The 41,469-nt window shown below is 37.3% G+C and carries 39 protein-coding genes, 4 pseudogenes and 3 other annotated features; of the genes and pseudogenes, 15 read left to right on the forward strand and 28 right to left on the reverse strand.

Going from position 1 to position 41,469, the window contains the following annotated elements; translation table 11 throughout:
- The 14 genes and pseudogenes from KQI94_RS09600 to udk all read right to left on the reverse strand — a co-directional run.
- Positions 1-386, reverse strand: a pseudogene (locus tag KQI94_RS09600) (SelA-like pyridoxal phosphate-dependent enzyme); the annotation flags it as partial.
- On the reverse strand, positions 376-1,485 hold the full coding sequence (locus tag KQI94_RS09605; protein ID WP_216454383.1) for an amidohydrolase/deacetylase family metallohydrolase: 1,110 nt from the start codon (positions 1,483-1,485) through the stop codon (positions 376-378). The gene KQI94_RS09605 and the pseudogene KQI94_RS09600, both read right to left, overlap by 11 nt.
- A gap of 8 nt (positions 1,486-1,493) precedes the next feature.
- Positions 1,494-2,582 carry a MupG family TIM beta-alpha barrel fold protein gene (locus KQI94_RS09610; RefSeq protein WP_002355714.1) on the reverse strand — a complete coding sequence of 363 codons (1,089 nt, stop codon included), beginning with the start codon at positions 2,580-2,582 and terminating at the stop codon, positions 1,494-1,496.
- Between the two features lie 23 nt (positions 2,583-2,605).
- On the reverse strand, positions 2,606-2,890 hold the full coding sequence (locus KQI94_RS09615) for a hypothetical protein (protein ID WP_216454385.1): 285 nt from the start codon (positions 2,888-2,890) through the stop codon (positions 2,606-2,608).
- Positions 2,891-2,915: 25 nt separating this feature from the next.
- Positions 2,916-4,229, reverse strand: a pseudogene (locus KQI94_RS09620) (PTS sugar transporter subunit IIC).
- A 130-nt stretch (positions 4,230-4,359) separates the two neighbouring features.
- Positions 4,360-5,055 carry a DUF4310 family protein gene (locus KQI94_RS09625; RefSeq protein WP_002384995.1) on the reverse strand — a complete coding sequence of 232 codons (696 nt, stop codon included), beginning with the start codon at positions 5,053-5,055 and terminating at the stop codon, positions 4,360-4,362.
- 19 nt (positions 5,056-5,074) lie between these two features.
- Positions 5,075-5,854, reverse strand: coding sequence for a DUF4311 domain-containing protein (locus KQI94_RS09630; RefSeq protein ID WP_002355709.1), 780 nt, complete (start codon positions 5,852-5,854; stop codon positions 5,075-5,077).
- Positions 5,855-5,869: 15 nt separating this feature from the next.
- Complete coding sequence (locus KQI94_RS09635; RefSeq protein ID WP_002355708.1) at positions 5,870-6,226, reverse strand: DUF4312 family protein; 357 nt, start codon at positions 6,224-6,226, stop codon at positions 5,870-5,872.
- A gap of 30 nt (positions 6,227-6,256) precedes the next feature.
- The gene (locus KQI94_RS09640) at positions 6,257-6,613 is read right to left on the reverse strand and encodes a glycine-rich SFCGS family protein (RefSeq protein WP_002355707.1); all 357 of its coding nucleotides are present in this window, start codon (positions 6,611-6,613) and stop codon (positions 6,257-6,259) included.
- 14 nt (positions 6,614-6,627) lie between these two features.
- Entirely contained in the window at positions 6,628-6,951 is a 324-nt protein-coding gene (locus tag KQI94_RS09645; RefSeq protein WP_002384994.1) for a PRD domain-containing protein, read from the reverse strand.
- On the reverse strand, positions 6,917-8,836 hold the full coding sequence (locus tag KQI94_RS09650) for a transcription antiterminator (RefSeq protein WP_002388793.1): 1,920 nt from the start codon (positions 8,834-8,836) through the stop codon (positions 6,917-6,919). The genes KQI94_RS09645 and KQI94_RS09650 overlap by 35 nt, the downstream gene beginning before the upstream one ends.
- A 370-nt stretch (positions 8,837-9,206) precedes the next feature.
- Positions 9,207-10,223: a Gfo/Idh/MocA family oxidoreductase gene (locus KQI94_RS09655; RefSeq protein ID WP_002403918.1), complete on the reverse strand. Its 1,017-nt coding sequence runs from the start codon at positions 10,221-10,223 to the stop codon at positions 9,207-9,209.
- A 50-nt stretch (positions 10,224-10,273) separates the two neighbouring features.
- Positions 10,274-10,615: a type II toxin-antitoxin system PemK/MazF family toxin gene (locus tag KQI94_RS09660; protein ID WP_002384990.1), complete on the reverse strand. Its 342-nt coding sequence runs from the start codon at positions 10,613-10,615 to the stop codon at positions 10,274-10,276.
- Between the two features lie 168 nt (positions 10,616-10,783).
- Entirely contained in the window at positions 10,784-11,413 is a 630-nt protein-coding gene (udk, locus tag KQI94_RS09665; RefSeq protein WP_002355702.1) for a uridine kinase, read from the reverse strand.
- 174 nt (positions 11,414-11,587) lie between these two features.
- Between udk and KQI94_RS09670 the strand changes: the two genes are divergently transcribed.
- Positions 11,588-12,043, forward strand: a complete 456-nt coding sequence (locus KQI94_RS09670; RefSeq protein WP_002355701.1) for a GNAT family N-acetyltransferase — start codon at positions 11,588-11,590, stop codon at positions 12,041-12,043.
- Positions 12,044-12,078: 35 nt separating this feature from the next.
- On the opposite strand, the gene KQI94_RS09675 is transcribed toward KQI94_RS09670, so the two are convergent.
- The gene (locus tag KQI94_RS09675; protein ID WP_002355700.1) at positions 12,079-12,759 is read right to left on the reverse strand and encodes a YjjG family noncanonical pyrimidine nucleotidase; all 681 of its coding nucleotides are present in this window, start codon (positions 12,757-12,759) and stop codon (positions 12,079-12,081) included.
- A complete protein-coding gene (locus KQI94_RS09680; RefSeq protein WP_010784570.1) occupies positions 12,756-13,538 on the reverse strand; it encodes a 16S rRNA pseudouridine(516) synthase in 783 nt (260 codons plus the stop codon). Before KQI94_RS09680 ends, KQI94_RS09675 begins: the two co-directional genes overlap by 4 nt.
- Before the next feature lie 330 nt (positions 13,539-13,868).
- Here KQI94_RS09680 and KQI94_RS09685 point away from each other — a divergent pair, with 330 nt between their 5' ends.
- Together KQI94_RS09685 and KQI94_RS09690 are read left to right on the forward strand one after the other, a co-directional pair.
- Positions 13,869-14,477 (forward strand): 50S ribosomal protein L25/general stress protein Ctc, encoded by a 609-nt coding sequence (locus tag KQI94_RS09685; RefSeq protein ID WP_002384988.1) that lies wholly within the window; start codon positions 13,869-13,871, stop codon positions 14,475-14,477.
- A gap of 251 nt (positions 14,478-14,728) precedes the next feature.
- Entirely contained in the window at positions 14,729-15,052 is a 324-nt protein-coding gene (locus KQI94_RS09690; RefSeq protein WP_002355697.1) for a DUF960 domain-containing protein, read from the forward strand.
- 65 nt (positions 15,053-15,117) lie between these two features.
- On the opposite strand, the gene KQI94_RS09695 is transcribed toward KQI94_RS09690, so the two are convergent.
- Together KQI94_RS09695 and KQI94_RS09700 are read right to left on the reverse strand one after the other, a co-directional pair.
- Positions 15,118-15,366 carry a GlsB/YeaQ/YmgE family stress response membrane protein gene (locus KQI94_RS09695; RefSeq protein ID WP_002355684.1) on the reverse strand — a complete coding sequence of 83 codons (249 nt, stop codon included), beginning with the start codon at positions 15,364-15,366 and terminating at the stop codon, positions 15,118-15,120.
- A 106-nt stretch (positions 15,367-15,472) separates the two neighbouring features.
- Positions 15,473-17,104: a peptide ABC transporter substrate-binding protein gene (locus KQI94_RS09700; protein ID WP_002384987.1), complete on the reverse strand. Its 1,632-nt coding sequence runs from the start codon at positions 17,102-17,104 to the stop codon at positions 15,473-15,475.
- A gap of 147 nt (positions 17,105-17,251) precedes the next feature.
- Positions 17,252-17,484, forward strand: a binding site (T-box leader).
- Between the two features lie 154 nt (positions 17,485-17,638).
- Positions 17,639-17,881: a binding site (T-box leader), on the forward strand.
- A 53-nt stretch (positions 17,882-17,934) separates the two neighbouring features.
- Here KQI94_RS09700 and KQI94_RS09705 point away from each other — a divergent pair.
- From KQI94_RS09705 to dfrG, 4 genes are all read left to right on the forward strand, one after another.
- The gene (locus KQI94_RS09705; protein WP_002383057.1) at positions 17,935-18,579 is read left to right on the forward strand and encodes an amino acid ABC transporter permease; all 645 of its coding nucleotides are present in this window, start codon (positions 17,935-17,937) and stop codon (positions 18,577-18,579) included.
- A 12-nt stretch (positions 18,580-18,591) separates the two neighbouring features.
- Positions 18,592-19,227, forward strand: coding sequence for an amino acid ABC transporter ATP-binding protein (locus tag KQI94_RS09710; protein ID WP_002355681.1), 636 nt, complete (start codon positions 18,592-18,594; stop codon positions 19,225-19,227).
- 10 nt (positions 19,228-19,237) lie between these two features.
- Positions 19,238-20,071, forward strand: a complete 834-nt coding sequence (locus tag KQI94_RS09715; RefSeq protein ID WP_002384986.1) for an amino acid ABC transporter substrate-binding protein — start codon at positions 19,238-19,240, stop codon at positions 20,069-20,071.
- A 305-nt stretch (positions 20,072-20,376) separates the two neighbouring features.
- The gene (dfrG, locus tag KQI94_RS09720; RefSeq protein WP_000868795.1) at positions 20,377-20,874 is read left to right on the forward strand and encodes a trimethoprim-resistant dihydrofolate reductase DfrG; all 498 of its coding nucleotides are present in this window, start codon (positions 20,377-20,379) and stop codon (positions 20,872-20,874) included.
- Positions 20,875-20,945: 71 nt separating this feature from the next.
- Here the strand turns inward: dfrG and KQI94_RS09725 are convergent, their stop codons facing one another.
- Positions 20,946-22,898 (reverse strand): hypothetical protein, encoded by a 1,953-nt coding sequence (locus KQI94_RS09725; protein WP_000163792.1) that lies wholly within the window; start codon positions 22,896-22,898, stop codon positions 20,946-20,948.
- A 6-nt stretch (positions 22,899-22,904) separates the two neighbouring features.
- Positions 22,905-23,141: a hypothetical protein gene (locus KQI94_RS09730; RefSeq protein WP_001159903.1), complete on the reverse strand. Its 237-nt coding sequence runs from the start codon at positions 23,139-23,141 to the stop codon at positions 22,905-22,907.
- A gap of 390 nt (positions 23,142-23,531) precedes the next feature.
- Between KQI94_RS09730 and KQI94_RS09735 the strand changes: the two genes are divergently transcribed.
- Both KQI94_RS09735 and KQI94_RS09740 read left to right on the forward strand, forming a co-directional pair.
- Positions 23,532-23,975, forward strand: a complete 444-nt coding sequence (locus KQI94_RS09735) for a hypothetical protein (RefSeq protein WP_002355676.1) — start codon at positions 23,532-23,534, stop codon at positions 23,973-23,975.
- Positions 23,976-24,071: 96 nt separating this feature from the next.
- Entirely contained in the window at positions 24,072-24,296 is a 225-nt protein-coding gene (locus KQI94_RS09740) for a DUF3955 domain-containing protein (RefSeq protein WP_002383054.1), read from the forward strand.
- 54 nt (positions 24,297-24,350) lie between these two features.
- Here KQI94_RS09740 and leuS read toward each other — a convergent pair whose 3' ends face one another.
- Both leuS and KQI94_RS09750 read right to left on the reverse strand, forming a co-directional pair.
- A complete protein-coding gene (leuS, locus tag KQI94_RS09745) occupies positions 24,351-26,765 on the reverse strand; it encodes a leucine--tRNA ligase (RefSeq protein ID WP_002388508.1) in 2,415 nt (804 codons plus the stop codon).
- A 120-nt stretch (positions 26,766-26,885) separates the two neighbouring features.
- Positions 26,886-27,118, reverse strand: a binding site (T-box leader).
- Positions 27,119-27,168: 50 nt separating this feature from the next.
- Entirely contained in the window at positions 27,169-29,382 is a 2,214-nt protein-coding gene (locus tag KQI94_RS09750) for an autolysin (RefSeq protein WP_002378053.1), read from the reverse strand.
- A gap of 290 nt (positions 29,383-29,672) precedes the next feature.
- On the opposite strand from KQI94_RS09750, the gene KQI94_RS09755 reads away from it, so the two are divergent.
- The 5 genes from KQI94_RS09755 (at position 29,673) to KQI94_RS09775 (ending at position 33,749) form a co-directional block, all read left to right on the forward strand.
- Positions 29,673-30,359 carry a DUF1700 domain-containing protein gene (locus KQI94_RS09755; protein ID WP_002361297.1) on the forward strand — a complete coding sequence of 229 codons (687 nt, stop codon included), beginning with the start codon at positions 29,673-29,675 and terminating at the stop codon, positions 30,357-30,359.
- Complete coding sequence (locus KQI94_RS09760; RefSeq protein WP_002384984.1) at positions 30,359-31,384, forward strand: DUF4097 family beta strand repeat-containing protein; 1,026 nt, start codon at positions 30,359-30,361, stop codon at positions 31,382-31,384. The genes KQI94_RS09755 and KQI94_RS09760 overlap by 1 nt, the downstream gene beginning before the upstream one ends.
- A gap of 167 nt (positions 31,385-31,551) precedes the next feature.
- Positions 31,552-32,202: a phosphatase PAP2 family protein gene (locus tag KQI94_RS09765; RefSeq protein WP_002355669.1), complete on the forward strand. Its 651-nt coding sequence runs from the start codon at positions 31,552-31,554 to the stop codon at positions 32,200-32,202.
- Between the two features lie 15 nt (positions 32,203-32,217).
- A complete protein-coding gene (locus KQI94_RS09770) occupies positions 32,218-33,186 on the forward strand; it encodes a TIGR01212 family radical SAM protein (protein WP_002368071.1) in 969 nt (322 codons plus the stop codon).
- Positions 33,186-33,749, forward strand: coding sequence for a class I SAM-dependent methyltransferase (locus tag KQI94_RS09775; RefSeq protein WP_002384982.1), 564 nt, complete (start codon positions 33,186-33,188; stop codon positions 33,747-33,749). Before KQI94_RS09770 ends, KQI94_RS09775 begins: the two co-directional genes overlap by 1 nt.
- 57 nt (positions 33,750-33,806) lie before the next feature.
- On the opposite strand, the gene KQI94_RS09780 is transcribed toward KQI94_RS09775, so the two are convergent.
- The 5 genes and pseudogenes from KQI94_RS09780 to erfC all read right to left on the reverse strand — a co-directional run bounded on the left by KQI94_RS09780 (position 33,807) and on the right by erfC (position 40,196).
- The gene (locus tag KQI94_RS09780) at positions 33,807-34,475 is read right to left on the reverse strand and encodes an ABC transporter ATP-binding protein (RefSeq protein WP_002363221.1); all 669 of its coding nucleotides are present in this window, start codon (positions 34,473-34,475) and stop codon (positions 33,807-33,809) included.
- 4 nt (positions 34,476-34,479) lie between these two features.
- On the reverse strand, positions 34,480-35,559 hold the full coding sequence (locus tag KQI94_RS09785; RefSeq protein WP_002355665.1) for an ABC transporter permease: 1,080 nt from the start codon (positions 35,557-35,559) through the stop codon (positions 34,480-34,482).
- A 137-nt stretch (positions 35,560-35,696) separates the two neighbouring features.
- The gene (locus KQI94_RS09790) at positions 35,697-36,302 is read right to left on the reverse strand and encodes a TetR/AcrR family transcriptional regulator (protein ID WP_002384980.1); all 606 of its coding nucleotides are present in this window, start codon (positions 36,300-36,302) and stop codon (positions 35,697-35,699) included.
- 409 nt (positions 36,303-36,711) lie between these two features.
- Positions 36,712-38,481, reverse strand: a pseudogene (gene erfD / locus KQI94_RS09795) (multidrug ABC transporter ATP-binding protein/permease ErfD).
- Positions 38,481-40,196, reverse strand: coding sequence for a multidrug ABC transporter ATP-binding protein/permease ErfC (gene erfC / locus KQI94_RS09800; RefSeq protein ID WP_002384978.1), 1,716 nt, complete (start codon positions 40,194-40,196; stop codon positions 38,481-38,483). Before erfC ends, erfD begins: the two are co-directional and overlap by 1 nt.
- 253 nt (positions 40,197-40,449) lie before the next feature.
- Between erfC and KQI94_RS09805 the strand changes: the two genes are divergently transcribed.
- A complete protein-coding gene (locus KQI94_RS09805) occupies positions 40,450-41,112 on the forward strand; it encodes a TetR family transcriptional regulator (RefSeq protein WP_002368062.1) in 663 nt (220 codons plus the stop codon).
- Between the two features lie 80 nt (positions 41,113-41,192).
- Here KQI94_RS09805 and KQI94_RS09810 read toward each other — a convergent pair.
- Positions 41,193-41,469: pseudogene (locus KQI94_RS09810) on the reverse strand (esterase family protein); the annotation flags it as partial.

The raw sequence follows: 41,469 nt of genomic DNA on the forward strand, positions 1-41,469 counted from the left end.
TGGCCGCCGCCTTGCGCTACCATGACTTCTACAGGCGTGCCGTAGTCCACGTTGTGCCCTTTAGGTAAAACAATCTCTCGCTGTTCGATCTTTTCTGTATAGGGATGATACGCGTGGTACAAGCTGCCTTTTCCAATCAAGGCAGCCACCGATTGGGCAATCCCCGCCGAAGCCGAGGAAACGATTTGGGCATCTTCTACCTTCAACAAGTCGGCTAAAAAGGCCCCTGTTTGCACACTAAATTCACTCATTTCAAAGAAATGTTCGCCGCCGAATCGTTGAGCCGCGAGGACTGCCTCCGAAACTTTGGAGACACCTAGAATGGTCATTTTGCCAGAAGCATTAATGACTTCTTTTAAGTGGAATTTTTCGTAACTAATTGTCATAGATTTGTCCTCCAATAATTGTTTTGATTGGGCGAATTTGCTCTTTGGCTACTCGTGTCAATCCATTAGAATCAGTCAATGTTTTTTCTTCTGCTTGAATCGTGAAAATCGTTAAATCAGCATCTTTACCTCTTTCCAACGTGCCTTTTTGCGTTAAATGGAAATTCTCAGCAGGAGCCTTGGTTACCTTTTCAATAATTTCTGGCCAATCATAGCCGACCACACGGAGTTTTTCCATCGTTGTGGCTAAATCATAAACAGGACCATTTTCTCGGTTACGGATGTAGATATCTGTGCTAATTGATGCAGCTTTCATTCCCTCGCGCAACGCTGTTTCAGCTACGTGAAAATTGAAACTATCCGTACCATGCCCGATATCAAATACGACTCCTTTGTTGTACGCTTGCCAAGCGAAATCTTTTATTTTATCCGTTGCTTGGTCTAAGATGCCATTTTCTTTCCCATTAAAACAATGGGTTAGGACATCCCCTTTTTCCATCAAGGCTAAAATTTCATCTAAATGAGGCGGTGCTGATCCAATGTGAACCATTAAGGGAATTTCTTGGTTCTCTTGCTGAATCTGTTTGGCCAATTCTAAAGGCGTAATGCCGTTATCGCCAATAACGGTCCTACTCATACGGGCTTTAATCCCTACAACAAAATCTGGTAATTCTTGAATCGCTTTTTTGACTAAACTCGCTTGTACTTTACTTAAATCTGCGAGTTCGTCCTGAGCAACGATGCCCCATTTAGAAATATTGACTAATCCAAAAACATTTGTTTTTGCTTGCTGCGCTAAGTCATAAAATTCATGAATGTTTTCAGCACCTGTTGTCCCAGCATCAATCACTGTCGTAACACCCTTTTTGACCCCAATTTCATCTGGATAATCATAATAAAGAGCCATTTTTTCAAAACAATGAACGTGATCATCTATCCAGCCTGCGGATACATAAGTACCTGGTTCTAAGTGGATAGTTTCTTTTGCAGAACCTGAAATAGTTGCTGCAACAGCAGCTATTTTTTTCTCTTTAATTGCAATTTCAACAGGCATACCATCTACTGTCTGTCCATTTTTTATAAGTAAATCGTAGTCCATATTCTTCCCTACTTTTCTATAAATCTAAATTTTGTCCAAGGCTTAATGAATTCTAATAATACAAGTTCTTCTTCTATAATACGCCCTACTCGGTTTTTGCGTGAGTCTTGATGTGGTTCTAAAACGACTTGTAATTCATTTTTGTATTTTCCAAATGCATCATTTCCCACAACAACATCTCCAGGTTGTAGCATTGCTTGATTATCATGTGGGGGATTAGCTTCATTTTTATATTTTTTACGCACTTCTGTGGAACGAATCATCTGCTGAGTGATATCTCCACGGCGAAAATGTTGATTTTTTGTTACGATTTCTTTTTCAATTTCAGAAGTCGCTTCTTCAAAAACAATGGTCAATTCTGTTTGATAACGATTCAACTGACCCAATGCTTCTAATTCTTCGTTGGAAGCATAAGCATTTCCAATAACAACATCATCAATTAAATTTGTTGCAAATAAATGTTTAGCTTGAACAGTGACTGGCAACTGTCTATGCATTTCTAAAGTAGGTAGCCCATCATTCACATCCCAAGGACCAATTTCACCTACCTGTGATGAAATAAAAGCAGCTGTCCGAATACCTTCCTTTTTAAAACGGATGCTACATTTTTCAAAGAAATCATACGGCAATGCAGTTCCCGCTTGTGGATAAAAGTTATGACAACCATATAAGAAAGGTCGATTCGCTTCATACGTCAAAATGTTATCAAGATAAGCGACATCATTACTCATATTCAACTCAATAGCCACGCCGAATGGATTAAACGTCAACATGGCTTCTTTATTTCCATCAAACCCTGTATCCAACCGAATCCCATCAGCTCCTAATTCGCTGAAAAAAGTCAAATCATCATATGAAATTTCCAATTCATCAAAGATACTTGGAACGACATCTAAAATTGTTTCAAATCCTAAATTTTTCGCATAACTAATTAATTCTTTAAATTTTTTCTGAACCGCTTCTTTGCCATCGGTCACTTCTAACATACTCATAAAAATTCGAGTAAACCCACATTCGCTGGCTTTTTTTAAATACGCTTTATCTTGATTGATATCACTATGATCTGGATAAACTGATACACCTAATGCTCTTTTCATCTTCGTTCTCACACTCCGCTATTTTAAAATTTATTTCGAAATTTCCAAGCAATCACCGAGCTACACAGGATTGTTGTAGAGCCAACGAGCAATACTGGTTGATTTAGAAATCCGCCAATTATCATGGAAAGAGTAATACAAACTGCCGTAAAAACCAACGTCTTTACTAAACCAAGTTGATAAACAACAGTAGGCAACTGCCCTTTTTCTATAATAATTTGACTAACGATAAAAAAGAAAATGAACCAAATAATCATCTTATACGCTCCTGACTTTCTTCTCTGACTTAGAAGGGGCAGGATATTCATATCAGAACACCCGCCCTAACATTTTTTAATTTTTTGCTGCTTGTTCAGCTACTAATTCTTCTGCTTCTTTATCCAATTGTTGTTTTTCATAAACTTTGAAAAATGGATAGTAGATAGCCATTGTAATTAAGAAGTTAACAATCACTAATACTGCGGCCGAAAAACTCCAATTGGTACTCATCCAAGCAGCAATTGGTGCTGGAATTGCAAACGCTAAGCGTGCAGCCATCATCGGAATTATATTAGCGACTGTTAAGAAATAAGATAACGTTGTTGTAATTAACGGTGCCACGATAAACGGAATACCTAAAATAGGATTCATTACGATCGGCGTTCCGAAAATAACTGGTTCATTAATATTAAACAAGCCTGGTAAGAACGATAAACGGCCAAGACTTTTCAGATACGTTGATTTAGAAAACATCATTAAAACAACTAAAGAAAGCGTAGTTCCAGCGCCACCAATCCAGATAAACTATTGTAAAAACTGTTCTGTAAAAATATTAGGTAACTGATGAACGTTTGCGCCATTGGTAAAAGCTTCAAGGTTTTCTGCAATCGACATATCCCAGAAAGGACGAATAACTGGGCCCATAATCGCTGGACCATGAATCCCTAAAACCCAGAAGAAACAGATTAAGAAGACTGTTAGTAAGCCGCCAAATAAACTGTTACCAGCAAGGATACCTTTAAGTGGCATTAATAACGTACTCAAGAAACCATTCAAATCAAAACCAATTACGTGGCGAATAACCCAGAATAATAAAAGAATAACTGCTCCTGGAATTAACGCAATAAATGAATTTGACACTTCAGGCGGTACGCCATCTGGCATCTTAATCATAATATCTTTTTCAATAAAGAAGCGATAAATTTCAACAGATAACAGCGCTGTTACAATCGCACCAAATAAAGAAGCTGAACCTAAATTTGCTAAATTAATATAGCGCCCTGCTGTAATGACGTTGTCAACATCTTCAAAGACACGTGTTGGTGGTGCCGCTGTTACTAAAAAGGCCATTAATGCTAAAATTCCACACGTCAAAGAGTCAAGCTTATAACTTTTGGCCAATGATGAAGCAATCCCAAATGTTGCATAAAGTGCAAGTAACCCCATCGTATAGCGGGAAGGAATATCTAAAATTGCTTGATAAGGTTCAATCAATTTTGTGTATGCCTCAATTGGAATATTTTGAAAAATTGTAAAGAATGAGCCCACAATTGTTAAAGGCATAGTTGCAATTAATCCTTTTCTAATCGCTGTCATATGGCGTTGCGAACCAAATTTATTCGCAATCGGCATTAACTTAACTTCCATCCACTGTACAAAACCATTCATTTGTTAATTCCTCCGTTCAACTAATAAAAATAATAATTATTTCGCATTTATAATAACATAGTAACATTATAATGTAAACGCTTATTCTTATTCATGACAGAGAAAGTGCAAAACAAAAGGCTTTTTCTTATTATAAAGAAACCGGGAATATTGCACCAAAAATCATTGCGCCTAAAATTGCGCCCCCAGCGATTGGTTTTTTCCAAATGTAAAAACCTAAAGCTCCTAATGTGGCACCAATCCCAATAGGAATCGAAGCACCCGCCGCACTCAAAATAATTAACGGGCCTAAGAAACGTCCTGAGGCATTACCAGCACCCATCATCACATCCGCACCAAAAGTGGAATTTCCTTGATTGATAGTAAATTTCCGAATCAACACAATTACGCCGCCAACTGCTAACCCTAGTATCGCACCCGTTAAAAGGGCTAAGCCAAAGTTTTCTACAGGCGCTTTAATTCCCATGCTGAGGAAAATTGCAGGTACGCCAATTCCAATCCCCGTTAAAATTGAGCCACCTAAATCTAAAATGCCTACTAAAGAACCTTCTAAAATTCGTGCAAACAGGAAACTTGCACCAAATGTTGCGGCAGCGCCATAAGAACCACCATCTAAACCAGCTTTTAGCATCGCAACAATTGAAACTTCATTAAAGGCGCCCACACCATAAACTACATACATATGTGTTCCTGCAAAAATTGCCGCTGACATAATCCCGACTAAAATCGGAAAGCCCCAATCAGCATACCAAAAACTTTTGCCTTTTAAACCTTCTTGAATTTCTTGTTCTTGTTGTGCCCATTCATTTTTTTCTTGCTGTTCCATCTATGAGACCTCCTTTTTTCTATTTAACGGTGAAGACATTGTGTAAATTATTTAACCATTGAGGAATAGACAAGCGGAAACTTTCGATCATTTCTAAGTCGAACCCTCGGAAGAAGCCACTTAAAATAAATAATAAGATAATGGCACCAAGCATGCCGCGTGTCATTCGGGTCCACCCTAAATCATCGACACCTTTACCGATTAAGATCCCTAATACAACTCCTGGGACAGCATTGCCCATAACTAATTGAGATAATCCGCCAAATAACGTTCCCCAGAAACCCGTCCGTTTTCCTGCATCTAAAGCCGCTAGCCAGAATAAAACGGGCATCACAGTATTGATTAAAATCGTTGCTGCAGGTACCAACACCGCAACTGCTGTTACTTGTAGCGATTCTGGAATTGCTGCAGCTGTACTATTTAAGAAAGCCACAGTCGCCATTCCTACAAAGGCCCCGACAATCCCCATTTTTTTGGGATTATGCATCGTTTTAGTGACATCTTTATCCTTTACCAATAAAATTGCTGCAGCCCAGTTAGGCACAATCCGGTGGGTCACATCTTGTGTAAAGGCCCCTGCTCCGACGGCCGAAGCCCAAGCATTAAAGAAAAAACCTAAACCAAAAGAAAAGTGTGATGCTGGATCTCCTTGTGCAGCGTTCATTTCTCCTAATGTTCTAAATGCCCCTAACCCTTGCGTTTGTGGTGCATGAAACATCCGAGCAGCGCCTGCGCCAGCTGCAAAACCTAGTAAACCACCAATAAGCAATGACTTCAGCAAAATGATTACAAATTCCATTCCTTCTTCCTCCCTTTATACGCCTCTTTTTGAAAGAAACGGAACTACTACTGCGTTCGGTTCTTTAATTGTTTCCGTTAAAAAATCAACTTCTTCGACTGCAATGGCTTGGATTTCCACTTCTACAGCTAGTTCGACATGATAAATCACTCTCTTTCTAGGAAAGAAGAAGAACAGAAATTTTTCTGTATAAACTTGTTCTTTTGCCTGACGAATAGTTACTTCTTTCGGTTCAATCCGGATGAGGACCTCTGTTGTTTCTTTTAATACTTTTTTTGAAACATCATTCAATGCACTTGCAAAAGCTTCATTCTTCTTATTACCTTTTCCAGAAACAATCACGGTTTGTGTTGACCGTTTTGTGGCATCCATAATTACCGCTCCTTTCTAAGTTACTACTTTCTATGCTCCGTGTTTCTTAATAAATGCTTCAGTTACTCGTTTACCAAGTTCTTCCTGATCCATAAAACCAAATCCAAGAACAGTTTTCCCATCGTTAATTGCTGTTACCCCTTCTTCGATTGATCGCATGCCATGTCTTTCGGGATACCCGTATTTAGTAGCAGCCGTTAACGCTCCTGCACCACCACTGCCACAGAAAGAAATGCCTAAATCTGCCTTTTCTTGTTGCATCACATCTCCTAAACGCATATCAGCGCCCATTCCTGGAACAACAACCGCACGACCACCGGCTTGCTCCACTCCTTTTGCAACATTTTGTCCTTTTCCTAAACGATCTGCGATAACTACTGTAATCATAACTTTTCCTCCTATTAATTGTTTTGTTTAGCAACTTCAAAATGAACAGCTAAAACATACCATTCATCTTCTGATAACTGACCAATTGCTTCTGTTGTTTCTTGTGCAATTTGCAACGTTTCTGGTGTTAGTTCCGTAAATAACGTCCGATCAACACCAGCTAATGTCGTTCCTTCTCTTGAACGATTCAGCATCTCATTGAGATGGTTAATCAAAATCGTCCACTGTAATTCCGTTGGTTCAATTTGTGCTTCTGCTAATCGCGCACTGGTTTGTTTGATAATCGATTGTAGCTTTTCTGGTTCAGCACTTTGTCGAATGATCTCCTGTGCTTCCATTGCTAGTTCCATCCTCTTCCTCCTTTGGTTGTTCTAAATAATTAAGTAATGCTGAAATTTCAGCATGATTGACAGGTAACTCATTTTTAGCAAATAAACATTCAATTTGCCGAATTTCTTCTTGCCTTTCGTGAGATACTTCTCTATTACAAGGAATCTCTTCGTATTGTTTATTAAACGTAATCCGATGTGTCATTAATAAAACGTGAAGTAAAAAGGCTTCTTGATATTCGCTCAGTAACTTTGTTTGAAACATTCGTTTTAACTCTTCATAAATAATATACGCTTTTACTAATAAATCTTGGCTTTGTATCCGTTCATTTTTTTCAATTACATCAGATTTCGTGGAGCGAGCGGTACCTTTTCCTTGACGTTTCCCTAATAAAATTTTATCGACCTCTTCCCGAATCAAACTTAAGTCTGTGTCCGTTAACAATGGACTAACTTTAATAAATGGGTATGTCATTTCTTCAATTGGGAAAATACTCAATACCAAATCGGGCTTTTCTGCTTGAATCACTTCAGTTGCATTTAAAACAGAAGCAAATCCTGCGAGTTCAACGTTTGGTACTTCCTCTAAAATTTTTTGTTCAATTAAACTGGTCACACCTAAGCCCGTCGAGCAAACATACACAATCCTAACAACTTTAGCTTCCTGCTGTTGTCGTTCCTGAGCTGCCAAAAAATGCAACGCAATATATGCGCAGAAAGAATCGTTGACTAACAAAACAGAACGTTGAATTAATTGTTTACAGGCACTTTGAATAGCTAAAAACAACGCTGGGTGTTTTCCTTTGATTTCTTCAGAAAACGGATTGTATTCATTAATAAATAAATGTTTCTTTGTAAAACGTAAGGACAGGTGTGCAAACAAGTTCGTAAATAATTGGCGATCATTTACAAAAGGATAATTCAGCTCTTTTGAAACGCTTTCAATCACTTGCTTTGTTAATTGAACCATATCTTGCCGTTGATGGGTTCCGAATAAATCACTATAAATATAAAAATATTCATCCGCTAATAAAGGCAAGTCATACCGTTCAAACACCTCTTGTAAAAGTAAAAGTGGTACTTCGTTCCGTTGTTCAAAGCGTGTTTTTTGCGATAATACTCGGTAAGTCCCAATTGTATGTGCCATCTGCATACGTGCTGCGGCAATTGCCACTCTCAACGTAATAGATAATATTTCGGCATAATCAAATTGATTTTGATCGAGTGGATTAATTAAATTTCGCATTTTTTTCAATGCACTACGATAACAACCTTGAAACAATGTCCCTGACCCAAATTTAATTTTAGGGATCTTTTCAGCCCCTTTTGTCTTTGTCACATAGTTCATAATTTGGTAAATATCGTATTCTGTAAGTTCTTTTTGAGTGATAAATTCCATCAGTAATCGTACATTGCTTTCTTCACCACTAATTGTAAACCCTTGCCGTGCTTGGCGAATTAAGGTTAAATCATATGCTTGCAGCAACCGTTCGACCTGTTCCAAATCACTGACAATTGTGTTTCGACTCACTAATAATTCATCTGCTAGCTGCTGTGCCGTTAAGTACCCTTTGACTGACAATAACTGAAAAATTAATACATTGACTCGTCTTTTTTGATCAGGATAGGTTTCAAATCGATCGACATCGATAATTTCATTTTTTAACAGTAAGCGTTTAGAGTCAGGTAAATCTAGCCAGATTCCCTTATTTCGTTTTGAATAAAGTGTCTCATCGTGCTGTTCAAACCAAGCACGAATATCTTCTAAATCATACTTAATTGTTCGAACGCTGACAGTAAAGTTCTCAGCTAATTCTTGCGTGGTAATACTCCCTTCCAAATCCAAAAGCATCAATAAAATATTTATCGCTCTTTTGGACAACAACACGGTCATGCCTTGTCACCTCTTTTCTTTTCCCTTTACACTTAAAACTATAGCGTTATTTTATCTGTTCCACAACACAAAAAAGTTGCACTTATAAAAGTGCAACACTTCTCTTTTCATACAAAAAAAATCCCTTAACAGTAGTAACTGTTAAGGGATACCACACTATTTATTTGCATAAATAGACAGAAACCTTCTCCACAAAAGTATTCTGTCCGACACGTTACAAATCCGGTAACTGATAGCCGTACTATCTGGTGTCGTTGTGTTTGACAATCACTAGCCGTCAAAACGGAATAGCCGAAGCTATCTGATTGAGTCAACTCGTCGCATAAAACACACTTTAACACAGAATAGTTTGGATAGCAAGTGATGGTAATTATTCGTTATCGAACCATTCTTGATAAAAACTTTCAACAATTTTAACGGTTGCTATCGTTAATTCTTTCGTCATTACGGGGCTAGTTAACTTTTTGTCTTGTAAACATTGATTCACATGATTGATTTCATAGGTAAATTCACTAGTGAATTGTTCAGACCATTTGACAGTGTTGCCTTGAGCATCTGTATAATAAGCACAATCTGTTTTCCAGAAATTAGGAATAACGATTTGCCCTTTTGTCCCATAGATGGTCATTTCACTAGGTATCTTTAAACCAACATTAATAAAAATATTTCCCAGCGTCCCTTCAGCAAATTTCAAAGCTAAATTACATTGACTATCCGTCGCTCCTTGCTGATACGTTGCGGTTCCCGTAATCACTTGAATCTCTTTCCCTAATACGTATTGTAAGTATTGTAATGGATAACTTCCTGAGCCATGAAGCGCTCCACCACCCGCTTCTCTCGAGTAAAACCAGGGAATATGATCCACATTGGGATAGGCAGTAACTGACTGAACCCATAAAATCTCTCCCAATCCCCCTTCTTGAATCGTTGCCTTTACTTTTTGGGTAATTGGTAAAAAGACAGACTTCTGAGCTTCCATTAGAAAAACCCCTTGCTCCTGTGCGATTGCAAAGAGTTCTTCTGCTTCAGCAGCATTTAATGTAAATGGTTTTTCCAGTAGGACGGGTTTTCCTTGTGATAACGCAAGCTTAGCTGCTGAGTAATGTCCTTGATTGTAGGTGGGAATATAAATAATATCAATTGTTTCATCCTTACATAACTCTTCATAACTGCCATAAGCCACCGGAATCGCTAATTCTTTAGCCATTTTTTGAGCATTCTCTAAACGCCTTGATGCAATCCCGCGCACTTCAACTTGCGCGCTTTCTCGAAGCCCTGCTACAAATCTTGGGACAATTTGGGCAGTACTCATAATTCCATAACGAATTTTATCCATGTGATCGCCTCCTCTTTCACTATACGAGAAAAACGAATATTTGGAAACCATTTCAACAAAAAAAGAAACCGTTTCCCCAAAACGATTTCTTTATATGTAAATTAACGGATACCAACGCTAACTTTTAAAGCTTGATTGACCTGTTCCATCTCTTCACGAGAAAGTTGACAAACCTTGTGTAGCATTCGTTCTTTATCCAATGTTCGAATTTGTTCTAACAAAATAAGTGATGGCGTCCTGCACTCGTTATGGAGAATTTCGATGAGGACTTGCGTTGGTTGCAGCCGCTTGCTTACGTTACGGGTAATCGGTGCAACAATCAACGTTGGACTAAATAAGTTACCTTTGTTATTTTGAATAATCAGGACAGGTCGAATCCCACCTTGTTCAGAACCAACAACTGGTGAGAGATTCGCATAAAAAACCTCACCTCTTTTTATCATTCAGATTCCCTTCCCTCCTTTTCCTTTAAAAAATTATAGCATATTGTTTCTTGCAATATTTTCAACTTTTTAGCTATCCCTTAAAATATTTGATAAAACCACCCTTTAAAAGTCAAAAAAAGCTTAAACAGTCGACTCTGATATAGAGACGGCTATTTAAGCTGACTATTACATTTTTGTTAAAATACTATCCACTTTTGTATTAATTAAATCAATAGCGACGTGGTTTTCGCCACCTTCTGGCACAATGATATCTGCATAACGTTTCGTAGGTTCAATAAATTGGTGATACATGGGCTTGACGACTGTCAAATATTGTTCAATCACAGAATCCAAAGTACGGCCACGTTCTTCCATATCACGCTTGATTCGACGAATAATACGGATGTCATCATCTGTATCCACATACACTTTAATATCCATTAAATCCCTTAAGCGGCGATCTTCTAAAATTAAAATCCCTTCAAGAATAATTACTTCTTTCGGTTCTTGTATCACCGTTTCTGTACTTCTTGTATGCGCAACGTAGTCATAAACTGGCTTTTCAATGGCTTGATAATTTAACAGTTGTTCAACATGTTGAATCAATAAATCTGTATCAAACGCAAAAGGATGATCATAATTGGTATTTAAACGTTCTTCAAAACTCAAATGGCTCTGATCTTTATAATAAGAATCCTGTTCTAACATCATAATTGAATGATCGGGAAAATTATTAAAAATCGCACGGCTAACACTGGTTTTTCCGCTTCCTGATCCGCCAGTAACACCAATGATAATTGGCTGACTATCTTTCATGTATAAACCTCTTTCTTTTCAAAAACTTCATTGTCTTTTACTATTATAATGAAAACTCTGAAGAATGCCAGACCTTTTCCAAGACTTTTCATGTGATTTTTATCTTCTTATGAAAAATCTGCCCACACTTCTTTCAATTACAGTATACTTATCAATAAAAGGAGAATCCTACCTATGATTAAAAAAGTCAAAAAAGAAGCACTTACAACTGCGCATTACGCTCTTCTTTATGAGGCAGATCCCTCAAAAAAAATGGTGGAAGATTACATTACCCGCGGCATTTGCTTTGACTATCAGACTGAAGAACTTCAAGGAATTTTAGTCCTGTTGCCGACTCACCCACGGACATTGGAAATCGTAAACATCGCTGTCTCAGAAGAAAGCCGAGGGCGGGGCATCGGACAAGAGTTATTACATTTTGCCATTGATTTTGCCAAAAAAGAAAAGTATGATTACTTGGAGATTGGGACTGGGAGCACAGGCTTTCAACAGCTATATCTCTACCAAAAAGTCGGTTTTCGAATGACACATATTGAACCAGATTTTTTTATCCATCATTATGATGAGCCCATTATGGAAAACGGCTTGCCTTTAAAGGATATGGTTCGCTTACGGTTACATTTAAGTTAAAAAAACAACATTTCCTGTACAGGAAATGTTGTTTTTTAATGCCCAAGAATTGGTAACAACTCATCTAGCTGTTGAATCGTATAATTGGGTTGAATGGTTGGTGTTGCTGGAGCGGAGGTCGGATTGAGCCAAACAGTTTGAATTTTCGCTTGTTGGCCTCCTTGAATATCTGAATGCAAAGAATCGCCAATAATCATTGTTTTTTCTCGACTAAAATTAGGAATCCGTTCAAAAACAAAATCAAAATACTCTTTCATCGGTTTTTGATAACCCACTTCTTCTGAAACAAAAATATCTTTAAAATAAGGCATTAATTTCGAATCTTCCAACCGACGATACTGTGTTTTTGCCACTCCGTTTGTCACAATATATAAATCATAATGGGGTGCTAATTTTTCCAAAATACGTTGACTATTGCCAAGCAAGTCATGTCCTTGACTTAAATATTCTCGGTAGTTTTCTCCCATTTTAACGCTATCAACTTCTCGATTAAATGCGTCAAACAATAAACCAAACCGTGTATCAAGGAGAACATCTTTTGTTATTTTTCCTTCTTCAAATGAACGCCATAATCCTTGATTAATTCGGTGGTACGTTGACTCGACTTCAGATGTAAATGGTACATTTTCTTCTTCAAATAAGGCATGGAGCGCCTTCTTTTCAGCCAATTTAAAATCTAACAATGTATCATCAACATCAAAAAGCAATGTTTTCATTTCCGTTCCTCTTCTCTTTTCAAATTACTCGGTAACGCTTTGCTTGTTTGTTGTTTTTCAATAAAAAAATAAGGCAATAGCAATTGTAACTCTTCTCTTGTTAATGAACGATAAGCACCTAAAGGTAATTGCGGATCTAGCCGCAACGGCCCCATAGTTTGGCGTTTTAAAGCAGTCACTTTTTTCCCCACAGATAAAAACATTTTTTTCACTTGGTGAAATTTTCCTTCTTGAATAGTCAGGAAAACATGACTCTCCGTTTCAGTCGCTGCAAGAACAGTTATTTTTGCTGGCTTACATTGAATGCCTCCTTGCAAAACAATCCCATCTTTAAATTTAGCACAATCTTCTGCAGAGACCAAACCATTGACTTTTACTTCATAACATTTCGCTACTTCTTTATTTGGCCGAATTAATTGATACCCTAATTGTCCATTATCTGTTAATAGAAGTAACCCTTCCGTATCGCCATCGAGTCTGCCCACTCGATAAAGACCAGGGCGTCTGTCTTGTGGTGCAATCAAATCAATGACTGTTTTTTTAGATGCATCTGAGACAGCGCTAACCACACCTTTTGGCTTATTCAACATGTAGTACACATGGGTCTTATGCGAAATTAATTGTCCTTTTACTTTAATCATTTGTAATTGCGCATCGACATTTTGGCTTTCATTTAATGTCACGATGCCATCCACAGTGACCTGCTTGCCTCTGATTAATCGTTTCACTGTTTTGCGTGATCCAAACTGAAGTTCTTCTAGTAATTTATCTAATCGCATTGTTCCGCTCCATTCTGGTATTAGTATAGTGGAATCCGTTAAAGATGAAAAGTGGAAAAAGGTAATTCCTTGACGTATAAAAATATAAGTGTTACGGTTAATAAGTAAAGTAAATAAAGGTTTCTCAAAAACAGCGTAATGACCTGGGAGAGAACAACGATAACAATGAACCATTCCCATGAGTGTTGCCTGGCAATATTTGTGGGGATTTTTTGATTATTGTTAGCATTTTTCTAGACAAGAACAACTGAAAAAAGAGTTTCTTTTTTCCATTATGTTTTGTTTCTGAGTTTAACCAAATCACTCATTATTTCAAGGAGGAATTAGGTTATGTCAGTACAATTAGAAGTTAAAGAAAGAGCTATCCGTCCACGTTCACTAAGAAATCAGCTACGTCACGAAGGGAAAGTACCTGCCATTGTTTACGGTTACCAAATTGAAAGTACACCAATCTATTTTGAAGAAAAAGACTTATCAAAAATTTTACGCGAACATGGTGCTAACACCGTTATTAAAATGACAGTTGATGGGAAAAACATCAACACATTAATGTCAAAAGCACAATTAGATACCTTTACTGGTCAAATGCTTCATGTTGAATTCTTATCTGTAAATATGAAAGAAACAACAGAAGTCGAAGCAGAAGTTCAATTAATTGGTGAATCTGCAGGTGTGAAAGCTGGGGGTACCTTAGCTCAAAACTTGTACACTGTTTTAGTGGCAGCCACACCAGATAAATTGCCAGAATCAATTGAAGTAGATATTACAAACTTAGAAATTGGTGATGCTCTTACAATCGCTGATTTACCTGAACACAAAGACTATGAAATTTTAACTGATCCAGAAGAACAACTAGTTGCTATTGTTGAAGCACAAACTGCTCCTGAAGAAGAAGAAGGAACAGCTGCTGAAACGATTGAACCAGAATTAGCCGAATAAAGAGTACACTTTTGTTCAGCTGATTCTCTTAAGTTTTAGAAATGGGATGTACGTTGAAACAACGTACGTCCCATTTTCTTTTTACTGCATGTCTTGATTTCTTCACATAAATGATGACACCTGCAAAGCTAGGAAGCTACAGAGGAATATTAAATTTTTGCTAATCTACGCAATATTTTCAAACGAAACAATTTCTTTTTTTTAAATTTGCAGTATACTAAAAGTAAGTAAACAAAAAGGAGGTCATCCATATGTTTGAACGTTTTGATAGTGACCGTAGCCGCTATGCTTCATTAGGTGTTGTTTCCAGCTTACCTAGTGGCTTAATTGATAGTATTTGGTTGATTATTGACTTAAATCTAAAAGGGGTTATCCCTTTAAACGACTTACTTCACTTTGATTTGTTGAACAATAATGGCAAAGTGACTGTCCATTTTTCTCAAGAAAATAGTTCAGTAGAAATGGCCATCGACTTACCATTTAGTTATTCTACGGCATATCCGTCGCGAATTTTTGCTTTTGATGATGGCCATCGTGAAACGATTTTATTACCTGCAGAAATGTTAGAATCTTAAATAATTTCAACAAACAAAAATACCACCGAAAGAAACACTCGGTGGTATTTTTTAATTTTAAAATTTTACGCCTTGCGGTTTACAATAAAAGAGTAAATAGCGATACAGATAATCGCTCCTAGCAACGCTGAGATAATTGGAAACCCGCCGATGACTGGTCCTAAAGAAGGCAACAAGAGTGATGCTACCCAACTTCCTAAAAAGCCCACGATAATATTTCCAATAATGCCACCTGGCACGTCTTTTCCTAAAATTGCGCCAGCAATTGCGCCAATAATTCCTCCGACAATTAATGCCCATAGAAAGCTAAACATTTGAAAAACCTACCTTTCATAGTTGATTTTTTTAGTTAATTTTCCTACTTTAAGGATAAAACAGAAAGCAGACTTTTTCAAAAGATAGGACTTTTCAGAAGTCAATTTATTCTTCTACATAAGCTAAACGATAGGATACTGTGCGACCAAAAGAAAATACTTGCAAACCTTGTAAGCGATCTGATTTCAAGTAACCAATGGCTCCTTGGAATAAGGGTAAAACACCGGCATCTTTTTCAATTAATGTTTTTTCTAAACTTAGTAATTCATTCCAGCGTTTTTCAGGTTCATTGGCGTAATCTTTTCTAACTTTTTGGAGACCCGCATCATACGCCGAATCGTTATAACCAGAAGTATTTAAGCCACTTTTCGAGTCATAAAATTCTAAAAAATTAATGGGATCAGCATAGTCAGGTGTCCATGTTCCAAAGGCTAAATCGTAATTACCTGCTGTTTGTAAATCCAAACGATTTTGCAAAGGCAATGATTTTAATTTGATTGTTAAACCTGGTAAATTTTGTTGCAATTGCCCTTGAACAAATTCAATGGTTTTCTTGGCAATCGCTGAGTCCGCTGAGATTAGTTCCAATTCAATTTTATCTTTGCCCAACTCTTCTTTCGCTTTGGTCCAGTTAGCTTGGGCTTCTTTAATATTATATGGCAATAAATCACCATTTTCTTTGCGGAAATCTTCACCTGTATCTGGATTTTTTGCAAAATTAGCTGGTACAAATCCATTTAAAGCTGTCGAGCCATCTCCTAAAATTTCTTTTGCAAAAGTTTCTTTATCAATCGCTTGTAAAAAAGCTTTTCGAACATGCTCGTTGCCGGTAATTTCACGGCGATGATTGGGGCTTAAATAACCCACCATGGCTTTAGGTACAAAATGCGCTTGTTTTGACTCTTTATATTGAAGTGCATAAGTATCTGCTAAAACAGTGTAATCTAAGTCGCCATTATCAAAAAGATTGGCTCCTGTGCCAATTTCTTTCACTACTTGAACATCAATTTCATTCAATTTTACGTGTTCTTTATCCCAATAATGATCATTCTTCTTCAATTTCCAAGTTTCGGAATTGCCATCCCAACCTGAAATTACAAATGGTCCATTGCCAACAAAATTATCTGCAGAAGTCCCATAGGCAGTACCTTTTTCTTTGGCAAAGGCTTCATTTTTAGGCATAAAAGGTGTTCCAACTAAGACTTGGGCTAAATAAGGAATTGGATTTTCCAATGTTAGTTCTAGTGTCTGGTCATCGATTGCTTTGACACCAAATTCTTCCATCGTGGCTTGTCCTTCCCGCACCGCACGCCCATTTTTAAAAATATCCATTTGATTACTGCTACTTGAACCATACGCTGGATCGACCACGTTTCTAAACGCAACTACAAAATCCCCTGCTTTAACTGGATCCCCGTTTGTCCATTTTGCTTCTCGTAACTTGAATGTATAGACTAACCCGTCTTCACTAACTTGTGGCTCTGCTTTCGCCATAGCTAGCTCAGGATCTCCGTTTTTATCTTGTCGATACAAGCCTTCAACTACTTGACCAATCATATCGGAACTATAGACATCTGTATAATGAGCGCTGTCTAATGTCGAGAGTTCACCACCAGATGCGACGTTAATTTTCTGTGTAGATGCTTCATTCGAGGTCGTTTTCGAACCGCCACTTCCACATGCTGCTAAAACCAAGCCCAGTGCAACAAGTCCGATTAACCACTTTTTCTGTTTCATACCAAAACTCCTCCTTCTGTTCAAACAACTTACCTACATTTTACATGATTTTCCATACATTTGTCCTTTTTCAGCACTTACTTTTTGAAAGAAAAATATTTTTTTAAGAATAAGAGTTGACAGATATTTTTTCTGGTGGTACAGTATTGAAAAACAGAGAACAGAAGAGTAACTGTTTCCTTTAGTGAAGAGAGTCTTTGGTTGGTGGAAAAAGACGTAAAGAAACAGCGAACCACATCTGGGAGTTGACTTTTTGAACCCTTAGTAGGAAAGTCCGGGACCACTCGTTAACAGGCGAAGTTATGAACTTCATAAGGTTCGTGTTGCGAAACACGAATAAACTAAGGTGGAACCACGATAATTGATTATTCGTCCTTTGGCTAGTCAGCCAAAGGACTTTTTTGTTTTTTAGATGCACTTTTCAACCTGAGAGAGTGCCTCAACTGCTCAAGTCTGTTGTCCTCTTTTCCATATGCTTAATGGGATAAGCTAGAAAAGCAACAGGTTTTCTGTTCCATTCGAACAATTTCATACTTACAATCAAGGCTTAGGACATAGTAATTTAGCTCTTCCTTTACAGAGACTTTTTCATTGGCTGAAAGAAAAAGATGGATTCTTCTTTACTCACACCTAAAAGATGTTTTTCTGAATCCTTTAGTAAGAAAAACCGGTGACTCTATCGTTAACAGAGAGTAGTTGTCAACGCAACTACATAAGGCTTATCTTGTGAAAGATAAGTAAATTGAGGTGGCACCACGAATGCGATTCGTCCTCTTGGCTCACAGCCAAGAGGCTTTTTTGTTTTTTAATAAAAATTGTTGGAGGAAAAAATGATGGATTATATTTTAGAAATTTTACCTGCTTTAGTTAGCGGAGCTGGCATGACACTGAAAGTCTTTTTCTTTACGCTCCTTGGCTCGATTCCACTGGGGATCATCATTGCCTTTATTTTACAAAGTTCGTTTAAACCTTTACGTTACTTAATTAACCTCTACATTTGGTTAATGCGCGGCACTCCGCTATTGTTACAATTAATTTTTGTTTTTTACGGCTTACCATTAATTGGTATTGTCTTTGAACGTTACGATGCGGCCTTATTCGCATTTATTTTAAATTATGCTGCGTACTTTGCTGAAATTTTCCGCGGGGGGATTCAAGCAATTCCCCAAGGTCAATATGAAGCTGCTAAGGTTTTACGTTTAACACGTTTTCAAACAGTCACGCGGATTATTTTGCCACAAGTTGTTAAAATCGTGCTGCCTTCCGTAGGAAATGAAATTATCAATTTGGTCAAGGATACTTCTCTTATTTATGTTCTTGGCTTAGGCGATCTTTTACGTGCTGGTAAAATTGCGATGAGCCGCGATGTTACATTAGTGCCATTAGCTTTAGTGGGAGTGATTTATTTACTCTTTACGGCAATTTTGACTGTTGCTTCTAAGAAAATTGAAAAATTCTATCAATATTATAAATAGGAGGACTCTACCATGTTAACTATTAAAAATTTAACCAAACATTTTGACAACCGGACCATTATTGATCACTTAAATTTAGAAATTCCAGAGGGTAAAATTTTAACGATTGTTGGTCCTTCAGGCGGCGGAAAAACCACTTTACTTCGTTGTTTGGCTGGTTTAGAAACCATTGATTCTGGTGAGCTTTTGTTGGATGGTGTTCCTTTCAATCCTGCTGAAATGGACAATGCCGATCAAGTGGTTGGGGTCGTTTTCCAGGATTTCCAACTTTTCCCTCACTTATCAGTTTTAGAAAACATTACCTTAGCACCTACATTAGTACTAAAAGAAGAAAAAGCAAAAAGTCAGCAAGAAGCTTTAGAATTACTGGAAAAATTGGGCTTGGCTGGTAAAGAAAAACTCTATCCGTACCAACTTTCCGGTGGACAAAAACAACGAGTTGCACTTGCTCGTGCCTTAGCAATGAAGCCAAAAGTTCTTGGGTACGATGAACCAACGAGCGCGCTAGATCCAGCTTTACGCCAACAAGTGGAAGAAGTTATTTTAGATTTACGGAAACAAGGCATGACACAGATTGTCGTGACCCACGATATGGCTTTCGCTGAAAAAATTGCAGACAATCTTTTGACGGTTGCCCCCGTCCAATAGAAAGGAGTTTATGATGAAAAAGAAATATTCTTTAGCCTTGCTGGTTATCTGTTGTAGTTTACTCCTATTTGCAGGTTGTGGTAAAAGAAAAAGCAACGAAGATCAATGGACACGGATTAACGAAGAAAAACGGATTATTATTGGCTTAGATGACTCCTTTGTGCCCATGGGTTTTCAAGATAAATCAGGCAAAATTGTCGGCTTTGATGTCGACTTAGCCAAAGCGGTTTTTAAACTTTATGGCATTTCCGTTGACTTCCAACCGATTGATTGGTCTATGAAAGAAACAGAATTACAAAATCAAACCATTGATCTTATTTGGAACGGCTACACTAAAACGAGCGAGCGGGCCGAAAAAGTTCAATTCACACAACCTTACATGACGAACGACCAAGTACTTGTTTCTTTAAAAGAAAAAAACATTGCAACAGCGAGCGATATGCAAGGCAAAATTTTAGGGGTTCAAAACGGCTCTTCTGGCTATGATGGCTTCGAAAGTCAGCCTGACATTTTGAAAAAATTTGTTAAAGACCAAACGCCTATTTTATATGACGGCTTTAATGAAGCTTTCTTAGATTTAAAATCTGGCCGAATTGATGGGCTCCTAATTGATCGCGTCTACGCCAACTACTATCTTTCCCACGAAGATAATTTAAAAAACTATACTATTTCTCATGTCGGCTATGACAATGAAGATTTTGCTGTGGGCGTCCGCAAATCAGACAATCAATTAGTCCAAAAAATCAATACTGCCTTTGAAACGTTACGAAAAGATGGCACCCTTAGTAAAATTTCTCAAAAATGGTTTGGAGAGGACGTTACAAATAACACAAAAATAAACTAAATAACGAATAAAAAGGTGTACTGCTGACTTATAAGTAGTTCAGTTTTGGAGTACAAAATGACAAAATGTACTTCAAAATGGACTACTTTTTTCATTTTAACTTACATACCAAATTACATACAAAATGATTTATAAAATGCAATTGAAAATGATAATTGAATGAAAATTTGTGATTTTGTGGTATTATGATAATATAACTTATAGAAAAAATTGCTTATTCAACTAACGGGCAGGATAATGAGAAAAGGTTTTTTGATAGAAATAAGAAATTAGATGGTAAATTAGTTAAAAAGGCTGTGTTATAAATGAAAGTTTCTTTGATTGCTGCGATGGATAAGAATAGAGTGATTGGCAAAGAGAATGACATTCCTTGGAGGATTCCCAAGGACTGGGAATATGTTAAAAATACTACAAAGGGACATCCGATAATATTAGGTAGGAAGAACCTTGAATCAATCGGAAGAGCCTTACCTGACAGAAGAAATATTATTCTGACGAGAGATAAGGGGTTTACCTTTAATGGTTGTGAAATTGTTCATTCAATAGAAGATGTTTTTGAGTTATGTAAAAACGAAGAAGAAATTTTTATTTTCGGAGGAGAACAGATTTATAATTTGTTTTTCCCTTATGTTGAGAAAATGTACATCACAAAAATACATCATGAATTCGAAGGAGATACTTTTTTTCCAGAAGTGAATTATGAGGAATGGAATGAGGTATTTGCCCAAAAAGGGATAAAGAATGATAAAAATCCGTATAACTACTATTTTCATGTATATGAAAGAAAAAACTTATTGAGTTAACGGGTGCGTTAATTGAAGAAGAACAGTAAAGATAAAGCACAAGAGCTTGGGATTACTCCAAGCTCTTTTTGTCATTTGAAATAAATTATATCTTTCCAATCAAATTGTTTATCTGTAATCCCTAATCTTTGAGCAGGTGTCAAAACCTTTTTATCCGCTGATTTAAAAGGGCGACAAAAGTTGTAGTAAGTTCTTAGAATTGTAATCGCAAATTGAGCATACTTCGGATTGAAGTTAGCGTAAATATAGCTCTTCTTATCACCACGAGCTGTTGTTAATGGTCTTTCAAGAGATGATATATAACGTCTTATCTGTTGAATAAAGCTATTGGTCGAATGGTCATTAACATTTAATAGCATCTTTGCGATTTCGTTTGGTTCCAGAGCAGATAAATCCGTTCTACAATCAACTGAATAAAATCCTTTATCCTTAGTGGCTAATGGATGTTTGATAGGGTTATCGGCATATTTGCGATATCTTTCTCCATCTTTACTAATAGCCTCTTCGTGGAATTGATGACTTGTTAGTAATTCAGTTAGATAATGAGATGCCAAAGTCCGTAGAAACTTTGTTTTGAATCCTCTGATATCTCCCCAATCGAGCAGTTCTGCTTTTGCTTGTCCGAATTCTTTTAAGCATTGTTTTCTGCTTTTCGTCTTGTTAACTTGGCAAATAAAATGATGTGCATCGCTCAACCTTAATTCTTTCGTGAATACTCTATAAAAGGCGTTTCTAATAGAGAAGTCATCATCACTAATCATTCGCCATTCGTCGGCATTAACCATTTGTTTAATTAACCAATAGTGAGCAGTTGTAGTATAAGGAGCATCAACATTTAAACCATCGACAAATCTACTCCTATTAGTAATTTTCCCTAATTCGTGAAGATAAGCATTCCTATTTTCGCTATCGTTAGCGGATGGTTCTTGTGGATAATAAGACCAATCTAACCTATCATTTTTACGACTAAAAGTATTGAGATGGTCTTCTTTGAATTTTCTTGTATCTTCATTTAATTCATCCATTGAAATATTCCAATCATAGGCAACATCAGAACGGAACACATATCTTGATAAGACCTCAGCAGATACAACTATATACGTTTGCATATTAAGGTCTTCAAACCCCGTATATTTCTTTGAACCTTGTCCTTTCTTACGGACGTTATTTAGGTAGTAGTGCATCTTGTCCGTATTAAGCCACATCTCGTTAAATTTCTTTGTTTGAAGGGGTTGTGTCTCATATCGTTCTAAAAACTCCAAACAACGCCTATACAGCCACTCCAGCTTATGATAGTAGGTTCCAACTCCAATTCCTAAAATATCACAAGTACGACTGACTGAAACCCTTCCAACAACCATCTTAGCGAACATTGGAAGAATGGTGTTCTTTTGTTGGTGATAAGTAGTGGTTTCTTCTCTTTTTGGTAGAACATTAGTGAACTTCTTACACGCCTTACATTGATAGCGTTGAGATTTGCCCCTACTTTTCCCCCTTTTGTAAAATTGCTTCGGCTCATTGAATGGGGTTGATTCTTCTTCCGAGCAGCCTTCTTTATGAAATTGATAATCTGGCTCAACATCTTGGATGCTATTGATTTCTATAAGGCGTTTAATTTCTTCAACAACAGACCAATTAGATAAAGGGGTTACTGTACAGTTTTGCGATACACCTCTGCCAATAGGATTGTCATTGCAGTACATACCTTTATGACCTTTATCTTTGGAACTACCAGTCATTTTATATCGACTTGGTTTCCCTTTTACATCTTTGAATTTGTGCTGTTCTTTCCCAAAATTACAACAAAACGGATTGATGCAGTAATTATATTGAATGGGATATTCAGAACCGTTCCATTTAAAAGACGTTGGCAAGAACAACATTTTGTTATACCTTGTTGCAAATCGTTTTGGAGTTAATAAATCATATTGTTTAGCCCTATCTTTTAATTCTTCGTTTGAAATCGGAATTTTAACATCTACAATTTCATCTTCCTTCGTGGCTAATCTTTTAAGCTTGGTCATTGTCTATCAACCCACTCTATCTTTGATACCCATTTTTTCAACAATCCGCTTATTACTTCGCTTGTTGGCAATCCATTCAATAAACTTCTTATCGTCTAAAATGTTCAATAAGAATTCATCCACTGCTTCGCTTTCAGTACGCTCTGCATATTCAGCGTATTGCTTAACTATCACCCTTACTTGCTCTGATATTTCCCAATCCACAGACTTAGCGTTCTTATTTTTTGGCTCAAGAAATTGCATAGGAAAATGCACCCCTTTTTGCTTAGTAAATTGTAACCATTTTAACACACCAATTTGCATTCCTACAATAATTATTTCACGTTCGCATTTTTATATACATTTTAACTTACATTTTGTGGTGTAAATTAACAACAAACGTTGATTTAACAATAAAAAACGAGTATCAAATTCAGTTGCAATTTGATACTCATTTAGGTTTACATTTTCACTTTTTGTACTCCAAAACTGAACTACTTAGCTGACTTAGTACACCTTTTTATTTGAATCAAATTCTTAGCAAATTCTAACTTATGAAGAACTTTTATTTTTGCTACACTAGTAAAAGTCGAGAGAATTTGTCCTTTTCTGCCTAGAACAATCATTACTCTCAATAAATGAAAGGAGAAAAAAATGCCTACTAATAAAAAAGAAGGAATGCTTTTTACTACGTTAATGTGCTTTCTGATGGTTTTCGGAATGAGCACCTATAATTTATTATTGCATGGAGAATTTTCATTGTACGCCTTATCAAAAGGTTTGCTTCCTGGATTTATCGTTGCTTTTATTTTAGACGTTTTCATCGTTGGTGTCTTAGCTAAGAAAATCGCTTTTTCTTTACCCTTTAATAAAGAAAAACGGCTATTACTTATTCTGACCATTTCGAGTCTCATGATTATCGGCATGGTGACTTGTATGTCTTTATTTGGCTTATTAATGGAAGGCCAGACGTTGTCACTAAGTGCGTATTTCCAAGCTTGGGGCCTGAACTTTATTGTTGCCCTTCCTTATCAATTGCTGATTGTCGGTCCCTTTTCACGTATGATCTTAACCAATTACCAACAACGACAAACTTAGAAAATAGATTTCTTATCTAAGTTTTAACAGTTGCCTAAAAAAAAGTTAACCTTTTTGATTTATCTTAGTGATAGTTCATTAAAGGAGGAACTGAAGTTGAAAAAATATCGTATTAGCTTATTTCTTGGCTTGATTAGTCTTTTATTATTTATGATCTCTATTTTAGTTGGATCAACATTATCTAGCGATGGACTTTTAAAAGAACCCGCCTTTTTCTGTACGCCGCTCGGTTACTTTTTTCTCTTCATCGCCTTGCTTTCGGTTATAACAATCACATGTAAAGAACATATGAATCAAAAAGGTAAAACAAAACAACCTTAAAAAGAGCCTGACGTTTTGATACGTCCGGCTCTTTTTTTAATAAAAACATATAACTTAATTTGCAACAATATTTACTAATTTATCTGGAACAGCAATCACTTTGCGCACTGTTTTTCCTTCAATAAATTCTTTAACAGCTTCATGGTTCATTGCAATTTGTTCTAATTCTTCTTTGATTAACCCACGAGCGACATTTTGTTTGCCACGTAATTTTCCGTTCACTTGGAAAACTACTTCCACTTCATCTTCTACTAAGGCTGCTTCATCATAGGTTGGCCAAGGGACATAAGTTAAACTTTCCTCGTTACCTAAAATTTGCCATAGTTCTTCACCAATATGTGGCGCGATTGGCGCAAGTAATTGGACAAATCCTTCCACATATTCATAAGGTAAGGCATCCACTTTATTGGCTTCATTCACAAAAACCATTAATTGAGAAATCGCTGTATTAAAGTGCAAGTTTGCCATATCTTCTGTCACTTTTTTAACCGTTTGATGATAAACTTTCGTTAAACGGCCATCATTAATTGTGGTAATTCGGTCACGCATTTTGCCTTCTTCATCAACAATCAGACGCCAAACGCGATCTAAGAATTTACGACTTCCTTCTAAGCCATTTTCATTCCAAGCAATGGAAGCATCTAATGGGCCCATGAACATTTCATAAAGACGTAATGTATCCGCACCATATTTAGCCACCACATCATCGGGATTTACAACATTGCCACGTGATTTAGACATTTTTTCGTTGTTTTCTCCTAAAATCATACCTTGGTTGTATAATTTTTGGAAAGGTTCTTTGGTAGGAACCACACCAATATCATATAAGAATTTATGCCAAAAACGAGCATAAAGTAAATGCAACACCGCATGTTCGGCACCACCAATATAGATATCAACTGGTAACCAACGTTTTAATTTTTCAAAATCAGCAATTTCATTTTTATTATGAGGATCAATGAATCGTAAGTAATACCAAGAGCTTCCAGCCCATTGTGGCATAGTATTCGTTTCACGTTTTCCCTTCATGCCAGTTTCAGGGTCGACGACATTGACCCATTCATCAATGTTTGCTAATGGCGATTCCCCAGTTCCACTTGGGCGAATATCCGATGTTACTGGTAAACGTAGAGGTAACTCAGATTCAGGAACCGTTGTGGTTGTTCCATCTTCCCAATGGATCACAGGAATTGGTTCACCCCAGTAGCGTTGACGAGAGAATAACCAGTCACGTAAACGATAGGATACTTCTTTTTTCCCTACGTGATTTTCTTCTAGCCACTCATTCATTTTAGCGATGGCTTCTGCTTTGTTTAATCCATTTAAGAAATCAGAATTGATATGCGGTCCATCCCCTGTATAGGCTTCTGTTGTAATGTCGCCACCTGCGATTACTGGTAGGATATCAATGCCAAATGTTTTCGCAAATTCGTAATCCCGTTCATCATGCGCTGGGACCGCCATGATTGCGCCTGTGCCATAGCTTGCTAAAACATAATCGCCAATCCAAATTGGAATTTCTTGGCCATTGACTGGATTTATAGCATACGCACCTGTGAAAACACCTGTTTTTTCTTTTGCTAAATCCGTTCTATTTAAATCAGATTTTTTTGAGGTTTCTTCAATATATGCTTCTACAGCTGCTGTTTGTTCAGGTGTCGTAATTTTTTTCACTAGTTCTAGTTCAGGAGCTAGAACAGTATAGGTTGCACCGAACAAGGTATCAGGACGGGTTGTAAACACCGTGAAACTTTCTTCTGTACCAGCGACTTTAAAGGTCACATTGGCTCCTTCAGAACGTCCAATCCAATTTCGTTGCATATCTTTAATACTTTCTGGCCAATCAACAAGCTCTAAATCTTCTAATAAGCGATCTGCATAAGCAGTAATTTTCAGCATCCATTGACGCATTGGTCGGCGAACCACATCATAACCGCCACGTTCACTTTTTCCATCAATGACTTCTTCATTTGAAATAACAGTTCCTAGTTCAGGTACCCAGTTAACCGCAACTTCTGCTTCATAAGCTAACCCTTTTTCATATAATTTTGTAAATATCCATTGTGTCCATTTGTAATATTCAGGATCAGTGGTATTAATTTCGCGATTCCAATCATAGCTGAATCCTAGTGAATTAATTTGGCGACGGAATGTTTCGATATTTTTCTTAGTAAATTCAGCTGGGTCATTTCCTGTATCTAACGCATATTGCTCTGCTGGCAAACCAAACGCATCCCAGCCCATTGGATGCAACACATTATAGCCTTGCGCACGTTTCATACGTGAAAGAATATCGGTTGCTGTATAGCCTTCCGGGTGACCTACGTGTAAGCCTTGTCCAGATGGATAGGGAAACATATCTAGTGCATAAAATTTTTCTTTATTTGGGTCGTCCAATGTATTGAAACAATTGTTCTTAGCCCAATATTTTTGCCATTTTTTCTCAATCTCTTTGTGATTGTAGCTCATGTTATTCCTCCTAGTAATATAAAATTTTTCATTCTTAAAATTTGCCACCTGCAGCCATTGTCACTATTCTGACTTAAACTAGCCACTTAGTGATAAAAAAAAGTCCTATAGGAAAAATTCCTATAGGACGTGAACATACAAATGCAACGTGGTACCACCTAAATTCGTCAAAGAAACGGTCAGTCACCGTCACCTTAACCTCAAACGTCTTAACGATCGTCACCGACTTTTCCTACTTGGTTTGTTCAAAAAAGTAACTTAAAGGCGAGTTCAAAAGCTTCTGTACGTATTTCCACCAGCCATACGCTCTCTATCACATGGTTCTTTCTACTATTCCTTCTCATTGTTTTTTTCTATTATAAGACTCATGTTACCAAAGATAGCTATTTTTTTCAATCTTAAATTAACCAACTTTTAAAGTTTGACCAATATAAATTGTATCCCCGCTTAAGCCATTTAATTGTTTGATTTTTTGGATGCTGATTCCGTATTGCATTGATAAGCCCCAAAGTGAATCACCGCTTTTAACTGTATGGCGTTTGCCTGATGCACTATTTGTTGAAGAAGCATTGCCACCTGCAGAAGCGCCTTTTTTCACGATGATTGTTTGACCAGCAAAAATTAAATCGCCTTTGATCCCGTTCCATGAACGTAGATTAGCAACACTCACGCCAAACTGTGCAGAAATTTTATTCAACGTATCGCCTGATTTAATCGTGTAGGATGTTGTCGCACCGCCACCATTATTCGTAGGCTTGTTCGTATTCGTTGAACCTGAGTTGGCGCCTTTTTTCACGATAATCTTTTGACCAGCAAAAATCAAACTACCGCTGATGTTATTCCAGGCTTGTAAGTTAGCCACACTAACACCGAATTGTGCAGAAATTTTGTTCAAGGTATCGCCTGATTTAATCGTGTAGTACGTATTCGTTCCTGATTGATTATTGTTAGAACCACCATTGCTTGAGCCGCCGGTGTTACCTGAAGTACCTTTTTTCACAATAATTTTTTGACCAGCGAAGATTAAATCGCCAGAAATGCCATTCCATGAGCGTAAATTAGCAACACTCACGCCATATTGCGCGGCAATTTTGTTCAAGGTATCGCCTGATTTAATTGTGTAGTACGTATTCGTTCCTGATTGATTATTGTTAGAGCCACCGTTGTTTGAGCCACCAGTGTTACCTGAAGCACCTTTTTTCACGATGAGTTTTTGACCAACGAAAATTAAATCGCCAGAGATGCCATTCCATGAGCGTAAATTAGCAACGCTCACGCCATATTGGGCGGCAATTTTATTCAAGGTATCCCCTGATTTTACAGTATAGTACGTGTTCGTTCCTGATTGATTATTGTTAGAACCACCGCTGCCTGAGCCACCAGTGTTACCTGAAGCACCTTTTTTCACGATAAGTTTTTGACCAACGAAAATTAAATCGCCAGAGATGCCGTTCCATGAGCGTAAATTAGCAACGCTCACACCATATTGCGCGGCAATTTTATTCAAGGTATCTCCTGATTTTACAGTATAGTACGTGTTCGTTCCTGATTGATTGTTCGAGCCGCCTGTTCCTGGATTAACTGTTCCGCCCCCAGTATTTCCACCAGAAGATGGTGTATCATATTGAGTTAAGTTATATGCGGTAATGACATTATTTAATTTAGCATTGTAGCTAGGATCTGTCGCATAACGACCTGTTAACCAAGCAGTTGCATCGCGGTACGAACTTGTATTGCTTTTCCAAGCCCCAGCATAATAGTAAACGCCCGCTTGGAAAGAAGTTGTTTTTAGCACGTGCGCATTATCTTGGAATGATTCCATGTAAGAAGGATATTTACGGAAAGGTTCTTTTTTCACTAACCATTTGCCGTTTAAATATTCCCATGTATCCATATAGACAGATTGTCCATTGTAGCTGCCTTTAATCCCAAATAAGTTATAGTTTGGTGCCTTAGATAGCGTACTTGCTCCCCAACCACTTTCAACGATTGCTTGAGCCATCATCACTGATGCATATAAATCATTGGCTTGCGCAATAGGTTGTGCACAACGAGCTAACTCGGCAATAAATTCTGAAGGACTTTGCGTCGGTGATAACGCTGAAAAAGTTTGCGCAGAAGCTACTCTAGCTTCAGGTACTTTTACTTCATCATCTGGTGTAACCGCAGGCGCTGCTTCGGACTCGGTTGTTGAAGGAGCTACTGGCGCGATTTCTGCTACTGAAGAATCAGTCGTTCCTGATTCCACAGGTGTAGTTGAATCAACTGTTGGTTGCTCGGTACTTGGTGTTGTTGGTGTTTCTTTTGATGATTCAGTTGTCGATTCAGTCGTTGTTGACGAATCCGTTGTCGGTTGTTCCGTAGTTCCTGGCGTAGTTTCTGTTGTTGGTGTCTCTACTAAGCCAGTTTCCGTAGTAGGTGCTTGGGCAACTTCCGCATTTGTTGGCTGCTCTTCTGTTGCCTCAGCAGTCACTGGTAGTAACGCAACGGGCGTTCCTACAGATGAAACAATTAACGCCGAGCTGAATAAAGTAGTGCTCTTCTTCCATTGTACTGGCGTTTTCTTTCTTTGTTGTGCTTTCCTTCTTTCGATACGTGACATTGATTCTTTCTTCATTGATACGTCCCCAACTTTCCTTTTTTAACTTATATGTAAATGTAATTTTTTAGTTTTGTTATTATAACAAGTATACCTTTTTTTCTGGCGAATTAAAAACACTTCAACAAAATTTCATATTACTGTAACTAGATTGTAAAGAAGTAATGTTTTTTAACACGGATATACTCTCTTGTTACTACTCGGAAAAAAAACTGCGACTTTAGTTGTAGATGCTTCTTTACCTTAGTCTGATTTTTTTAATTCCTCTTGTTATTCGCCCAAAAAGAAATTATAGTTTAAGATGAGAAATGAATCGTGTAGAAAGAGGGAGCGGAATGAATAAAGAACATTTTATTATTGAGCTGAAAATTTATTTAAAAGCATTAAATCCAAAAGATCAAGCTATTATTCTTGCGAAATACAAGGCGTTATTTGATGCTCGTGTTGCGGAAGGCGAAACAGAAGAACAAGTGGCAAAATCATTGGGGAAACCACGGGTTATCGCAGAAGAAATTTTGAAAGAACAAGGCATTGAATTGACGGAACGAAAAATTGAAAATAATGGCTGGCAAGAAATTCCAGCGGCTACACCTGCTTATGATCATCCCTATGAAGAAGAATCTGAATTTTACTATGATAATGATTCTCCATACTATCAACGACCACAGCATCGGCCACTAACCCGATTTTTCCAAGTGCTTGGTATTTTCTGTTTAAATTTTTTCTTCATGTTTTGGGTTATTTTAGGGATTGCCTTAATGTACGTCGGTTGTGGCATTGCCGGAGCTGCAACTTTATTTTCACCAATTTATGGTATTTATAGTGTTATTACCCAAGCAAATGCCGCTTCCTTTTTCCAATTATCTATGAGTCTCTTTTTATTTGGTGCATCAATCATTGGTTGGTTACTGTTTCTACCAATTTTAAAATTTTCAGCACATGTCTTTAAGCGTTATTTCCAATGGAACATTGCTGTTTTACGAGGTGATATCTAATGAAAAAAACAACAGGGATTCTCTTATCCATTGCTGTCTTAGCGATGCTAATTGGTGGATCTGGCGCCGTCTATTATTACAAGCAAGCGGAAAAATCAGTCACACCGCTAAAAGAAAGTTATACACTAAAAAATAAACAAGCAGGCGAAGAACTTCACTTATCCTTAAAAGGCAAAGGCCCTTATACCATTTATAAAACTGATAGTAACAAAATGGGATTACGATCACCGAATAATGCCTTTTATTCAAAAGCTGAAGGCACCTTAAATGTCAAAGAAGAAAAAAATAAAATAACAGCAACCATCAATACCACTCGCACACAAAACCAACCCGAATTGTCATTCTTTAATATTGGTATTTTTAGTGACTTCACACCGAACGTGAGTGTCCAGATTCCTAATAATGTGAAAAAGTTAGTAATTGATGGCTCAACCCATTCACAAGTTTCATTGAATGCTTTTAACGTAGACGAATTAACAACTAATCTACCAAATTCTTATGTTAGTCTATCGGGTGTTAAAGCCAAAAAAATGACGCTTAACTCTTCAGATGGTATCTACCTTTCAGCGGATACTTCCGCTAAAAAAGCAACAGTTGAAACCACTGACGGCGATATAACGTTGGATTCAGCCTATTTCGATGAAATCAAAAATACGACTATTTCTGGTGATATTCGAGTGCAAAATGCTCGCGGAAACATCCAAGCAACAACGACAGATGGCGATATTAGCGTCTATGATTTCAAAGGAGAAGCTAACTTTTCAAGTGAAAATGGTGATTTTTCTTTAGACATGCCTGCTGTGCCTAAAAAATTAACTGTTGCTCTTGTCCATGGAGATATTTATGTAAATTCTGGAGAAATTTTGCGTAACATTTCAATCAAAGGGGAATCAAAATTAGGCGATGTTCAACTTTTAAACAAAGAGCGAACATCTTATAAGAATGGTCGTGCGGATACAGAGTTTAACCTTTCTAGCGAATTCGGCGATATTACCGTTGATACTCCTGATGATGATAATCAATAAACATGCGCCATTTAAAAAAGTTCTAGCACCACAATGAGAGATTGTGCTGCCAGAACTTTTTTAATATCTGTATCCCCTCTAATCAGGCAATGAAATTATCTTTTAATTTTTTACCCTTTTGATGGTATAATACGGATTGTTGCGATTAAATTTTGAAAGGATTTTTTATGAAAAACAAACTTTATTATCAATTTGCAGGTAGTTGTTTTCTTTTAGTATTTATGTTTTTAGGCTACGTTGTTCGTTTTTATCCAACCTGGCTCAAAGGCTTTGATCAAACGATTACTTCTTTTGTTCGTCGTCCTTTTCCACAGCTAAATAACTTTTTTATTTGGTACACCAAATTTGCCAATTCATTGACGATTATCATCTTAGCAATCGTTGTCATTGCTCTGTTTATTGTTTGGAAATATTATGCTGAAGCATTATGGCTCTTTATTAATACTGCCTTAATTGCTGGCGTAGGTAATTCTTTATTAAAATTATTCTTTATGCGCCAACGTCCTACTTTGGAGCATTTAGTAACTGAACATACGTATAGTTTTCCTAGCGGACATGCTGTAGGAAGTACCTTGTTCTACGGCACTATTTTATTGATTCTGCCAATTTTCATTAAAAATAAAACGGTCCGCCTTTGTGTGCAAATTTTACTAGGTATTGGGATTTTCATGATTGGAGTTAGTCGAATCTATTTAGGTGTCCATTTCCCTAGCGATATCTTAGGTGGTTTTTGTCTTGGTTTAGCTTGGTTGTTATTAAGTTACCCTATTTATTTAGAAAAACGCTTTGTTTGGCGATTTCAAAGCAAACAACGCTAGAAAGAAGTCTTGATTATGCAAATTTTTCCTTATTCAGATGATCCAAATAAACGCTATCACACTTGGAACTATGCACTTCGTCAACAGTTTGGTGAAAAGATTTTTAAAGTGCCAATTGATGGTGGCTTTGATTGCCCCAATCGTGATGGGACGGTTGCCAAAGGTGGTTGTACGTTCTGTAGTGTTTCTGGCTCAGGCGACATGATTGTTGCACCTAGCGATCCCCTGCCGCTTCAATTTCAAAAAGAAATCCAATTGATGCATCAAAAATGGCCAACTGTCGATCAATACATTGTTTACTTCCAAAATTTCACCAATACACATGCGCCCGTTGACGTTATTCGTCATCGGTTTGAACAAGTAGTCAATGAAAAAGGTGTCGTTGGTTTATCCATTGGTACCCGTCCTGATTGTTTGCCTGATGAGGTGGTGAACTATTTAGCTGAATTAAACGAACGCTTTTATTTATGGGTAGAGTTGGGTTTGCAAACCACGTTTGAGGAAACTAGTGCTGCCATTAATCGCGCTCATGATTATCAAACATATCTAGATGGTGTGGCTAAATTACGGAAACACGGGATTCGGGTCTGTACACATTTAATTAACGGGCTGCCTGGGGAAACACCTGCCATGATGCGCGAAAATGTGCGGCGAACTATTCAGGATTCAGATATCCAAGGGATTAAACTGCACTTACTTCATTTAATGACAAATACCAAAATGATGCGGGATTATAATGAAGGACGCTTACAATTGATGAGCAAAGAAACCTATGTTTCAGTGATTTGTGATCAGTTAGAAATGATTCCACCCGAAATTGTTATTCATCGCTTGACAGGCGATGCTCCCTTTGAAACAATTATCGGACCGATGTGGAGCTTGAAAAAATGGGAAGTTCTCAATGCGATTGATGCGGAAATGAAACGCCGCAACAGTTATCAAGGAAAATATACTGTCATTTCAGGAAAGGAAGTTTTCAATTAATGCTACAAACAGCCCTACATTTTAGTCACCAACTTTTAAAAGAAGTGGTGGAACCTGGCGACTTCGTCATTGATGCAACAATGGGAAATGGTCATGATACAGCATTCTTAGCAGAGCTGGTTGGCCCTTCTGGTGAAGTTTTCGCCTTTGATATCCAAAAAGAAGCGTTGATCAATACAGAACAAAAGTTAACAGAACTTAATTTACTCCCACAAACTACGTTATTTCCATTAGGACATGAACATCTTCATGCTGTCCTAGATGAAGAAACAGAAATCACTGCCGCTATTTTTAACTTAGGCTATTTACCTAAAAGTAATAAGGAAATTATTACAAAACCCGCTACGACTAAACAGGCGTTAGATGGGTTACTACCTCATTTGGTAAAAGGAAGTCGCATTATTTTAGTCGTTTATTATGGCCACGAAGGTGGTTCAGAGGAACTTGATTTGGTCACGAATTACACGCAATCCTTACCACAAGATGTTTACAGTGTCTTACGTTATGAGTTTATCAATCAAAAAAATCAGCCACCTGTTCTTTTCTGTATTGAAAAGAAATAAGAGAACATGGTCGGATTGTCTCCAGCAATCCTATCATGTTCTCTTTTATTTGTTTTGTTACTCCGTCAATTCACCATCACGAATACGAACCACTCGATCACAGTATTTCAACAAACGCTCATCATGTGTCACCATGATAATCCCTTTATCTTTCTCTTTGGCCTCTTTCGCTAGTAATTGGACAACATCAAATGCCTTTTCTGTATCTAAACTAGCCGTTGGTTCATCTGCCAAAATTACGTCTGGCTCATGATATAATGCACACGCAATGGCTACCCGTTGTCTTTCCCCACCAGAGAGATCACGAGGATAACTATTTCGTAATTCTTTTAAACCCAACGTCTCTAACAATTGCTCTTTTAATTCACTATTTTTACGTGATTTATCAACTTTTTCAATTAAGTGAAATTGATCTTCCACTGTTAAAAATGGCACCAAATTAGAGCTTTGTAAAATAAAGCCGATTTTTTGAAAACGTTGCGCCAAACGTTGCTTCTTCGTTAACTTATTTAGTGATTGCCCGCCAACAATGACTTCGCCACTTGTCGGTGCCTGTAAACCAGCTGCAATCGTTAAAAAGGTACTTTTACCAGAACCAGAAGGACCAATTACTGCGACAAATTCACCTGGCTGAACCGCAAAAGATAATTCTTTTAACGCGATCACTTCTGTATGTTTTTCACCATATTTTTTATAAATATTTTTCATTTCTAAAACATTTGCCATGTCTCTAACCTCCAATCGCGATTAACGGATCAATTTTAGCAATCGTTCGAATTGAAAATGCCCCGCCAATTAATGCAGATAAAATCAATAGTACACTAAACAAAATCATGCGTGGTCCATTAGTTGCATAAGGCATCGCTTCTGGTAAAAAGAGCACGGTAATTCCCGTTAAAGCAAGACCAATCGCCACTCCTAGAACAGCCAATAAAGCGGTTTGTAGCATGACTGCCTTTGCTAAGAAACTAGTCGGCACCCCTTGAACTTTTAAGACACCGAACATTGCTGTTTTCTGTAAAGTCATCACAAAGATAAAAATACCGATAATGAACGCTGCAATCACAATCAAGAAATAAATCATGCCATCCAAGGTCAAGTTTTGAGCGCTGTATCCTGGCAGTTTTTCAATAAAATCTGAAATTGAAAGAACTTGGCTGTCTTTATTAGTCGTTTTAACTTCCGCGTTATCCTTGCTGCGAACAATAAAACCATTAACCATTTTGGCCATTGCTGGATTGTCACCATATTTAATTGACCGCCAAGTATCCAGAGAAGTGTAAATAACTGGCACAATGTTATAGCTACTTTTAGAAATAAAGCCGACAATTTCTAATTGCTCATCATATTTCCCTGCAGTTAATTTGTCGCCAATTTTAAATCCTTGATTTTTCAATGTTTCTGAAGCAATCACTTGATTTTTATCAGTAAATGCGTTTCCTTCGATCACTTTTGGCATTAAAAAACTTTCTTTTTCAATCCCAAATAAGCTAACATTCGTTAATTCAGCCTTTTTATCATCTGCTGGGCGGATGGCTAACGACTGTTGACCAATCGGTGCAATTTTGCCTCCTGAAATCGTCTCTTTCACGTTTTCATCTAACACTGATACATTTAAATTACTATTGGCCTCTTTTGATAAAACCACTTGATTCGCTTGCCATTGATCTACGGCTAAACGATTTCCTTGAGCTAAACCGTTCGCTAAACCTGACAAAATAAAAATTAACCAAGCAATCAAGACCATTACTAAGACTACAAGGACGTACCGTCCTTTTGAATACTTCATTTCATTAAATCCTAAAAACATGAATGGTTCACCTCTTTCTTCTTTTCGAAATAAACTATATCACTTATCAATCGATAAATCAATAATTATTTATCAACCGATAAGTGAATTTTACAAAAAATAGAGAAGTCTGTTTTTCAACAGGGCTTCTCTATTTTTTATTTGTGACTTTTCAGAACGCCATGTAGCATAAATTGAATGAATTTTTTGACATCGTCATCCACTGTTTTTCGCTGGTACGTTTTTTCAATACTTAATAATGCACTAACGTTATATAAAATAAACCGAGTTGCATCATCTACACTGATGCCCTCTTGTAAGCAATTGGTTTCAGGTTCACTTTCAAAAATAGCCGCAATATTATTGATATAGGTTTTTTTGAAAATTTGATACAGCGTACGATTGTAATCAGGGCCCATTTCTTGAAACATGTCGTTCAACATTAAGAAAAGATTGGTCGGATGTTCATCTAACAAAACTTTGATTAATTGATAAAGTTTTTCTTCTACTGATGCATTTCCAGAAATAATTGGGACTAATTCTTCCTGAACACGGGACGTTAATTCTTCAATCACAGCTAAATACAGTTCTTTTTTATTTTTAAAATGGTGATAGAGATTCGGTTGGGTAATGTTCGCTTTTAAAGCAATTTCACGAGTGGAGGTATTTTTGAACCCCTTTGTCATGAATAATTCAGAAGCGACAGACAAAATAATTTGCCGTGTACGTTCTAAATCAGCTTTGCGTTTATTTGGCTTTTCCATGGTTTTCTCGCCCCCTGCTGCTTTTTATTTTAGCATATTCTCCGGCAAGAAACGAGAGACCTTTATACAAAAAACGAAAAATATACAATCAATGTGCCTGCTATTTGGAGAAGAATCGCGCAATAATACCACCGCTGCAGATGTATCAGCCAGCCTTTTTCGCCCCCAAAATAAATCAACCACTGCAGTCCATATAAAAAACTATTAGCCAACAGCCAAAAAAGCAGCGCCGATTTTGTCCATCGATTCTCTCTGAATACACTCAGTACAAATAAAGTATTTAGCACCAAAAACGTGCGCCGTAATTGCCGTACATTCCTCATTTTTTCCATTGACATTTCTCCTTTTTCTATTTAGCATAGCAAAAAAAGAAGCAAATGAGAATGACTCATTTTGCTTCTTTTTCAACTTATTCAAAAACAAATTGATTTTTATAAAGTTCCGCATAGAATCCATATTGTTCAACTAGTTCATGGTGGTTGCCTTCTTCAATGACTTCACCGTCTCGTAAAACAATAATCCGATCCGCATTTAGAATCGTTTTCAAACGATGGGCAATCACAAAACTGGTGCGCCCTTTAATTGCTTCGTCCATCGCTTTTTGGATTTTAGCTTCTGTTACTGTATCAACATTACTTGTTGCTTCATCCAAAATTAATAATTCTGGATTGGTAATAATCGTTCGTGCAATACTTACTAATTGCTTTTGCCCCGTACTGAAAAGGTTATTCTCTTCCGTAATCTCAGTATCGTAGCCTTGCTCAAGATTTACAATAAATTCATGGATATTCGCTTGTTTCGCTGCTTGAACAATTTCTTCATCCGTGGCCTCTGGCTTACCAAAAGCAATATTCTCACGAATTGTTCCTGAAAATAGAACGGACTCTTGCAAAACAATACCTACATGTGAACGCAAGCTATCTAAATCCATTTCACGAATGTCCACACCATCAAACGTCACGGCGCCTTCATTCACATCATAAAAGCGATTCATTAAATTCATAATCGTTGTTTTTCCTGAGCCTGTCGGTCCGACTAAAGCGACCATTTCACCTTTATCCACATGAATAGAAACATCTTTCAACACAGGCGTTTCTGGATTATAGCCAAAAACAACATGATTTAAAGCCACAGCTTTGTTAATCTCTTCTAATTTTTCGCCATTTTCGGGACGAATTTCATCTGGTTCATCAAACATCTCATTTAAACGACGAGCGCCTGTAACAGCTAATTGAATCATGCTATAACCTGAAGAAATTTGCATCAATGGTTGATAATATTGTTGGGAATATTGGACAAACATAACGACTAAACCTAGCGCAGCGGCACGATCAACAGAACCATTGATTGCTAACCAACCACCAAAGAAAATAACAATTGCCGTATTGACTAATGACATTCCTTGCATCATTGGGAAAAGTAATCCTGAATACACTTAACCTTTATACGTAGAGGCACGAACTTTTTCATTTTGCTCTAAAAAGCCGTCAATGGTTTCTTCTTGTAAGCCATTAGTGATAATCACACGTTGCCCACTAATTTTTTCATCCATATAGCCATTTAATTTACCCACTTCATCTTGCTGTAAATCGACATATTTGCGCGCCTTGCTAATCACAAAGACCGCAATTAAAATCGCAATCGGCGTAGAAGCAATTGTGGCCCATGCCAGTTCCACATTTTGACGGAACATCATGATTAAGACACCAACCAATAAGGCAATATTGGTTAATACTTGTAGCAACGCTTGGTTTAAACTGTTTTGGATGTTGTCTAAGTCACTAGTAAAACGACTTAAAATTTCACCATCTTGATGAGAATCAAAGAAACGAATCGTCAATTTTTCTAGTTTGTTAAACAAACCAATCCGCATGCGGTTTGTCGATTTCCCCACGACTTGTGTAAAGAGAATACTATAAATGAAACTAGCGGCACTAGTTAAGACATAAAAAATGAGTAGTTTCCAAATGACAGAAACGAACGCACTTTTATCGTCTTTTCCTTGCATCACATTAACCGCATATTTCGCTAATTCCTGAATAGCTTCCCCAACGAATTGCGGCGCTTTGACTTGTAAATAAGTCGCTGTGAAAATTGCTAAGAAAATAAAGAGGAAAGAAACTTTGTAACGTTTTAAATAATGATAGAAAAATTTACTAGCTTTTATTAAATCAGTCATTAAGCTTCCTCCTTTCCTTTTTGAGTTTCGTAAATTTCTTGATACACGGGGTTCGTAGCTGCTAATTCTTCATGCGTGCCTTCCCCGACTAAACGTCCATTATCCAATACTAAAATACGATCTGCATGGACAACAGAAGAAATTTTTTGGGCAATAACGATCGTGGTAGTCTCTTTTAACTCTTTATCCAACGCTTCTCGGACTAACCGCTCCGAACGAGCATCCAACGCGCTGGTGCTATCATCTAAAATCAAAATTTTAGGCTCACCAATCACACCTCTTGTAATTGATAACCGTTGTTTTTGTCCACCAGAAAAGTTATTACTCCGTTCTTCGACGGGTGCATCATAACCTTCTGCTAATTTTTCAATAAATTCCTTGGCTTGGGCGATGCCTGAAGCCCGTTCCATGTCCGCTTCAGAAGCGTCACGTTTACCATGGCGTAGATTTTGCGCAATCGTTCCAGAGAACAGGATTGCTTTTTGCAACACAAAGGAAACTGTTTTTCGTAAACTGTGTTCGTTCACTTCTCGTAAATCGACACCACCAACTTCAATCTTTCCTTCTGTCGGATCAAACAAACGTGGAATTAATTGTGCCAACGTAGATTTACCAGCACCAGTTGCGCCCACAATCCCAATCATTTCACCTGGCTGAATAGAGAAAGAGATGTCTTTCAAGGTATCTTCTTCATCCCCAGGATAACGGAAAGATACGTGGTCAAACTCAACACTACCAATTAACTCTTGTTCTGGGACTTTTTTGTAGGTAACATCTGGTTCTGTTTCCATCACTTCTTTAATCCGCTTAATGGAAACAGCGGCACGAGAAGTCATCATCATCATCATTCCGCCGATAATAATCGCCATCATGATTTGCATTAAATAGTTCATAAAGGAAGCGACACCACCAATTAAAGTTGGATCATCCTTGACTAAGTTACTCACAAAGAAAATCGAGCCTACAACGGCTAAGTTCGCCACCAACATAAACGCTGGAATCATCACAGCAAATAAGCTACCTACGATTAAGTTATAGGTGGTTAATTCTTCACTCACTTTTGTAAAACGTGACAATTGATTTTTTTCTTGAACAAATGATTTGACGACACGAATGCCTAACAAATTTTCTTTTGCGATACCATTAATCTTATCAATCAAGTTTTGAATAATCATGAAATGCTTGCCCATTTGCGAAAAGGACAGCATAGAAATCAAAATAACTGCGATGACAAGTGCAACAATCACCCACCATAGTTGTGGCAAGGTTAGCATCGCTAAAATAAAACTCCCGATAAATAAAAAAGGAATTCTAAAAAGTGTCTGCAACGCAATCATAATGACATTTTGAATTTGAGTAACGTCATTTGTTAAACGAACAACTAAGTTACCTGCTGAAAATTTTTCGATATTGCCAAATGAAAAAGTTTGGATTTTGCGGAAAGTTGCTTCACGAATGTCAGCACTGACACCTTGGGCAACTTTGGCAGAAAAAATTGTATTAATAACCCCTGCAACGAGTCCTAATCCTGCAATGGCAATTAATTGAATCCCTAAGTTTTTCATTTTGTCGCTATCGTCATTCATAATTGCTTCCAACACTTGTTGTAACAATTTTGGTTGCCAAAGTGCTGAGACAACCATTACGATCACCGCCAACAAGGCAATAACTACCGAGCCTTTGTATTTTTTGGCGTGTTGAATAATAAGGTCCATCTTATCCCTACTTTCTTAAAATAGTTCCCTGCTTCTTCAGTGTTGGTCTGCGAATTCTTCCCCATTACAAAAAAATCAATTTGCTCATTGACTTCACCAATTTAACACTGTAAAATAAGGCCGATTCATAATTTACCATTTTTAGTGGTAAAATACAAGCGAACAAGTTAATTTTTCACAAGTTTTTCCTATCATAAAGTGTACCTTCTTTTTGATAAACTTACGAAGATAACGTTTAATAGGAGCTAAAATCATGGAACCAAAATTATCAAAAGACACGATTATTGCAGCCGCATTTTCTTTGTTAGAAAAAAGTCCCACTTTAGAACAACTTTCTATGCGTAAAGTCGCCAAACAGCTTGGTGTACAGGCGCCCGCAATTTATTGGTATTTTAAAAATAAGCAAGCCTTACTTCAAAGTATGGCTGAAGCGATTGAAGAGCACTTTCAAGAACCTGCATTATGTGGTGAATGGTATTCTGACTTACTGGCCTTCATGGAAAACTATTATGATCTCTATCAACAATTCCCCTGTGCCGTAGCTATCGAAATCCAAACCGTCCCTGCCTATCCCCAACGATTACGCCATTTAAATCAAATGATGGGCATTTTAAGAGAGGCAGGTTTTTCACCAGAAATGACTCATTTAGCAGTAACGTCTTTACAACATCTTTTATTTGGGATGATTATGGACGCAACGGAGGAAAAACAGCTCGTTTCGCAAGTGTTGAACGGAGATGACTATCTAAAAGAACAAGTGCTGCACATGAAACAATATGTCTCTGACAATGAGTTAACATACATGGAAGAAAGCATTCAATTTCGGCGCTCCATCCACCAAAAATCCGCCTTTATTCAAGCCGTTAAAACCTACTTAGATGGATTGCAAGCAGACAACACATCTTCATCTAAATAAAAAAAGCCCTTGGTCCGTCAGTCATTTCGACTGACGGACCAAGGGTTAACTTTTAAAATAAATATTGAAAACTACTTTCTCTATTTTGGTATTGGTAGCCAAGCCAAGGCTTTTTGAATCCATTCATCCCAGAACACCCAGTCATGTTCTCCTGGTCCAGTTTCAAAAGTGTAACTTGCCTGTGCCTGTTCCAACGCTTGAGCCATCTGTTGATTAGCAGAAAGTAACATATCTTGCTCCCCACAACAAAGGTAAAATTGGGGCATTTCTGTTTGGCTTTCTACTAATTGTTGTAATAAATACAGCGGATCGTGAATGGAACCTTCAATTTGATCTAACGGGCCAAAAATACCTTCC

Source organism: Enterococcus sp. S183_ASV_20 (assembly GCF_018919685.1).
In the GTDB taxonomy this organism is placed as follows: domain Bacteria; phylum Bacillota; class Bacilli; order Lactobacillales; family Enterococcaceae; genus Enterococcus; species Enterococcus faecalis.

Bases quoted from the DNA above. Each gene is read 5' to 3' on its own strand.
- KQI94_RS09640 (WP_002355707.1), bottom strand. From the start codon at position 6,613: ATGATTACAGTAGTTATCGCAGATCGTTTAGGAAAAGGACAAAATGTT.
- KQI94_RS09785 (WP_002355665.1), bottom strand. From the start codon at position 35,559: ATGTTTTTAGGATTTAATGAAATGAAGTATTCAAAAGGACGGTACGTC.
- KQI94_RS09705 (WP_002383057.1), top strand. From the start codon at position 17,935: ATGATGGATTATATTTTAGAAATTTTACCTGCTTTAGTTAGCGGAGCT.
- KQI94_RS09625 (WP_002384995.1), bottom strand. From the start codon at position 5,055: ATGGAACAGCAAGAAAAAAATGAATGGGCACAACAAGAACAAGAAATT.
- KQI94_RS09675 (WP_002355700.1), bottom strand. From the start codon at position 12,759: ATGAAAACATTGCTTTTTGATGTTGATGATACATTGTTAGATTTTAAA.
- udk (WP_002355702.1), bottom strand. From the start codon at position 11,413: ATGAAAGATAGTCAGCCAATTATCATTGGTGTTACTGGCGGATCAGGA.
- KQI94_RS09730 (WP_001159903.1), bottom strand. From the start codon at position 23,141: ATGCAATTTCTTGAGCCAAAAAATAAGAACGCTAAGTCTGTGGATTGG.
- KQI94_RS09710 (WP_002355681.1), top strand. From the start codon at position 18,592: ATGTTAACTATTAAAAATTTAACCAAACATTTTGACAACCGGACCATT.
- KQI94_RS09790 (WP_002384980.1), bottom strand. From the start codon at position 36,302: ATGGAAAAGCCAAATAAACGCAAAGCTGATTTAGAACGTACACGGCAA.
- KQI94_RS09780 (WP_002363221.1), bottom strand. From the start codon at position 34,475: ATGGCAAATGTTTTAGAAATGAAAAATATTTATAAAAAATATGGTGAA.
- KQI94_RS09615 (WP_216454385.1), bottom strand. From the start codon at position 2,890: ATGAATATCCTGCCCCTTCTAAGTCAGAGAAGAAAGTCAGGAGCGTAT.
- KQI94_RS09695 (WP_002355684.1), bottom strand. From the start codon at position 15,366: ATGTTTAGCTTTCTATGGGCATTAATTGTCGGAGGAATTATTGGCGCA.
- dfrG (WP_000868795.1), top strand. From the start codon at position 20,377: ATGAAAGTTTCTTTGATTGCTGCGATGGATAAGAATAGAGTGATTGGC.
- KQI94_RS09660 (WP_002384990.1), bottom strand. From the start codon at position 10,615: ATGATAAAAAGAGGTGAGGTTTTTTATGCGAATCTCTCACCAGTTGTT.
- KQI94_RS09755 (WP_002361297.1), top strand. From the start codon at position 29,673: ATGAATCGTGTAGAAAGAGGGAGCGGAATGAATAAAGAACATTTTATT.
- KQI94_RS09630 (WP_002355709.1), bottom strand. From the start codon at position 5,854: ATGGAATTTGTAATCATTTTGCTGAAGTCATTGCTTATTGGTGGTTTA.
- KQI94_RS09775 (WP_002384982.1), top strand. From the start codon at position 33,186: ATGCTACAAACAGCCCTACATTTTAGTCACCAACTTTTAAAAGAAGTG.
- KQI94_RS09760 (WP_002384984.1), top strand. From the start codon at position 30,359: ATGAAAAAAACAACAGGGATTCTCTTATCCATTGCTGTCTTAGCGATG.
- KQI94_RS09700 (WP_002384987.1), bottom strand. From the start codon at position 17,104: ATGAAACAGAAAAAGTGGTTAATCGGACTTGTTGCACTGGGCTTGGTT.
- KQI94_RS09680 (WP_010784570.1), bottom strand. From the start codon at position 13,538: ATGCGATTAGATAAATTACTAGAAGAACTTCAGTTTGGATCACGCAAA.
- KQI94_RS09765 (WP_002355669.1), top strand. From the start codon at position 31,552: ATGAAAAACAAACTTTATTATCAATTTGCAGGTAGTTGTTTTCTTTTA.
- KQI94_RS09610 (WP_002355714.1), bottom strand. From the start codon at position 2,582: ATGAAAAGAGCATTAGGTGTATCAGTTTATCCAGATCATAGTGATATC.
- KQI94_RS09805 (WP_002368062.1), top strand. From the start codon at position 40,450: ATGGAACCAAAATTATCAAAAGACACGATTATTGCAGCCGCATTTTCT.
- KQI94_RS09750 (WP_002378053.1), bottom strand. From the start codon at position 29,382: ATGAAGAAAGAATCAATGTCACGTATCGAAAGAAGGAAAGCACAACAA.
- KQI94_RS09655 (WP_002403918.1), bottom strand. From the start codon at position 10,223: ATGGTTTCCAAATATTCGTTTTTCTCGTATAGTGAAAGAGGAGGCGAT.
- KQI94_RS09670 (WP_002355701.1), top strand. From the start codon at position 11,588: ATGATTAAAAAAGTCAAAAAAGAAGCACTTACAACTGCGCATTACGCT.
- KQI94_RS09605 (WP_216454383.1), bottom strand. From the start codon at position 1,485: ATGGACTACGATTTACTTATAAAAAATGGACAGACAGTAGATGGTATG.
- KQI94_RS09645 (WP_002384994.1), bottom strand. From the start codon at position 6,951: ATGGAAGCACAGGAGATCATTCGACAAAGTGCTGAACCAGAAAAGCTA.
- KQI94_RS09770 (WP_002368071.1), top strand. From the start codon at position 32,218: ATGCAAATTTTTCCTTATTCAGATGATCCAAATAAACGCTATCACACT.
- KQI94_RS09635 (WP_002355708.1), bottom strand. From the start codon at position 6,226: ATGGATGCCACAAAACGGTCAACACAAACCGTGATTGTTTCTGGAAAA.
- KQI94_RS09725 (WP_000163792.1), bottom strand. From the start codon at position 22,898: ATGACCAAGCTTAAAAGATTAGCCACGAAGGAAGATGAAATTGTAGAT.
- KQI94_RS09715 (WP_002384986.1), top strand. From the start codon at position 19,238: ATGATGAAAAAGAAATATTCTTTAGCCTTGCTGGTTATCTGTTGTAGT.
- erfC (WP_002384978.1), bottom strand. From the start codon at position 40,196: ATGGACCTTATTATTCAACACGCCAAAAAATACAAAGGCTCGGTAGTT.
- KQI94_RS09650 (WP_002388793.1), bottom strand. From the start codon at position 8,836: ATGACCGTGTTGTTGTCCAAAAGAGCGATAAATATTTTATTGATGCTT.
- leuS (WP_002388508.1), bottom strand. From the start codon at position 26,765: ATGAGCTACAATCACAAAGAGATTGAGAAAAAATGGCAAAAATATTGG.
- KQI94_RS09685 (WP_002384988.1), top strand. From the start codon at position 13,869: ATGTCAGTACAATTAGAAGTTAAAGAAAGAGCTATCCGTCCACGTTCA.
- KQI94_RS09735 (WP_002355676.1), top strand. From the start codon at position 23,532: ATGCCTACTAATAAAAAAGAAGGAATGCTTTTTACTACGTTAATGTGC.
- KQI94_RS09690 (WP_002355697.1), top strand. From the start codon at position 14,729: ATGTTTGAACGTTTTGATAGTGACCGTAGCCGCTATGCTTCATTAGGT.